Annotated in this window: 47 protein-coding genes and 3 tRNA genes (2 of these 50 running past the window's edge); 31 read left to right on the top strand and 19 right to left on the bottom strand. The window is 71.4% G+C overall.

Translation table 11 applies throughout. The annotated features are described in order from the left end of the window. The 3 genes from Plo01_RS25445 to Plo01_RS25435 all read left to right on the top strand — a co-directional run. A protein-coding gene (locus tag Plo01_RS25445; protein WP_203893202.1) for a VanW family protein crosses the window boundary here: on the top strand, positions 1 to 469 show its end. The gene continues 1,613 nt to the left of window position 1, outside the view; 469 of the gene's 2,082 nt are visible here — the last part of the coding sequence; its start codon lies off the left edge, out of view; it ends in the stop codon at positions 467 to 469. A gap of 772 nt (positions 470 to 1,241) precedes the next feature. Continuing rightward, a complete protein-coding gene (locus Plo01_RS25440) occupies positions 1,242 to 1,787 on the top strand; it encodes an RNA polymerase sigma factor (protein WP_203893201.1) in 546 nt (181 codons plus the stop codon). Then, entirely contained in the window at positions 1,784 to 2,479 is a 696-nt protein-coding gene (locus tag Plo01_RS25435; RefSeq protein WP_203893200.1) for a hypothetical protein, read from the top strand. Before Plo01_RS25440 ends, Plo01_RS25435 begins: the two co-directional genes overlap by 4 nt. A gap of 82 nt (positions 2,480 to 2,561) precedes the next feature. Here the strand turns inward: Plo01_RS25435 and Plo01_RS25430 are convergent, their stop codons facing one another. Beyond that, positions 2,562 to 3,326, bottom strand: coding sequence for a hypothetical protein (locus Plo01_RS25430; RefSeq protein WP_203893199.1), 765 nt, complete (start codon positions 3,324 to 3,326; stop codon positions 2,562 to 2,564). A gap of 142 nt (positions 3,327 to 3,468) precedes the next feature. Then, entirely contained in the window at positions 3,469 to 4,743 is a 1,275-nt protein-coding gene (locus tag Plo01_RS25425; protein WP_239317024.1) for a PQQ-dependent sugar dehydrogenase, read from the bottom strand. Between the two features lie 52 nt (positions 4,744 to 4,795). Here Plo01_RS25425 and Plo01_RS25420 point away from each other — a divergent pair, with 52 nt between their 5' ends. From Plo01_RS25420 to ilvC, 5 genes are all read left to right on the top strand, one after another. Continuing rightward, entirely contained in the window at positions 4,796 to 5,704 is a 909-nt protein-coding gene (locus tag Plo01_RS25420; RefSeq protein WP_203893198.1) for a 2-hydroxyacid dehydrogenase, read from the top strand. A gap of 278 nt (positions 5,705 to 5,982) precedes the next feature. Then, positions 5,983 to 8,658 (top strand): putative bifunctional diguanylate cyclase/phosphodiesterase, encoded by a 2,676-nt coding sequence (locus Plo01_RS25415; protein WP_203893197.1) that lies wholly within the window; start codon positions 5,983 to 5,985, stop codon positions 8,656 to 8,658. A 203-nt stretch (positions 8,659 to 8,861) separates the two neighbouring features. Next, positions 8,862 to 10,640 carry an acetolactate synthase large subunit gene (locus tag Plo01_RS25410; RefSeq protein WP_203893196.1) on the top strand — a complete coding sequence of 593 codons (1,779 nt, stop codon included), beginning with the start codon at positions 8,862 to 8,864 and terminating at the stop codon, positions 10,638 to 10,640. A 6-nt stretch (positions 10,641 to 10,646) separates the two neighbouring features. Next, the gene (gene ilvN, locus Plo01_RS25405; protein ID WP_068926570.1) at positions 10,647 to 11,171 is read left to right on the top strand and encodes an acetolactate synthase small subunit; all 525 of its coding nucleotides are present in this window, start codon (positions 10,647 to 10,649) and stop codon (positions 11,169 to 11,171) included. Between the two features lie 48 nt (positions 11,172 to 11,219). Continuing rightward, positions 11,220 to 12,209, top strand: coding sequence for a ketol-acid reductoisomerase (gene ilvC, locus Plo01_RS25400; protein WP_203893195.1), 990 nt, complete (start codon positions 11,220 to 11,222; stop codon positions 12,207 to 12,209). A 190-nt stretch (positions 12,210 to 12,399) separates the two neighbouring features. Here the strand turns inward: ilvC and Plo01_RS25395 are convergent, their stop codons facing one another. The 3 genes from Plo01_RS25395 to dacB form a co-directional block, all read right to left on the bottom strand. Next, positions 12,400 to 14,757: a CAP domain-containing protein gene (locus Plo01_RS25395; protein ID WP_203893194.1), complete on the bottom strand. Its 2,358-nt coding sequence runs from the start codon at positions 14,755 to 14,757 to the stop codon at positions 12,400 to 12,402. Positions 14,758 to 15,325: 568 nt separating this feature from the next. Then, a complete protein-coding gene (locus Plo01_RS25390) occupies positions 15,326 to 16,213 on the bottom strand; it encodes a CAP domain-containing protein (protein ID WP_203893193.1) in 888 nt (295 codons plus the stop codon). Between the two features lie 131 nt (positions 16,214 to 16,344). Further along, a complete protein-coding gene (gene dacB, locus Plo01_RS25385; RefSeq protein WP_203893192.1) occupies positions 16,345 to 17,928 on the bottom strand; it encodes a D-alanyl-D-alanine carboxypeptidase/D-alanyl-D-alanine endopeptidase in 1,584 nt (527 codons plus the stop codon). A gap of 162 nt (positions 17,929 to 18,090) precedes the next feature. On the opposite strand from dacB, the gene Plo01_RS25380 reads away from it, so the two are divergent. Further along, positions 18,091 to 19,476, top strand: a complete 1,386-nt coding sequence (locus tag Plo01_RS25380; RefSeq protein ID WP_203893191.1) for an MFS transporter — start codon at positions 18,091 to 18,093, stop codon at positions 19,474 to 19,476. Here Plo01_RS25380 and Plo01_RS25375 read toward each other — a convergent pair. Then, positions 19,457 to 20,002: an FHA domain-containing protein gene (locus Plo01_RS25375; protein ID WP_203893190.1), complete on the bottom strand. Its 546-nt coding sequence runs from the start codon at positions 20,000 to 20,002 to the stop codon at positions 19,457 to 19,459. The genes Plo01_RS25380 and Plo01_RS25375 overlap by 20 nt on opposite strands. Before the next feature lie 97 nt (positions 20,003 to 20,099). On the opposite strand from Plo01_RS25375, the gene Plo01_RS25370 reads away from it, so the two are divergent. Genes Plo01_RS25370 through Plo01_RS25360 form a run of 3 tightly spaced genes read left to right on the top strand, consistent with a single transcriptional unit; the run spans position 20,100 to position 24,045 of the window. Beyond that, positions 20,100 to 20,627 carry a PadR family transcriptional regulator gene (locus tag Plo01_RS25370; RefSeq protein ID WP_203893189.1) on the top strand — a complete coding sequence of 176 codons (528 nt, stop codon included), beginning with the start codon at positions 20,100 to 20,102 and terminating at the stop codon, positions 20,625 to 20,627. After that, a complete protein-coding gene (locus Plo01_RS25365; protein ID WP_203893188.1) occupies positions 20,624 to 21,328 on the top strand; it encodes an ABC transporter ATP-binding protein in 705 nt (234 codons plus the stop codon). Before Plo01_RS25370 ends, Plo01_RS25365 begins: the two co-directional genes overlap by 4 nt. Further along, positions 21,325 to 24,045 (top strand): FtsX-like permease family protein, encoded by a 2,721-nt coding sequence (locus Plo01_RS25360; protein ID WP_239317020.1) that lies wholly within the window; start codon positions 21,325 to 21,327, stop codon positions 24,043 to 24,045. Before Plo01_RS25365 ends, Plo01_RS25360 begins: the two co-directional genes overlap by 4 nt. Before the next feature lie 54 nt (positions 24,046 to 24,099). On the opposite strand, the gene Plo01_RS25355 is transcribed toward Plo01_RS25360, so the two are convergent. Together Plo01_RS25355 and Plo01_RS25350 are read right to left on the bottom strand one after the other, a co-directional pair. After that, positions 24,100 to 24,852, bottom strand: coding sequence for a class I SAM-dependent methyltransferase (locus Plo01_RS25355; RefSeq protein ID WP_203893187.1), 753 nt, complete (start codon positions 24,850 to 24,852; stop codon positions 24,100 to 24,102). 221 nt (positions 24,853 to 25,073) lie between these two features. Next, complete coding sequence (locus Plo01_RS25350) at positions 25,074 to 26,000, bottom strand: hypothetical protein (RefSeq protein ID WP_203893186.1); 927 nt, start codon at positions 25,998 to 26,000, stop codon at positions 25,074 to 25,076. A 215-nt stretch (positions 26,001 to 26,215) separates the two neighbouring features. On the opposite strand from Plo01_RS25350, the gene serA reads away from it, so the two are divergent. From serA to Plo01_RS25335, 3 genes are all read left to right on the top strand, one after another. Then, on the top strand, positions 26,216 to 27,805 hold the full coding sequence (gene serA / locus Plo01_RS25345; protein ID WP_203893185.1) for a phosphoglycerate dehydrogenase: 1,590 nt from the start codon (positions 26,216 to 26,218) through the stop codon (positions 27,803 to 27,805). Positions 27,806 to 28,371: 566 nt separating this feature from the next. Next, positions 28,372 to 29,418: a 3-isopropylmalate dehydrogenase gene (locus Plo01_RS25340; protein WP_203893184.1), complete on the top strand. Its 1,047-nt coding sequence runs from the start codon at positions 28,372 to 28,374 to the stop codon at positions 29,416 to 29,418. Between the two features lie 188 nt (positions 29,419 to 29,606). Next, the gene (locus tag Plo01_RS25335; RefSeq protein ID WP_203893183.1) at positions 29,607 to 30,701 is read left to right on the top strand and encodes a branched-chain amino acid aminotransferase; all 1,095 of its coding nucleotides are present in this window, start codon (positions 29,607 to 29,609) and stop codon (positions 30,699 to 30,701) included. A 102-nt stretch (positions 30,702 to 30,803) separates the two neighbouring features. On the opposite strand, the gene Plo01_RS25330 is transcribed toward Plo01_RS25335, so the two are convergent. After that, positions 30,804 to 31,457 (bottom strand): O-methyltransferase, encoded by a 654-nt coding sequence (locus Plo01_RS25330; protein WP_203893182.1) that lies wholly within the window; start codon positions 31,455 to 31,457, stop codon positions 30,804 to 30,806. A gap of 301 nt (positions 31,458 to 31,758) precedes the next feature. On the opposite strand from Plo01_RS25330, the gene cimA reads away from it, so the two are divergent. Further along, positions 31,759 to 33,336: a citramalate synthase gene (gene cimA, locus Plo01_RS25325; RefSeq protein ID WP_203893181.1), complete on the top strand. Its 1,578-nt coding sequence runs from the start codon at positions 31,759 to 31,761 to the stop codon at positions 33,334 to 33,336. A gap of 105 nt (positions 33,337 to 33,441) precedes the next feature. Here cimA and Plo01_RS25320 read toward each other — a convergent pair whose 3' ends face one another. The 3 genes from Plo01_RS25320 to Plo01_RS25310 all read right to left on the bottom strand — a co-directional run bounded on the left by Plo01_RS25320 (position 33,442) and on the right by Plo01_RS25310 (position 37,173). Then, complete coding sequence (locus tag Plo01_RS25320; RefSeq protein ID WP_203893180.1) at positions 33,442 to 34,212, bottom strand: class I SAM-dependent methyltransferase; 771 nt, start codon at positions 34,210 to 34,212, stop codon at positions 33,442 to 33,444. Positions 34,213 to 34,355: 143 nt separating this feature from the next. Beyond that, positions 34,356 to 36,044 (bottom strand): heparinase II/III domain-containing protein, encoded by a 1,689-nt coding sequence (locus tag Plo01_RS25315; protein ID WP_203893179.1) that lies wholly within the window; start codon positions 36,042 to 36,044, stop codon positions 34,356 to 34,358. A gap of 124 nt (positions 36,045 to 36,168) precedes the next feature. Further along, positions 36,169 to 37,173, bottom strand: coding sequence for a helix-turn-helix domain-containing protein (locus Plo01_RS25310; RefSeq protein WP_203893178.1), 1,005 nt, complete (start codon positions 37,171 to 37,173; stop codon positions 36,169 to 36,171). A gap of 72 nt (positions 37,174 to 37,245) precedes the next feature. Between Plo01_RS25310 and Plo01_RS25305 the strand changes: the two genes are divergently transcribed. Further along, positions 37,246 to 37,842, top strand: a complete 597-nt coding sequence (locus Plo01_RS25305) for an HD domain-containing protein (RefSeq protein ID WP_203893177.1) — start codon at positions 37,246 to 37,248, stop codon at positions 37,840 to 37,842. A gap of 245 nt (positions 37,843 to 38,087) precedes the next feature. On the opposite strand, the gene Plo01_RS25300 is transcribed toward Plo01_RS25305, so the two are convergent. Then, positions 38,088 to 38,471: an antibiotic biosynthesis monooxygenase family protein gene (locus tag Plo01_RS25300; RefSeq protein ID WP_203893176.1), complete on the bottom strand. Its 384-nt coding sequence runs from the start codon at positions 38,469 to 38,471 to the stop codon at positions 38,088 to 38,090. Between the two features lie 200 nt (positions 38,472 to 38,671). Here Plo01_RS25300 and Plo01_RS25295 point away from each other — a divergent pair, with 200 nt between their 5' ends. Together Plo01_RS25295 and gltX are read left to right on the top strand one after the other, a co-directional pair. After that, positions 38,672 to 39,448, top strand: coding sequence for a fumarylacetoacetate hydrolase family protein (locus Plo01_RS25295; RefSeq protein WP_203893175.1), 777 nt, complete (start codon positions 38,672 to 38,674; stop codon positions 39,446 to 39,448). A gap of 28 nt (positions 39,449 to 39,476) precedes the next feature. Next, on the top strand, positions 39,477 to 40,808 hold the full coding sequence (gene gltX, locus Plo01_RS25290) for a glutamate--tRNA ligase (RefSeq protein WP_239317045.1): 1,332 nt from the start codon (positions 39,477 to 39,479) through the stop codon (positions 40,806 to 40,808). Between the two features lie 62 nt (positions 40,809 to 40,870). On the opposite strand, the gene Plo01_RS25285 is transcribed toward gltX, so the two are convergent. After that, a complete protein-coding gene (locus tag Plo01_RS25285; protein WP_203893173.1) occupies positions 40,871 to 42,850 on the bottom strand; it encodes a M3 family metallopeptidase in 1,980 nt (659 codons plus the stop codon). A gap of 185 nt (positions 42,851 to 43,035) precedes the next feature. Between Plo01_RS25285 and Plo01_RS25280 the strand changes: the two genes are divergently transcribed. From Plo01_RS25280 to Plo01_RS25265, 4 genes are all read left to right on the top strand, one after another. Further along, positions 43,036 to 43,107, top strand: a tRNA-Gln gene (locus Plo01_RS25280). 74 nt (positions 43,108 to 43,181) lie between these two features. Beyond that, positions 43,182 to 43,257 (top strand) — tRNA-Glu (locus Plo01_RS25275). 17 nt (positions 43,258 to 43,274) lie between these two features. Then, positions 43,275 to 43,347, top strand: a tRNA-Glu gene (locus tag Plo01_RS25270). Positions 43,348 to 43,479: 132 nt separating this feature from the next. After that, complete coding sequence (locus Plo01_RS25265; protein WP_203893172.1) at positions 43,480 to 44,445, top strand: redoxin domain-containing protein; 966 nt, start codon at positions 43,480 to 43,482, stop codon at positions 44,443 to 44,445. A 42-nt stretch (positions 44,446 to 44,487) separates the two neighbouring features. Here Plo01_RS25265 and Plo01_RS25260 read toward each other — a convergent pair whose 3' ends face one another. Beyond that, positions 44,488 to 46,227, bottom strand: coding sequence for a hypothetical protein (locus tag Plo01_RS25260; RefSeq protein WP_203893171.1), 1,740 nt, complete (start codon positions 46,225 to 46,227; stop codon positions 44,488 to 44,490). 130 nt (positions 46,228 to 46,357) lie between these two features. Next, a complete protein-coding gene (locus Plo01_RS25255; protein ID WP_203893170.1) occupies positions 46,358 to 47,074 on the bottom strand; it encodes an IclR family transcriptional regulator in 717 nt (238 codons plus the stop codon). Positions 47,075 to 47,172: 98 nt separating this feature from the next. On the opposite strand from Plo01_RS25255, the gene leuC reads away from it, so the two are divergent. From leuC to Plo01_RS25235, 4 genes are all read left to right on the top strand, one after another. Then, positions 47,173 to 48,552: a 3-isopropylmalate dehydratase large subunit gene (leuC, locus tag Plo01_RS25250; protein WP_203893169.1), complete on the top strand. Its 1,380-nt coding sequence runs from the start codon at positions 47,173 to 47,175 to the stop codon at positions 48,550 to 48,552. A gap of 11 nt (positions 48,553 to 48,563) precedes the next feature. Continuing rightward, a complete protein-coding gene (leuD, locus tag Plo01_RS25245; protein WP_203893168.1) occupies positions 48,564 to 49,151 on the top strand; it encodes a 3-isopropylmalate dehydratase small subunit in 588 nt (195 codons plus the stop codon). After that, entirely contained in the window at positions 49,130 to 49,393 is a 264-nt protein-coding gene (locus Plo01_RS25240) for an SCO5555 family protein (protein WP_203893167.1), read from the top strand. The genes leuD and Plo01_RS25240 overlap by 22 nt, the downstream gene beginning before the upstream one ends. Before the next feature lie 142 nt (positions 49,394 to 49,535). Beyond that, positions 49,536 to 49,832 (top strand): HU family DNA-binding protein, encoded by a 297-nt coding sequence (locus Plo01_RS25235; protein ID WP_203893166.1) that lies wholly within the window; start codon positions 49,536 to 49,538, stop codon positions 49,830 to 49,832. Between the two features lie 85 nt (positions 49,833 to 49,917). Here Plo01_RS25235 and Plo01_RS25230 read toward each other — a convergent pair whose 3' ends face one another. Further along, the gene (locus Plo01_RS25230) at positions 49,918 to 50,130 is read right to left on the bottom strand and encodes a hypothetical protein (protein ID WP_203893165.1); all 213 of its coding nucleotides are present in this window, start codon (positions 50,128 to 50,130) and stop codon (positions 49,918 to 49,920) included. Positions 50,131 to 50,273: 143 nt separating this feature from the next. On the opposite strand from Plo01_RS25230, the gene Plo01_RS25225 reads away from it, so the two are divergent. Next, positions 50,274 to 51,500 (top strand): MFS transporter, encoded by a 1,227-nt coding sequence (locus tag Plo01_RS25225; protein WP_239317018.1) that lies wholly within the window; start codon positions 50,274 to 50,276, stop codon positions 51,498 to 51,500. Here the strand turns inward: Plo01_RS25225 and Plo01_RS25220 are convergent. Further along, entirely contained in the window at positions 51,495 to 52,253 is a 759-nt protein-coding gene (locus Plo01_RS25220) for a TetR/AcrR family transcriptional regulator (RefSeq protein ID WP_203893164.1), read from the bottom strand. The two genes, Plo01_RS25225 and Plo01_RS25220, sit on opposite strands and share 6 nt — an antisense overlap. Positions 52,254 to 52,575: 322 nt before the next feature. Between Plo01_RS25220 and Plo01_RS25215 the strand changes: the two genes are divergently transcribed. Continuing rightward, positions 52,576 to 54,033, top strand: a complete 1,458-nt coding sequence (locus Plo01_RS25215) for an MFS transporter (RefSeq protein WP_203893163.1) — start codon at positions 52,576 to 52,578, stop codon at positions 54,031 to 54,033. A gap of 27 nt (positions 54,034 to 54,060) precedes the next feature. On the opposite strand, the gene cofC is transcribed toward Plo01_RS25215, so the two are convergent. After that, positions 54,061 to 54,741 carry a 2-phospho-L-lactate guanylyltransferase gene (cofC, locus tag Plo01_RS25210; protein WP_203893162.1) on the bottom strand — a complete coding sequence of 227 codons (681 nt, stop codon included), beginning with the start codon at positions 54,739 to 54,741 and terminating at the stop codon, positions 54,061 to 54,063. A gap of 67 nt (positions 54,742 to 54,808) precedes the next feature. Here cofC and Plo01_RS25205 point away from each other — a divergent pair, with 67 nt between their 5' ends. Continuing rightward, positions 54,809 to 55,546, top strand: coding sequence for a lysophospholipid acyltransferase family protein (locus Plo01_RS25205; RefSeq protein WP_203893161.1), 738 nt, complete (start codon positions 54,809 to 54,811; stop codon positions 55,544 to 55,546). Positions 55,547 to 55,566: 20 nt separating this feature from the next. After that, on the top strand, positions 55,567 to 56,470 hold the 5' portion of the coding sequence (locus tag Plo01_RS25200) for an NAD(P)H-dependent glycerol-3-phosphate dehydrogenase (protein WP_203893160.1). The gene runs 104 nt beyond the window's last position; 904 of the gene's 1,008 nt are visible here — the first part of the coding sequence; the start codon lies at positions 55,567 to 55,569; its stop codon lies off the right edge, out of view.

The raw sequence follows: 56,470 nt of genomic DNA, 5'->3' as shown, positions 1-56,470 counted from the left end.
CGGCGGCATCTCCCAGTTCGTCACGACGATGTACAACGCGGTGTTCTTCGGCGGCCTCGAAGACGTCCAGCACATGGCGCACGAGTTCTACATCTCCCGCTACCCGGCGGGCCGCGAGTCCACGGTCTCCTGGCCGCAGCCGGACTTCCGCTGGAAGAACGACTCCCCGTACGGCGTGCTCGTGAAGACCTCCTCGACGAGCACGTCGGTCACGGTCACCTTCTGGAGCACCAAGCGCTACGAGATCGAGTCGGTCTCCTCCGAGCGCTACAACCCCACCCAGTTCGAGCGGAAGACCGACAGCGGTCCCGACTGCATCCCGATGACCGGCCAGCCGGGGTTCACGATCGACGTGACCCGGATCTTCAAGCAGGACGGCAAGGAGATCAAGCGGGAGAAGAAGACGACGGTCTACAAGCCCGAGCTCGATCTCAAGTGCGTTCCCGAGGATCCCGCCGGGGACGAGTAAAGGGCTGCGCCTACGGCACGGGGTGCGCCTGCGGCGTGATTGGCGCCGGTACGGCGCGCACCCAGGCCAGGAACCGGCGCCGGTACGGCGAGCCGCCGCACAAACGTGTCCGGCGCCGCAGCTACGGCGCGCAACCCGGCCCCTGGGAGCCGGGTCCCCAGCCGGACCCGGGAAGGCCAGGCCCGGAAAAGTGAGGCCCGGAAGGCCAGGCCTGGAAGGTGAAGCCCGGAAGGTGGGGCCCGCGCTTCGGTGCGGGCTTCTGTGGTGGGGTCATGGTCGCGCTCCGCGCGCGGACATTCCATCCGGCCGTCGGGGCCGGGCCCTGGTGGCTCAGGCCTCCGGCCTGGCGGGCGCGCATGGTCCTGGCACGGTCTTACGCCGGCTGGAATATCCGCCCGCTCCGCACTCCTCGCCCTTCGCCGCACCGGGTGCGGGCCGTATGGATGCGGCCCTGCCCCGGACGACCAGGGTGCCCGCCGATGCTGAAGCGCAGGCGCGGCACCGTGCAGGGCTGAGCGCCGTCGCCTGCGGCCACCCTGGAAGGAAGGAGCTCAGGGCAGGCCACCGTAGCTGCGCCCAATCTGGAGCGGGTACCGATGCAGATTTCATGGGTGGGGCTGCGTAGCCGTACTTGATCCTGAGGCTGGATGTTGAGCGGGTTGACATCTGGACCTTCTGACGGTTCGCCGTGTGGTGCCCGGCCGCCGGAAACGCTTTGCGGCGCTCGGTCCAAGTAGAGGTGTAAGGGCGAACGACGAAGGGAGCGAGGCCGGTGCGCCTCAATGAAGACCCTGAGGCCTTAGAGGCCTTCTACCGCCGCCACGTTGACGCTGTCATGCGGTTCGTCGTCCGACGGGTGAGTGACCCTCATCTGGCGGCCGACCTGACCGCTGACGTGTTCCTGGCGGCCGTGGACTCGGCACACACCTACCGTCCCGGCAGGGGCAGCGAGATCGCATGGTTGTACGGCGTCGCGCGCAACGTCATGGCGGCCCAGCAGCGAAAGGCGATCCGCGAGGTGCGGGTGACCAGCCGAATCTCCGGCCGGAGGCTGATGGACGACGACGACCTCGGCCGGATGGAGGAGCGGATCGACGCCGAGCGCCGGGTGCGGGGCGCCCTGGAGGCCATGCGGGAACTCCCCGAGGGGGAGCGGGCCGTGCTGGAGCTCGTGGCGATCGATCAGCTCACCGTCGCGGAGGCGGCCGAGGCCCTGGGGATCAGGCAGGTGACCGCACGGGTCCGACTGCACCGCGCCAGGCGTGCTCTCGGAGACGTCGTTTCGCCGCAGGCCGTATACGTGAAGGGACAGGCATGAGCAACTTCGAAGAGCGCCTGCTCAGCGCGCTCAAGGAAGACGTCGCCGCCAGGAGCGCCCGAGAGGGCATGGTGGCCACGACATCGGTGCGGCGGGGATCGAGGCGCCGCGTCGTGGGGCTGGCCGCCGCGCTGACGGGGGTCGCGGCGGCCACCACGGTGGCGGTCACGCTGTTCAGCGCAGGCAGCACCCCGGCTTTCGCGGTGACCAAGGCCGCGGACGGGTCGGTCGATGTGTGGATCAAGGAGTTCCGCGAGCCTGAGGAGCTGGAGGCCAAGCTCGCAGAGGAGGGGGTCAAGGCGCAGGTGGACTACCTGCCCGGGGACCAGACCTGTGAGGAGCCCCGGAACGGGCGTTCTCAGGCCGGCCGTGCGGGCGAACCGATGGAATCGAAGATCGGCAAGGATGGAAAGGGGATCTCCTTCCAGCTCAAGCCGGGGCAGATCACGGCTGACGAGACGCTGGTCCTGAGGGTCTCCTTCGACCACGCCCACCCGGACCAGCCGCCGACCGCGACGTCGCTGCAGATCGTCGAGGGTGAGGTCGAGCCCTGCACGGCGGTCCCGCTGCCGGAGCCCAACGGTCCCCGGCCCGCCGGACCTGAACCGACCGGGCCTGTCACCACCGAGAAGTTCGACACCGGCGGCCCCGGCAAGGACGAGGGGCCCAGCCTCGACACCCGCAACGACTGATCCCCAACCCGGCCCGGCGGCCACCTTCCCGAGCAGCGGCCGCCGGGCCGGCATCGCGTGCGCTGCGCGCTCGTCCCGGTTGTCAGCGGCGGCCGGACTTGGTCCGGGTACCGCCTCCGCAGTTGAGTCCACAGCCGGACTGGCTGCGGGTCGAGGAGTCACCGCTGCCGGTGCCGGTGCCGGTGCTGCTGTCCGTGTCCATATCTGTATCCGCGTAAGGATCGATCGCGGCTTTCATCCCGGAGCCGCCCCGCTTCTCGGCGCGATAGGTGGATCTGGAGGGTTCGAGGAAAGAGCCTCCGGAGGCCCTCCGGCCCGTCGCCGGGGCACGCCCGTCGAGGCGGACGTAGTACCAGGCGAAGCCTTCGTCCTCGTCGTCGCACCTGGCGTCGGGGACGCGGACGCGCGTGTCCTCGCGTACGCAGATCTCGAAGCGGTTCTCATCGTCCGTGAACGAGACCTCGGGCCCCCGGCCGCCCTTCGCCCGCGCCCGGTGCCTCTCACCGTCGGGCCGCCGGAACGACCCCTTCCCCGCCTTCCGTCCCACCGGGGGAACCCTCTTGTCGTACGCGATGAAATACCACGTGTAGCCGGGTTCGGAGTCGTCGCACCCCTGGTAGCCGACGCGGACCCGCGTCTTCTTCAGCACGCACACCTCTATGTAGGACTCCTCTTCCTCCTCTCCCACCCCCTGGGAGAAGTCGGAGTCCTCCTCCACGAACGACCGCTGCTGAGGGGGGTAACCGTCACCCTCCGCGACGGGGCCGTTCTCCGCGGAGGGCGCGCACGCCCCGGCGGTGAGGACGACGGCCAGGGTGGAGACGAGCGAGCGCAGCTTGAGTGTCAATTTCCCTCGAGATGATCAACCGACTGATGCGAGCGGGAAAACGCGCGGGGAGGGGAAGGAGTTCCGCCTCCCCGCGAAAGCGCCGGACGCGGCCGCGGCAGCCGGCCCCGTGCTCCCCGCCGGCGCGGCGCGCCGTACGGGGTCAGGGAGTGAGGGTGAGGACGCGGTCGTCGTCGGGGGCGGGGGAGCCGCGGCCGTCCTCGTTGCTGGTTCCGATCCACAGGGAGCCGTCGGGGGCGGCGGTGACCGCGCGGAGGCGGCCGTACCGGCCGTCGAACAGCGGGGCGGCCGCGCCGGCCGTGCCGTCCGGGGCGATCGGGACGCGCCAGAGCTTCCGGCCGCGGAGCGCGCCGACCCACAGGGAGCCGTCGGCGTAGGCCATGCCGGAGGGGGAGGCCTCGGAGGTGCTCCAGGTGACGATCGGGTCGATGAAGCGGGAGTCGCCGCCGACGCCCTCGACCTCGGGCCAGCCGTAGTTGCCGCCCTTCTCGATCAGGTTGACCTCGTCGAACGAGCTGGATCCGAACTCGCTGGCGTACAGGCGCCCCGAGGAGTCCCAGGCCAGGCCCTGGATGTTGCGGTGGCCGTGGCTCCAGATCACGTTCTGGGCGGGGTTGCCGGGGGCGGGGGCGCCGTCGGCGGTCATGCGGAGGATCTTGCCGGCGAGGGAGCCGAGGTCCTGGGAGAGTTGACGGTCGCCGGTCTCGCCGGTCGTGGCGTACAGGTATCCGTCGGGGCCGAAGGCCAGGCCGCCGCCGTTGTGGATGACACCCTTGGGGATGCCGTCGAGGACGACCGTGGCGTCGGTCAGGCCGCGGTCGTAGCGGTAGCGCACGATCCGGTTGTCGTCGGCGGCGGTGTAGTGGAGGAAGACGAGGCCGTCCTGCGCGAAGCGGGGGGAGACCGCCACGCCCATCAGGCCGCCCTCGCCGTCGGGGCGCGCCTCGTCGATCTTCGCCACCTCGGAGACCTCGCCGGCCGGGGTGACCCGCAGGAGGCGGGCGGTGTCGCGCTCGGTCACCAGGGCGTCGCCGCCGGGCAGGAACGCGATGCCCCAGGGGACCGCGAGTCCCTTCGCCAGGACGCGGGGCTCGCCGGCCTGCGGGGCCTGGGAGAGGGCGGGGGCGGGGGCGGGTGTCCGGGCCGTGCCGACCCGTTCGGCGGAGGGCGAGGAGCAGCCGGCCGCCAGGACCGCGGCGACGAGGGCGATGACCGGGGCCGGCCGGGGGGCGTGCCCGGGACCTGTCCGTCTCCCGGGGAGGAGCGGCCCGCCGTTCTTCGCGGCAGGGTCCTTCGCGTTCGCGGCAAGGTCCTTCGCGGCGGAGTCCTTCGCGTTCGCGGCAGGGTCCTTCGCGGCGGAGGTCGGCTTGCTGGGCATGATGGAGACCTCTCTCCCCTCGTCCGTCACTTCATCCATACCCGATGGGGACTCCCGGGGGCTCCGAAACGTTCCCCGGGATAATCGGGTCATGAAGATCTGGGTCCCGTCCAAGGCCGCCGCCGATGTCCTGTGTGATCTGCCCGACGCGGAGTGCGTCGTCTACGACGGCGCCGGGCCGGTGCCCGAGGGGATCGAGGAGGCCGAGGTCTGGATCCCGCCGCTGATGCCGGTGCCGGACATCCCGGGGCTGCTGGCCGGGATGACCCGGCTGAAGCTGGTGCAGACCGTCACGGCGGGCGTGGAGCCGTACCGGCCGCACCTGCCGGAGGGCGTCGTGCTGTGCAACGCGCGGGGGGTGCACGACGCGGGCACCGCCGAGTGGGCGGTGGGCGCGATGATCGCGGCGTTGCGGGAGTTCCCGGGGTTCGTCAGGGCGCAGGAGCGCGGGGAGTGGACCTACCACCACACCGGGGTGCTGGCCGACTCGACCGTGCTGATCGTGGGGTACGGCTCGATCGGCGAGGCGCTGGAGCGGCGGCTGGCCGGATTCGAGGTGGAGATCGTCCGGGTGGCCAGGAGCGCGCGGGAGAACGTGCACGGCCAGGACGAGCTGCCGGAGCTGCTTCCCCGGGCGGACGTGGTGGTGCTGCTGGTCCCGGCGACGCGTGACACGGCCGGGCTGGTCGACGCGGACTTCCTGGCCGCGATGAAGGACGGCGCGCTGCTGGTGAACGCCGCGCGGGGCGGGGTGGTGGACACCGGCGCGCTCCTCGCGGAGCTGGAGAAGGGCCGTCTGCTGGCGGCGCTCGACGTGACCGACCCGGAGCCGCTGCCCCGCGACCACCCGCTGTGGACGGCTCCGGGGGTGTTCGTCACCCCGCACGTCGCGGGCAGCACACCGGCGTCGGGGCGGCGCACGCTGCGGCTTCTCCGCTCGCAGCTGCTGCGTTACCTCGCAGGTGAGCCCTTGAAAAACGTGATTACAGGATCATACTGACTCGGCAAGACGACCGGGAAAGGAATCCGGACCGTGGCTGCTCCGTGACCTTCGGTGCGTATCGTTGTCTCGTGCGACCCTGATCGCTTGCATGGTTATCAGAACGGTGACGACTGCTGCGTTGTCACCCCCCACGCTGTGCGGAGAGCCCACACTGGCCGTGTGCTCCCCGGGACGCGGCAGGTTGAGACGCGCGTCCCGTGACAGCATCGTGATCGCGGCGATCCCAGGAACGCCGCGTGAGCGGGACGGACCGGAACACTGGATGGGCAGACGACATGATCCGCTGGCGTGACCCCCGGGTACCGCTGACCGCCGCCGGGGTCGGCACGGCCGGGCTTGTCGCCGCCTTCGCCGCGGGGACGCCGGCCGTGGCCGGCGGCGCCGTGGCCGGGGTCGCGGCGGGCGCGATCGCGGCGCTGTCCCTGTTCGCCGCCGCCTCCCGGGCGACCGGCCGCCGCGAGGCGCTGGCCTGGCGCTGGCTGGCGGCGGGTTCGATCGCCTGGCTGGCCGGGACCGGCGCCCGGCCGTTCGCGGACGGCACGCCGTTCGCGGTGAACTTCGCCGACCTGGTGCTCCTGTCCGGCACGGCGATGCTCGCCGTGGGCGCGGGCCTGTGCGCCGCGCGGCCCGCGCGCGGGCAGGCGTTCCTGCGCGATCTCGCCGACGCCTACGTGTGCGCGGCCTCCCTGTTCGTGATCGCCTGGGCGCTCGCGCTGGGACCTCTGTACCGGGAGGCCGGCGGCGCGGGCGACTTCGCGGTCACCTTCGCCGCCCCGCTGCTCTGCCTGATCCTCACATGCGTGGCGGCCCCGTCCGTGGTGCCGGTCCGGCGCTCGGCGTGGCCGGTGGGGCTGGCCGCGCTCGCCGTGCTGGCCGCCATCACCGGGGGCGAGCTGATCACCGCGATGGCCAGGCTGGCCGGGGACGCCCCGCCGTCCGCCGGGGCCTGGCCGGCTCCGGCGGCGTTCCTGCTGCTGGCGGCGGTCCCCTGGAGCGGCCGTACGGCGCGCCCGGTGGACGGGGCGGACGAGCCGGACGGCGATCACGAGCCGCCCGTGCGGGAGCCCGCCTCCGCGCTGATCACGGCGGTGCCGCTGGTCCTGGTGGCCGTGGCCACCGTCGTCGTGCTGGTGCGGGCGGTCCGCGGCGGGGTGGAGGGGCCGGTCGCGGTGCTGGCCGCCGTCACGGCCTCGGTCGTGGGCGTGCTGGTGGTGCGGCTGTTCACCGTGCTGATGGCGGCCGGGCGCATGCGGCGCCTGGTGGACCTCGCCGAGCGGCAGCTGCACGACCTGGCCGAGAGCACCGGCGACGTGGTCCTGCTGTGCGACTACGACGGCGTGGTGCGCCGGATCGGCGACGGCGTCGAGACCACCTACGGCTACCGCCCCGACGAGCTGGTCGGCGGTTCGATCTTCGACTACATCCACCCGGAGGACGTCCCCGGGATCCGCCAGGCGCTGCGCGCGATGGGCCCGGACGAGGAGTCCGCGGAGGGCGGCGGCGCCTGCATGATCGCCTGCCGGATCCGCGCGGCCGACGGCACCTGGCGGCCGACCGAGTCGGTGGCGACCCGGCACGTGCGGGGCGAGGACCTGCTGCTGGTGACGACCCGGGACGTCAGCGACGAGGAGGCCCTGCGCAACCAGGTCACCCACCTGACCTTCCACGACGGCGTCACCGGCCTGCCCAACCGGGCCTACTTCGAGGAGCGCACCCGGGAGGTGCTGGCCCGGCCCGGGGAGAGCCGGGTCGCGGTGGTCTTCCTGGACCTCGACGGCTTCACCTCGGTCAACGACTCGGTCGGGCACGCCAGCGGCGACTACCTTCTCGGCCAGGCGGCCCGGAGGCTGCGCGCCGCCGTACGGGCCGACGACACCCTGGCGCGGTGGGGCGGCGACGAGTTCGCGGTGCTGCTGGAGGCGGGCGCGGACGCCCAGACGGCGGTGGACCTGGCCGAGCTGCTGGTCCACACGGTCTCCTCCGAGCCGTTCCGGGTGGCCGACCGGGACATCGCGCTGACCACGAGCGTCGGGGTGGCCTTCGCCGACGACGACGTGTCCTCGGCCGACCTGATCCGCAACGCCGACGTGGCGATGGCCCGGGCCAAGGAGCTGGGGGGCCGCCGGGTCGAGGTGTTCGCCGCGCACATGCACGCCGACGTGGTCAGGCGCCTGGAGCTGGCCGCGGACCTGCAGCGGGCGCTGCTGGAGAACCAGTTCGCGATCGAGTACCAGCCGGTGGTGGACCTGGCCACCTCGCGGGTCACCGCGGTGGAGGCGCTGGTGCGCTGGTGGAAGGACGGCGCGTACGTGCCGCCCGAGCAGTTCCTCGGCCCGGCCGAGGACACCGGCCTGATCGTGCCGCTGAGCGAGTGGATCCTGCGCGAGGCGTGCCGGGAGGTGGCGGCCTGGCGGGCGTCGTCCTGGGAGATCGGGCTCTCGCTCAACCTGTCGGCCCGGCAGATCACCGCGCCGCGCTTCGTGGAGACCGTCGAGTCGGCGCTGGCCGAGAGCGGGCTGCCGCCCAGCGCGCTGACGCTGGAAGTGATCGAGGAGATGCTGGTCGAGGACGCCGAGGAGATCGTCACCCGGCTCTCGGAGCTGCGCGGGCTCGGGGTCCGGCTGGCCATCGACGACTTCGGCACCGGCTACGCCTCGCTGGCGTTCCTGCGCCAGCTCCCGGTGGACATGATCAAGATCGATCCGTCCTTCGTGTCGGGGCTCGGCCGCGACGAGACGCTGACCCTGCTGACCCGCACGATCGTGCGGCTCGGCCGCGACCTGGGGCTGATCGTGGTCGCCGAGGGCATCGAGCGGCCCGAGCAACTGGAGGCGCTGCGCGAGATGGGCTGCACCCGCGGCCAGGGCTACCTGGTGGCGCGGCCGATGGCCCCGCGGGGCGTCGACTCGCTGATGCCGGCCGGTCTCTCGACCCTCCAGGGCACCGTCTGACCGGCGGTTTCCCCCGCCGGTCATCTCGGGAAGTGAGACACGCGTCCCATGGATTTGACGGCGGAGCGTTTTGTCGGCCATGGTGGACCCATGCATCACCGTGGGATTCAGGTAGTACTTCGCCGGCGCGCAGGCCGATAGCGAAGCACTCCGACCTGCGCGCCGCCCCAGCCCCGCCGCATCGGTGGGATGGGGCCTTTTTTATGCCAGTTTCCAAGCTCAGCCACGCAAGGAACGAGCCGATGACCGAACAGATGACAGGAGCCCAGGCCCTGGTGAGGGCGCTGGAGCAGGTCGGGGTCGATACCGTGTTCGGGATTCCGGGCGGCGCCATCCTCCCCGCCTACGATCCCCTCTACGACTCGGTCAAGGTCCGGCACGTGCTTGTACGGCACGAGCAGGGCGCCGGTCATGCCGCCCAGGGCTACGCCCAGGCCACCGGCAAGGTCGGGGTGTGCATGGCCACCAGCGGCCCGGGCGCCACCAACCTGGTCACCCCGATCGCCGACGCCTACATGGACTCGGTGCCCATGGTGGCGATCACCGGGCAGGTCGCCAGCGGCGCGATCGGCACCGACGCCTTCCAGGAGGCGGACATCTCCGGCATCACCATGCCGATCACCAAGCACAACTTCCTGATCACCAACGCCGACGACATCGCGCGCACCATCGCCGAGGCCTTCCACATCGCCTCCACTGGGCGGCCCGGTCCGGTGCTGGTGGACATCTCCAAGGACGCGCTGCAGGCCACGACGACCTTCCCGAGCTGGCCGCCGGCGATGCAGCTGCCGGGCTACCGGCCGGTGACGCGGCCGCACTCCAAGCAGATCCGCGAGGCGGCCAAGCTGATCGCCGAGGCGAAGCGGCCGGTGCTCTACGTCGGCGGCGGCGTGCACAAGGCCCGCGCCTCGGCCGAGCTGCGGGAGTTCGCCGAGCTGACCGGCATCCCGGTGGTGACCACGCTGATGGCCCGGGGCGTCTTCCCCGACAGCCACCCCCAGCACATGGGCATGCCGGGCATGCACGGCTCGGTCTCGGCGGTGGGCGCGCTGCAGAAGTCCGACCTGATCGTCGGCCTGGGCGTGCGCTTCGACGACCGCGTCACCGGTGAGCTGTCCAGCTTCGCGCCGTTCGCCAAGGTGGTCCACGCCGACATCGACCCGGCGGAGATCTCCAAGAACCGGCACGCGGACGTGCCGATCGTGGGCGACTGCAAGGAGGTCATCACCGAGCTGATCGCCGCGGTCCGCGCCGAGGACCGCAAGGGCGACTACGCCGAGTGGTGGACCCTGCTCAACGGCTACAAGGCGACCTACCCGCTGGGCTACGACGAGTTCGAGGACGGCTCCCTCGCCCCGCAGCACGTCATGGAGCGGCTGGGCGCGATCGTCGGCCCCGACGCGCTGTACACGGCCGGCGTCGGCCAGCACCAGATGTGGGCCGCCCAGTTCATCGGCTACGAGAACCCCGGCACGTTCATCAACTCCGGCGGCGCCGGCACGATGGGCTTCGCGGTCCCGGCCGCGATGGGCGCCAAGATGGGCCGCCCGGACGCCGTGGTCTGGGCGATCGACGGCGACGGCTGCTTCCAGATGACCAACCAGGAGCTGGCCACCTGCGCCCTGGAAGGGGTGCCGATCAAGGTCGCGGTCATCAACAACGGCAACCTCGGCATGGTCCGCCAGTGGCAGACGCTCTTCTACAACGAGCGCTACTCCAACACCGACCTGCAGACGGTCCGCCGGATTCCCGACTTCGTGAAGCTCGCCGAGGCGTACGGTTGTGTCGGCCTGCGCTGCGAGCGCCCGGAGGACGTGGACGCGACCATCAAGAAGGCGATGGAGATCAACGACGTGCCCGTCGTGATCGACTTCGTCGTCCACCAGGACGCGATGGTCTGGCCGATGGTGGCGGCCGGGACCAGCAACGACGACATCAAGTTCGCGCGCGACATGGCGCCGGTCTGGGACAGCGAGGAGTAGGACCCCATGAGCAGGCACACGCTCTCGGTTCTGGTGGAGAACAAGCCCGGCGTGCTGGCGCGCGTCGCGGCGCTGTTCAGCCGCCGCGGGTTCAACATCGACTCGCTGGCCGTCGGGCCCACCGAGCACGCCGACATCTCGCGGATGACCATCGTGGTCAACGTCGAGGACCTGCCGCTGGAGCAGGTCACCAAACAGCTCAACAAGCTGATCAACGTGCTGAAGATCGTCGAGCTCGACCCGGCCCAGTCGGTCCTGCGCGAGCTCATGCTGATCAAGGTGCGGGCCGACGCGGAGACCCGTTCGAACGTGCTGGAACTGGTGAACCTGTTCCGCGCGCGCTGCGTCGACGTCGCCTCCGACGCGGTGACCATCGAGGTCACCGGCACGCCGGACAAGCTGGAGGCGTTCGTCAAGCTCCTGGAGCCGTTCGGCATCAAGGAACTCGTCCAGTCGGGCATGGTGGCCATCGGCCGCGGCGCCCGTTCCATCACCGATCGTTCTCTCCGGGCCCTGGACCGGACCGCCTAGCGGACCCGAGTTCCGCTAGCCGTACGAAACCCTGAAAGGTTTGAGCAAGTGACTGAGATCTTCTACGACGACCAGGCCGACCTGTCGATCATCCAGGGCCGCGTCGTGGCCGTCATCGGGTACGGCAGCCAGGGCCACGCCCACGCCCTGTCCCTGCGCGACTCCGGAGTGGACGTCCGGGTCGGCCTGCCCGAGGGCTCCAAGAGCCGGGAGAAGGCCGAGGCCGACGGTCTGCGCGTGCTCACCCCGGCGGAGGCGGCCGCCGAGGCCGACCTGATCATGATCCTGGCGCCGGACCACATCCAGCGGCACCTCTACACCCAGGACATCCTGCCGAACCTTCAGGAGGGCGACGCGCTCTTCTTCGGCCACGGCCTGAACATCCGCTACGGCCTGATCGAGGCCCCCGAGGGCGTCGACGTCGCCATGGTCGCCCCCAAGGGCCCGGGTCACCTCGTCCGCCGCCAGTACAGCGCGGGCCGCGGCGTGCCGTGCCTGGTCGCCGTGGAGCGGGACGCCACCGGCAACGCCTGGCCGCTGGTGCTGTCGTACGCCAAGGGCATCGGCGGCACCCGCGCCGGCGCGTTGAAGACCACCTTCACCGAGGAGACCGAGACCGACCTCTTCGGCGAGCAGGCCGTGCTCTGCGGCGGCGTGTCCGAGCTGATCAAGGCCGGGTTCGAGACCCTGATCGAGGCCGGCTACCAGCCCGAGGTCGCCTACTTCGAGTGCCTGCACGAGATGAAGCTGATCGTCGACCTCATGTACGAGGGCGGCATCCACAAGATGTACTGGTCGGTCTCCGACACCGCCGAGTACGGCGGCTACTCCCGCGGCCCGCGCGTGGTGACCGAGGAGACCAAGAAGGAGATGAAGCGCATCCTCGCCGAGATCCAGTCCGGCGAGTTCGCCAAGGAGCTCGTCGACGAGTTCGACAGCGGCCAGAAGAAGTTCACCGCCTACCGCGAGGAACTGGCCGAGCACCCGATCGAGAAGACCGGCGCCAAGCTCCGCCCGATGATGAGCTGGCTGAAGTAGGCTCCGGGCGGGTTCTTCCCGCAACGGCGACGCCCCCGCGACGATCCGTCCGTCGCGGGGGCGTCGTGTTCTCCCGGTGCCCGGGAGTCACCCCCCCGCCCGCCGCGTCCGCTCGGACGGCGGTCGCGGCGGGTGGGGGTCCTGCGGGGAACGGCGTGGGGCGGGGGCCGTCAGCCGTTCCCGGATGGCACTACTTGGCGGCGAAGTTCTGGGTCCAGTAGATCCGGCCCTGAGAGTTCTTGGCCGCTCCGACGCCGATGAGGTTGTACTTGCAGTTCATGATGTTCTTGCGGTGGCCGGAGCTGTTCATCCAGCCGTTGACCACATCGGCCGGGGTGCGCTGACCCCAGGCGATGTTCTCGGCCCAGCCCGATCCGCCGGTGAAGCCCGCCTGGCGGATGCGGTCCATGAAGCTGCGGCCGTCCTTGGAGGTGTGGCTGAAGTAGCCGTTCTCGGCCATGTCGGCGGAGTGGCCGTAGGCGGCCTTGCGCAGCTGCGGGTCGTGCTTGAGCGGGGAGCAGCCGCCCTTCTGGCGCTCGATGTTGGTCAGGCGCACGACCTCGTTCTCCTCGGTCGTGCCGACCGTGCCGCCCGTGCCGGTGGGGCTGGGGGCCGGGGTCGTGGGCTTGGCCGTGGGGGTCGCCGTGGGCTTGGCCGTGGGGGTCGCGGTCGGCTTGGCGGTGGGGGCCGAGGCGGTCGTGGCGGCGAACTTCTGGGTCCAGTAGGGGACGCCGCCGGCGTTCTTGGCGTAGGCCACGGCGATGTGGGTGAGCTTGCAGTTCAGGATGTTCGCCCGGTGGCCGCTGCTGCGCATCCACGCGTTGTGGACGGACTCCGCGCTGCGCTGGCCCCGGGCGATGTTCTCGGCCCAGGCGCGGAGCGGGGAGAAACCGGCCTCCCGGATGCGGGCGCCGGGGTTGCGGCCGTCCTTGGAGGTGTGGCTGAAGTAGCCGTTCTCGGCCATGTCGGTGGAGTGACCCCGGGCCGCGGCGTACAGCCTGGCGTCGAAGACGACCGGGGCGCAGCCGCGGTCCGCGCGCGCCTGGTTGACGAGGTCGACGACCCGCTTCTCGGCGGGGCGCTCCACCGGTGCGGTCGGCGTGGGGGCCGGGGTCGCGGTGCCGGTCGGGGTCGGCTTCGGAGTCGGGGTCGCCGTGCCGGTCGGGCTCGGGGTGGGGGTCGCGGTGCCGGTCGGCGTGGGGGTGGGCGTCGGGCCCGCCGTGGGCAGGGCCGCGAGAAGGTTCATCCGCGGTGTGGTGACGCTGCCGCCGCCGCTGCTGTAGGCGACGGCCTTGCCGGTGCTCTGGAACTTCGCCAGGATCTCGGCCACGGTCGCCTCCGGCATGGCCTGCCGCATCACCGCGAAGGCGCCGGCCACGTGCGGGGCGGCCATGGAGGTGCCGCTGTAGCGGGCCCAGGCGTTGTTCGGGACGCTGGACAGGATCTGCACGCCCGGGGCGAAGACGTCGAGCAGCCTGCCCCGGTTGGAGAAGGTCGCGATCGCGTCGCCGTTGTCGGTGGCGCCCACCGTCACGGCGCTGGAGATGCATCCGGGCGAGCTGACGGCGGCGCCGTACCCGGAGTTGCCGGCGGCGATCACGGTGGCGACGCCGCGGCCCAGCAGCGCGTCGATCTCGGGCTTGACGCCGTTGCCCGAGGGGTTGGCGTCGCAGGAGGAGGCGAACTGACCGCCGCCGAGGCTCATGTTGGCCGCGGCGATCTTCCGGGTCTTGCTCAGCTCCGCGACGTAGGCGAGGGCGCGCTTCTGGTCGGAGGTGTACGACAGGACGCACGGGGCCTTCCCGCCGCAGGCGTCCGCACTGTCGAAGCGGGTGAACACCTGGACGGCGATGATGCCCGAGTCGGGGGCGACACCGTTGGCGGTGTTGTCGGCGCTCTTCTTGCCCGAGGTGATGCCGGCCACGTGGGTGCCGTGGGTGCAGAGGCTTCCGTTGCCGCCGCACTTGGCCGTCTCGGCGTCGGCGGCGCCGGCTCCGATCTGCGAGTTCTCGCCGCTGGGGCAGAGGGAGGACGATCCCTGGCGGCTGTCGGTGGTGGAGAAGCACGCCTCGGCGACGATGCGGCCGGCGAAGAACGGGTGGTCGCGGTCGATGCCGGTGTCCAGGATCGCGATGTCCCAGCCGGCGCCGGTGCGGCCGGACGCGTGGGCCTTGTCGGCGCCGATGACCTTGAGGCTGGCCCCCAGGGTGGGGCGGCTGAGCCGGTCCTCGTAGATCGACTCGATGCGCTTGTCGTCGTCGAGCTTGGTCAGCGTCGCCTTGTCGACCTCCATGACGAAGAAGTCACGGGCGGGCGGCTGCTCCGGCACGTCGGTGGTCGTGGACAGGGCCTCGGCGCTCTTGGCGACCGGGGCGACCTGCTGCCCGCGGTCCACTTCGACGATGGCGCGGACCGTCTCGCCCTGCTGCACCTCGGCCTTGAGGGCCGGGTCGACGACGGGTGTGCCGGCGGCGGGGGGCGCGGCGTGGGCGGCGGGCGTGACGGCCAGGGCCGCGGCGGTGGCGGCGAGCACGGTGGCACTCGCCATGAGAGACCGCAGTCTCAATGTTCCTCCGGGGGGTGAAGAGGTCCGGCGAGCGTGCCTGTGTGGTGTCACTCGGCCGGCCGTACGGGGCGTGTCGTGCGGGGACACGCGGGGGAGGGGCGCCAGGAGGAGCCGGACGAGAGCCGGGCGTGGGAGCTGGTCGCGGCTCTTGGGGTCCTCTGACGGTGGTCACTTTCCGGAGATCAGCGGGAAAGTGGGGAACATGTTACATATGGGACTCACGCCTGGGAAGCCAAGATTTGTCGCTCAGGCGATGAAGTTCGCGAAATATTCTTTCGATCCTCTGAGGCAGAAGAAAATCTGCGTCAGGCAGGGGTGAGCTGTCAGGCGGGAAGGCGGGGAGTCGCGGGCACGCAAGACGCCCCCGCGACGATCCGTCCGTCGAGGGGGCGTCCTGGTTCTCTCCCGCTCTCGGGAGAACCTCCCTGCCCGCCGGGCTCGCCCGGACAGCGGCGCGGTGGGCGGGAGTCTCGCCGGGGACGGCGTGACGGGCGCTGAGGGGGGTGCTCACGCCGTCCCCGGAGCCTCGTGGGTCCCTCGGGGAAGGGCTCTAGCGGGCGACGAAGACCTGCGTCCAGTACGGCGTGCCCTTGGAGCTCTTGACCATGCCCGCGCCGATGAGGTTGTACTTGCAGTTCATGATGTTGGCGCGGTGGCCGGAGCTGTTCATCCAGCCGGCGACCACGGAGGCGGGGGTCCCGTAGCCCGCGGCGACGTTCTCCGCGAACGCCGATCCGCCGGTGAAGCCCGCCGCGCGGATGCGCTCCACGAAGGTGGGGCCGCCCGGGAACTGGTGCGTCATCTGGTTGCGGGACGCCTGGGTGGCCGAGTGGTCGTGCGCGGCCTTGTTGAGCTGCGGGTCGTGCTTGAGCGGGCCGCAGCCGCCCTTCTGGCGCTCGATGTTGGTCAGGCGCACGACCTCGTTCTCCTCGGTCGTGCCGACCGTGCCGCCCGTGCCGCCGGTGGGGCTGGGGGCCGGGGTCGTGGGCTTCACCGTGGGGGTCGCCGTGGGCTTGACCGTGGGGGTCGGCGTGGGGGCGGGCGACGGCGTGCCCGTGGGGGCGCAGGTGAGCCGGGCCGGCTTGGAGACGACCGTGTGGCCCCGGTAGTCCGTCGCGAGGGCGTAGTAGGTGCGGGGGGTGGCGCTGCACCGTGCGGTGAGGGTGAGCTGCACGTCGTCCCCGCGCCGCGCGCCGCTTTTGACGGTGCGGTCGGGGCCGCGCTTGGCCTGCTTGATCCGGATGCGGAGCACTGCTGCGTCGTCGCATCCGGCGCGGGTCCCGATCACCTGGATCTTTCCGGCGGTGTTGACGACGGGGGCGGACACCTGCACGCGACAGACGTCCTGGGGGGCCGCCGCGGCGTGGGCCGCGGCGACCGGGGTGCTCAGTGCCGCCAGACTCCCGACGCACACAAGTGCTCCGAGCGGTCTGCGCATATCGGTTCCTCCAGAGGGTTAGACGCTGGATGGAACCCGCATTCTGGTGTGGGTAGATCCTCCTTGTCACGAAATTTAAGGAATTCATAAGGTAACCGGGTAAACCTGTGTGATCGTTGAGGCGTCTGCGATCAGCACCGCGCGGGCTTTGACCAGGAGCATTCGAGCTCTGGAACGTTCGATGCCGTCCGGGGGGCCGGGACGGCCGGAATCTCGGCCGGAGAGGTCCGGCTGAACCGGGCCAGCCGGATGGCGATCTTGTCCTCGACGTCCTTGGGCGAGGCGGACAGATACTGGTTGATCATGATCGAGAAGACCAGCGGCTCGCCGTCCGCTCCCGTCACGTAACCCGACAGGGACGTGACCCCGGTCAGCGATCCGGTCTTGGCGCGGACGTTCCCGGCCGCGGGGGTGCCGCGCATCCGGCTGCGCAGGGTCCCGCCGACCATCCGGTCCGCCTCGCCCGCCACCGGCAGCGAGCCGTACCAGGTGTCGAACCAGGGCTGGGAGCGCAGCGCCAGCAGCATCCCGGTGACCCCGCCCGGTGTCAGGCCGTCCACCCGCGACAGGCCGGAGCCGTCCCGCATGCGCAGCGTGGGCATCCTGTTGGCCTGGGCGAAGGAGGTGATCGCGGCCAGTCCGGCGCTCCACGTCCCGGCGCCGGAGACCTCGCGCCCGATCGACTTGGTGAGGATCTCGGCGTGCATGTTGTTGCTGAGCTTCATGAACGGCACGAGCAGTTCGCCCAGCGGCATCGACCGGCGCTCGGCCACGGTCGCCGCCCCGGACGGGGCCGCGCCGCGCGCCGTGCGGCCCAGCACCCGCACCCCGTGCCTGCCCAGGGCCGCGCGGAAGAGGGAGGCCGCGTACCCGGTGGGGTCGTTGACGGTGACCCACTCGTCGTAGGGGTCCGCCACGGTCCCGGTGATCAGAACCGTGTTGGTGCCGTGCTGCCGCTCGACCAGGACATCGGTCTCGGCCCCGGTGACGGCGCGATTGTCGATCTTCAGGTAGTCGGTCTCCGGGGTGGTGGAGACCTTGGCCGGCCGTCCGGCGGCCGAGCCCGGGGCGACCGAGACGATGACCGACCCGGCGTCGTAGTCGGTGTCCGGGGAGGCGGTCAGCGCCGAGATCTGCCCGGCGTAGTAGTAGGGCTCGTCGTCCCAGGACCAGTCCGTGCCGAGCCGTACCGCGTCGAACCAGGTGTCGTCGGCGACCAGCCTGCCGGTGACCGTCCTGATCCCGGCCGCGGCCACGCGGGCGGCCAGGGCGTCGTAGTCCGAGGCGAGCATGGTCGGGTCGCCGGTGCCCTTCAGGTAGAGGTCGCCGGCGAGGGCCGAGCCGGCGCGGCGGCCGGTGGACAGCACGCTCGTGGTGAAGCGGAAGTCGAGGCCGAGGATCTCCGCGGCGGCGGCCGAGGTGACCAGCTTGGCGTTGGAGGCGGGAGTCAGGATCTTCCCGCGGTCCCGGGCGTAGAGCTCCTCGCCCGAGGCGGCGCTGCGCACCACCACCCCGGCGCGGGCGGGGGTGAGCCGGGCGTCCTCCAGGATCCGGTCGATGTCCTCGACCAGATCGGCGACGCCGGGGGCGGGCTCGAACGCGGCGGCCGGGGCCGCGCCGTGCGAGGACCAGGTGAGGCCCGCCAGCAGCAGGAGGGTGACGGAGACGGTGGCCCGTCGTGATGCCCGTCTTGGTGATCGTCGTGATGGTCGCATGGCTGCTCCAGGGACACTGCCGCCTCTCCCGCGTAGTCAGATTCCGCAGTCAAGACAGCGGGCGTATGCGGTGATCGTCCGTAACGACGGGCGGGTTGACAAGAGGAGATTTGGTTCTAATAGGACCTACCGGACGGTTGTTCGGTGGGGTTCAATGTGCGAATGGTCACACCGGCGCCCACCCCCGGCCCTGTTTCCGCTCCCGGCTCCCCTTCCGGCGTCACCGTGCCGCGCCAGGTCCGCATCGGCTACGGCGTCGGCTCGGTCTGCACCGCGACCTTCTCCACGGTCCCGGGACTGCTGCTGCTGTTCTACATGACGAACGTCCTGGCCATCCCCGCGTGGATCGCGGGCCTGGTCGCCTTCCTCCCCAAGGTCTGGGACGTCGTCATCAACCCCTGGGTCGGCCAGCGCTCCGACCGCACCGTCTCCCGCTTCGGCGCGCGCCGCCCGTGGATGCTGGCCGGCGCGCTCTTCCTGCCCGTGACGTTCGTCGCCACGTTCGCGGGGCCGCCGCTGACCGGCCTGCCCGCCGCGGCGTACGTCGCCGTCTGCTACTTCCTCACCGCGACGGCCTACGCCTTCTACGAGGTCCCCTACAAGGCGATGCCCGCCGAGATGACCGAGGACTACCACGAGCGCTCCTCGATCCTGCAGTGGAAGATGGTCTTCGTCGGCCTCGCGATCCTGCTCTCCGGGGCCGTGGCCCCCGCGATCGCGGGCCGGGAGGTCTCCGGCTACCGGCTGATGGGCGTGATCATCGGGGGAGTGCTGCTGGTATCGATGCTGGCCTCCTTCTTCGGCACGGCGAAGGCCCCGGTGGTCGCCCGGGCCGAGGCCGAGCCGTCGATCCGGGCCCAGTTCGCCGCCGCCCGCACGAGCCGGCCGTTCATGATCCTGCTCGGCATGAGCTGCGCCCAGATGTTCTCGGCGGGCATGCTGCTGGCCGGCGCGCCGTACTTCGCCACCTACACCCTGCGCGACCCCGGCGCCACCACCACGCTCTTCCTGTGCATCGTCGGGCCGCTGCTGGTCACCATGCCCGCGTGGGTGCGCCTGTCCAAGCGCTACGACAAGCGCGGGGCGATGCTCCTGGGCTCGGCGCTGTTCTTCGCCGGCACGGTCGCGATGGCGCTGTCCGGGCAGTTCGGCGCGGCCTACGCGCACGTGGCCGTGTTGTTCGTGGGCATCGGCTACGCCGGGCTCCAGCTGCTGCAGTTCTCGATGTTGTCCGACGTGATCGTCTATGACGCGGCGGTCACCGGGAAGCGCCGGGCCGGGGTGTTCACCGGGCTCTGGACGGCCGCCGAGACCGTGGTCTTCGCCTTCGGCGCGCTGGTGTTCGGCTGGCTGCTGGGGGTGGCCGGGTTCGTGGAGTCGGACCCGAAGACGCCGGTGGAGCAGCCGGAGTCGGCGGTGCAGGCCGTGCTGTACGGCGGCACGCTGATCCCCGCACTGGTCATGGCCGTCGCCATCGTGCTGGTGAGGCGCTACACCCTCACCTCGGAGGAGATCGAGAAGGCCGGGGTCAGGCCGCCTGAGGCGTGATCACCACGAACGCGCAGTCGCCGAACGAGATCACGTCGCCCGGCCGGACCTTCGCCGGGCCGACCAGGCGCCAGTCGTTGAGCCGGGTGCCGTTGAGCGAGCCGAGATCGACGAGGAGCCAGCCCTCGTCGTCGCGGCGGAGCTCGGCGTGCACCCGCGAGACGGTCAGGTCGGCCAGGACCAGGTCGCAGGCCGAGCCGCGGCCCACCACGTAGCGGGTCCGGGCGTCGCCGGGCAGCGCCAGCTTGGGCAGCCGGGGACGGCGCCAGGCGGACTCCACGCGCGTGGTGAAGTCGGAGACGGAGGAGACGACCTCGGTCACCAGGCGGCGGAGCCGGCCGCGCTGCGGCAGGTCGGCGATCAGGTTGTCCAGCTCGCCCTGGTTGCGTGCGCGCAGCGCCATGTCGACGCGTCCGAGGAACGTGTCGTGAGAGAGCCGTCCCTCGACCGCGCGGTCCCGGAGCTCGTTGATGGCACGATCACGGTCCCCGTCGGATGCGCGCGGAGGGGGCTGTATCGAGCTCATCCCCCGAGTATCGGTCCCAACGGCGATACCTGTCCAGAATATGCGGATCTCTCGCCGTGCTTGCCGTGACCATACTGAGTATGCATACTCAGTATGCATGGCGATCCGACAAGGGCTGCTCGCCCTGCTGAGCATGGGGCCGCGCTACGGCTACCAGCTGCGCGCCGAGTTCGAGGCGTCCACGGGGGCGACCTGGCCGCTCAACATCGGCCAGGTCTACACGACGCTCTCGCGCCTGGAACGCGACGGCCTGGTGGCCCCCGGCGAGCAGGACGACCAGGGCCGGGTCGTCTACTCGATCACCGAGGCCGGTCGGACCGAACTGGAGCGATGGCTCAGCACCCCCGTCGCCCCGTCCGACCGGCCCCGGGACGAGCTGGTGATCAAGCTCGCCATGGCGGTCACGGCGCGCGCCGACGTGCGCCCGGTCATCCAGGCCCAGCGCACCGCGACCATGCGCGCGCTGCAGGAGCTCGTCCGGGCCAAGCGGGTGAACGGCGCCGGGGCGGCCCAGCTCCTGGTCCTCGAATCGATGATCTTCCGGGCCGAGGCCGAGCAGCGCTGGCTCGACCACTGCGAGGCCGTGCTCACGGCCTCCCCCCAGACGCAGGAGACACAAACATGAGTTTCGATCCGGTCGTACGGCTGGCGGACGTGACCCGCGTCCACGGCGACGGCCCGCAGGCCGTACACGCCTTGAGAGGGGTGAGCATGGAGGTCGCGGCCGGAGAGCTGGTCGCGGTCATGGGGCCCTCCGGGTCGGGGAAGTCCACCCTGCTGAACCTGGCCGGCGGCCTCGACCGGCCCACCTCGGGCGCGGTGACCGTCGAGGGCACGCCGCTGACGAGCCTGACGGCGAAGGAACTCGCGGCCCTGCGCCGCCGGCACGCCGGCTACGTCTTCCAGGACCTCAACCTGATCCCGTCGCTGACCGCCGCCGAGAACGTGATGCTCCCGCGCGAGCTGGACGGGGTGCGGGCGAGGCAGGCCCGGCGCGAGGCCCTTGCGGCACTGGCGGAGGTGGGCCTGGACGAGCCCGACCGCTTCCCCGACGAGCTCTCCGGCGGCCAGCGCCAGCGGGTCGCGATCGCCCGCGCGCTGGCCGGTGAACGGCGGCTGCTCCTGGCCGACGAGCCCACCGGCGCGCTGGACACCCCCACCGGCGACGAGGTCCTCCGGCTGCTGCGCGCCCGCTGCGACGCCGGGGCGGCGGTGCTGCTGGTCACCCACGAGTCCCGCTACGCGGCCTGGGCCGACCGGGTGGTCTTCCTGCGCGACGGCGAGATCGCCGACTCCACCGACGCGGCACCGGAGACGGCCCGATGAGCGCCGGCACCCCCGGGGACCTCCTGACCGAGCGCGGGGGACGTCCGGGGGACGCGGAGGAGCGCCCGCCCGCAGCCGGGCGCTCCCCGCTGGCCGCGCTCTCCGCCGCCCTGCGGATCTCCCGCCGCGACGCCCGGCGGGCCAAGGGCCGCAGTGCCCTGGTCATGGTGATGATCGGCCTGCCGGTCCTCGTCATCACCTTGCTCCTGACCCTGCTGGAGATCGCGGACATCAGCTCACGGGAGGGGCTCGGCAGCAACATCGGCGCGGCCGACGCCCGGATCAAGACGACTTCGTTCCGGGGCGAGGTGTACCAGGACGTGGCCGGCCGCCTCTGGGCGGCCCCGGCGGATCCCGTCGAATCGACGCGGCCGTGGACGGCGTCCGAGGTGACGGCGCTCCTCGGGGCCGGGACCCGGCTCGTCCCGGCCAACCAGGGCAGCGTCGACGTGCGGGGGAAGGAGGGCTACGACCACGTCTCCGCCCACGAGGTGGACCTGCGCGACCCGCTGGCGGCGGGCCTGTACCGCCTGGTGGAAGGGCGCCTGCCCGCCTCGCCGCAGGAGGTCGTGATCAGCCCCGAGATGCGGGAACGGGGCGCCCGGCTCGGCGCGACGCTCGCGGTGACGCGGCAGGACCGGCCGGTGCGGGTCGTCGGCGTCATCGAGCACCCCCACGAGCTCGCCAGAGCGGAGATCGTGGGGTTCCCCGGGGTCCTGCTCCTCGACCGGCGCGACGGCAACGGGACCGGCTGGCTGGCCGACACTCCGCAGCCGGTCACGTGGGCCGACGTCCGGCGGCTGAACGCGGCCGGGCTGGTCGCGCAGTCCCGCGCGGTCATCGCCGATCCGCCCGCCGACACCGCGCCCTACACCCCTGCGAACAACGCGAACCAGATCGTGGCGATCGGGCTCGCCGGAGTCATGATCGTGCTGGAGGTGGTGCTGCTCGCCGGTCCCGCCTTCGCGGTCGGGCTCCGCCGCCGCAGGCGGGAGCTGGCGCTGATCGCCGCGCAGGGCGGCTCCCCGGGGCACCTGCGCCTGGTCGTCCTGGCCGACGGCCTCGTCCTCGGCGGCGGGGCGGCGGCGCTGGGCCTCGTTCTCGGCGTCGGTCTCGCCTGCCTCGCGGTCCTGCTGGAGGCGGGCCGGCTGGTCGGCAGGGCCGGCCCGCTCGACATCCCCTGGGGGACGGTCGCCGCCGTGGCCCTGCTGGGTGTGCTCAGCGGGCTCGCCGCCGCCGTGGTCCCGGCCGTTCAGGCGGGCCGCCAGGACGTGGCGGCGGTGCTGGGCGGGCGCAGGGGCGAGGCGCGCGACCGCGCCGGACGTCCCGTGCTGGGGGCGGTCCTGCTCCTGGCGGGAATCGTGGCGGCCGTCTTCGCCGTCAGGGTGGAGGCGGTGTGGGTCTTCGCCGCCGCGGTGCTCTCCCAGCTCGGGCTGATCGCGCTGACTCCGCGGCTGGTCAGGGGCGCGGCGGGTCTCGCGGCGCGTCTCCCGCTCCCGTTCCGCCTGGCGGCCCGGGACGCCTCCCGGCACCGGGGCCGCACGGCCTCCGCCGTCGCGGCGGTCATGACCGCGACCGCCGCCTTCACCGCGGCGGGGGTCGCGGTGAGCAGCGACGTCGCCGACAGGCGCGACGCCTTCCAGGCGACCATCCCGGCCGGGACGATGGGGGTCGCCGGATGGGGGCTGGACGACGGCCGATGGGCCGAGGTCGCCGAGGCCGTCCGGGAACGGTTGCCCGGTGTGCCGCTGATCGAGGCCGCCGAGCCCCGGGACGCCGAGGGCGCGGTCGTGGACCTGCACGTCGTGTCCGACCCCGGCGCCCCGTTCCTGTCCGGCGGCGAAGTGCACGTCCAAGGGGTCAGCAACACCCCGCCGATCGGGGACGCGCGGCTGCTCCGCCTCGTCCAGGGCAGGTCCGATCCGGTGGCGGCGGAGGCGTTCGCCGCGGGCAAGGCCGTGGTGTTCGATCCGGCGCTGGTGCGCGACGGGCGGCTGAAGCTGCGTGTGATCTCCGCGGAGGACACCGGACCCTGGGAGATCACGGTCCCCGCGGTCGCCGCCGCGGCCGCGGACCCCCGGCACGCGCTGGTGGTGCTGCCCGCCTCCGCCGTCGAGTCCGCCGGGCTGACGACCGCGCCGCGCAGGCTGTACGCCGACCTGGCCGGGGCCGGCCACCGGACCGACCTCGAGTGGGAGGTCCGGTTCGAGCGGGACCTCATGACGATGGGCCAGGGCGTCGACGTCTATCTGGAGCGGGGATTCGAGGGAGGCGACCTGGCCCTCCAGCTGTGGCTGCTGCTGGGCGCGGCACTGGTCCTGGTGCTGGGCGGGACGCTCGCCGCCACCGGGCTCGCCGCGGCCGACCTCCGGCCCGATCTGGCGACCATGGCGTCCGTCGGCGCGCCGCCGGGCACGCGCAGGCTGGTCGTCGCGGGTCAGGCCGGGTTCGTCGCCGGGCTCGGCGTGCTGGTCGGGGCCCTGGCCGGGGTGGTGACCGGCGTCGGCGCGGCCTGGAACCTGACCCTCCAGAAGTACAGCAACACCGCCGTGCTGCTGCAGGGCGGCGGGCTGCCGCCTTTCCCCGAGGGGACGCCGACGGTCGAGATCCCCTGGCCCTTCCTGGCCGCGGTCGTGATCGGCCTGCCGGTGCTCGCCGCGGCGGTGGCCGGGGCGTTCGCCCGGACGGGGGTGGCGCTCACCCGCCGGATGACCTGACCGCCGTCCCGGCCCCGATCCTCCCGCGACGCCCGGCGGGAGGATCGGGGAAGGTCACGGGAGGGTGATGCGGATCTTGGACTGCTTGTGCGGGAGCTTCTCCCAGTCGTCCATGAACCTGGCCGCCAGGCCGTGCCCGGCGGCCAGGTTCAGCAGCGTCTCGGTGCGGTAGTAGAAGTCCTCGCGCAGCACCTGGTGCTCGCGGCCCTCGGTCCGGTCGAAGGTGAAGTCGAACCAGCCGCCCGGCCGCAGGACGCGGCCCACGTGGGCGAAGCACTCCTCGATCACGTGCAGCGGGGAGTGGGAGAACACGCTGTGGGCGTGGACCACGTCGAAGCACGCGTCGGGCAGGAACTCGAAGCGCAGGTCCCGGACCGGGGTCAGGTGGGGGAGCTTGTCGCGCAGGCCGTACTCGGTCAGCGTCCTCTGCGCGGCGATCAGGATGTCGGGGGAGATGTCCAGGCCGTAGTAGTTGCCCCCGTCCAGATACTCGATGAACAGCCGTCCCGCGCGCAGGTTGCCGCAGCCGATCTCCAGCATCCGGTGCTCGGGGCGCAGGCCGTGCTGGACGAGGTAGTCGAACTGCATCTGGCCGAGGGCCAGCCACCGGTCGTGCGACTTGCTGCCGACCGCCGCCTCGGGGCTGCGCGCCGTGTCGGACTTCATGACGGCCCGGTAGTAGCTGACGTGGTCGCTGGTGCGCAGCCGCAGCCAGGTGTCGCGGGCCAGCCGCCGCACGTGGGGGACGATGCGCTCGGGATGGCGTACGGCATAGCGCAGTTGGTGGATCGGGTCCGTACGGGTCATGTCATCTCACCTGTGCCTCCGTGAGCCGGGATGGGGAGGTCGTCGGATCCCCCGGCGGAGGTGATCGCCGGGGGCGGCCGGACCCACCAGGCATGGTCGCCGAAGCCGGGCCGGTCGAAGGTGTGAACGGCGTGCGGATGACCCTCGTATTACCCAGAACGGGGACGGAGATGACCGGGGGCCGCCGGAACGGCCCGCCGGATCGGTTCCGGTGTCCCGGATCAGTCCCTGACGTCCGCGCAGACGACATGGGCGCCCAGTTCGACCATGCGCTGCTCACTGCGGGCGTCGGCGACCCTGGCCATGAGGATCGGCGCCCCGCTCGCCGCCAGCTGCGGCAGCCGGGCGCGCACCCCGCGGTGCAGGTCCCGCACGACGTCCTCGGCCGCCGACATGTGCACCTTGACGTGCAGCATGATCCCGGGAGCGCCGGAGGCGGTCCTGGCGTCGGAGATCCACACGTGGTGGATGAGCGGGAAGTCCGACAGCAGCTGGGCGATCGCCACGCGCAGCGCGGGCAGGATCGGGTGGGTGCACCGCTCGTAGCCGGGGTCGACCATCTGCATCGGACCCGACAGGTGGGGGCGCGGCGCGGGGATCCACGGCTGGGCGGAGGCCGGCAGGCCGGGGGAGCGCGGCGGGCCGGCCCGGTCCGCGGCGCCGGCCGGCACCAGCGGGCCCGCCGGTCCGGTCGACGTCATCGGGCCGGTCTGGCTCATGGCCGAGGTGCGCGAGACCGTCGCCATCGCCCCGGTGGCGTACGCCGTCGGAGCGGTTCCCGACAGCACCGGCATGGGGCCGCTGCGGGTGGCGAGCAGGTAGCGCTGGAGATCCTCGATCGGAACGGCCGCCGCCGTGGGCCCGGCGGCGTCGATCACGATCTCCCGCACGCCGGTGACGCGCTGGATGTCGAGGACGGTGTCGGCGTCGCACTCCGACAACGTGTGGCTGCCACCGTGCCGCGCGTAGGTGCTCGCCGAGGTGTATCCGAGCAGCACTCTCTCACCGGCCTGCGTCGTGCCGAGGACGACAGAGCGGTCCGGCCGGACGGCGACGAGGAGTCCCCCCTCGGCAAGCGCCGCCAGCAGCCGGTGCGGACCGCCGTGCTGCGAGAGCACGTCGCCGAGAGCGCGGTTCCCGATGCTCATATGACGAACGATAGGTAGAGGACCACGGCTTATGAGGGTAATCGTGAAGATTTGTCGCAAGCAATACCAACTTCAAGGTTCCAGGCATGAGATTGAGTGGGAAGGGGTACGACGCGCGCCCGTCTCGGATCGCGGGACACTCGTGAACGCGTTCACAAGCGCCTATAGACTGCCTGAGGTCCGTGCAGCCCTTCCCGTCTCAAAAGGAAACGCCAGTGAACAAGCCCGTCGTACTGGTCGCAGAGGAACTCTCCGAGGCCGGTCTCGCGGTCCTGGGCGCGGACTTCGAGGTCCGCCACACCGACGGCGCCGACCGCGCCCAGTTCCTGCCCGCCCTCGCCGACGTGGACGCGCTCATCGTGCGCAGCGCCACCCAGGTGGACGCCGAGGCCGTCGCCCACGCGCCCAGGCTCCGCGTCGTCGCCCGCGCCGGCGTCGGCCTGGACAACGTGGACGTGGAGGCCGCCACCAAGGCGGGCGTCATGGTCGTCAACGCGCCCACCTCCAACATCACCAGCGCCGCCGAGCACACCGTCGCACTGATCCTCGCCTCCGCCCGCAACGTCGCGCAGGCGCACGCCGCGCTCAAGGGCGGCGAGTGGAAGCGCTCGAAGTACACCGGCGTGGAGCTCGACGAGAAGGTCGTCGCCATCCTCGGCCTCGGCAAGATCGGCCAGCTGGTCGCCCAGCGCCTGCAGCCGTTCGGCGTCGAGCTGATCGCCTACGACCCCTACCTGCAGCCGGCCCGCGCCGCGCAGATGGGCGTGCGCCTGGTGTCGCTGGAGGAGGCCCTGCGCGAGGCGGACTTCATCACGGTGCACCTGCCCAAGTCCAAGGAGACCATCGGGCTCATCGGCGAGAAGGAACTGCAGATCGTCAAGCCGTCGGTCCGCCTGATCAACGTCGCGCGCGGCGGCATCATCGACGAGAACGCCCTCTACTCCGCGATCAAGGAGGGCCGGGTCGCCGGCGCCGGCATCGACGTGTTCCCCAAGGAGCCCGTCACCGACAGCCCGCTGTTCGAGCTGGACCAGGTCGTCGTCACCCCGCACCTGGGCGCCTCCACCCACGAGGCCCAGGAGAAGGCCGGCACCCAGGTCGCGCGGAGCGTGAAGCTCGCCCTGGCCGGGGAGTTCGTGCCGGACGCGGTCAACGTCCAGGGCGGCGCCGTCGCCGAGGACGTCAAGCCGGGCCTGCCGCTGGCCGAGAAGCTCGGCCGGGTCTTCACCGCCCTCGCGGGCGAGGTCGCCACCAAGCTCGACGTCGAGGTCCGCGGCGAGATCGCCGCCGAGGACGTCCGGGTGCTGGAGCTGGCCGCGCTCAAGGGCGTCTTCACCGACGTCGTCGAGGACTCCGTCACCTACGTCAACGCCCCGCTCCTGGCCAAGGACCGCGGCGTGACCGTGGAACTGGTCACCAGCTCCGAGAGCCCCGACTGGCGCAACGTCGTCACCGTCCGCGGCGTCCTGGCCGACGGCCGTACGGTCTCGGTCTCGGGCACGCTGTCCGGCCCGCGTCAGATCACGAAGATCGTCGAGGTCAACGGCTACGAGATGGAGATCGAGCCGACCGACCACCTGTCGTTCTTCGCCTACTCCGACCGGCCCGGCGTCGTCGGCGTGGTCGGCCGCATCCTCGGCGACCACGGCATCAACATCGCCTCGATGCAGGTGTCCCGGGACGCCAAGGGCGGCAAGGCCCTCATCGCCCTGACCGTCGACAGCGCCATCCCGGCCGAGGTGGTCGAGCAGATCGTCGCCGAGATCGGCGCCGAGAGCGGCCGCTCGGTGGACCTGACGGACTGACCCTCCGGCACTCCCGGGAAGACATCGGGCGGAGCAGGGGCGGAGCGTTCAGGCTCCGCCCCTGCTCCGCTTCTCCGTACGGCCGCCGCCCCGCCCCGCGGGACGGCGGCCGTCTCATCATGTGGGAAACCGGGACGGCGGGCGAGACGACGTTCCGGCGACCAGGTAACCTGGGACAAATGCGCCAGGTTCTCGTACTCATTACCTGCCGCGGCGGGGCCTGACAGGGCAGGCCGGGAGCCCGCCGCGGTGCGGTGGCGCGTCCTGGCCGTAAGTCCTCCTCGCCGGTCCGTGACCCGGGCCCGCGACATCAGGCCCGGTCCGGATCCGCGACCGGAGATCCGGACCATCTCCCCCCCTGCTCCCATGCGACACGAGACGAGATCGCCATGTATGACATGTATCCCTGGAACCGTTCCGACGACGCCAAGGACGAGGCCGCCGACGCGCTGCAGACCGCGCTGGACCGGCGCGACAACGGCGGGGAGTCCGCCCGCTAGACCGGCGAAATGTCCATAATCTGAGATGGGTATCCGATAGACGAGACGGGACGGTAGGGTGCCCGCATGGATTCGCGCAACATTCGTCTGGCAGTCATCCCCGGCGACGGGATCGGGGTCGAGGTCGTCACCGAGGGCCTGAAGGTCCTCGACGCGGTGGGCGCCAAGCTGGAGACCACCACCTACGATCTCGGAGCCAAGCGGTACCACCGCACCGGCGAGACCCTCCCCGACGCCGTCCTGGACGAGCTGCGCGGATACGACGCCATCCTGCTCGGCGCGATCGGCGACCCCAGCGTGCCGCCGGGCGTGCTGGAGCGCGACCTGCTGCTCAGGCTCCGCTTCGAGCTCGACCACTACGTGAACCTCCGCCCGGTCAAGCTCTTCCCCGGCGTGGAGACCCCGCTGGCCAAGTCCCGGGCCGAGGACATCGACATGATCGTCGTCCGCGAGGGCACCGAGAGCCTCTACGCCGGGGCCGGCGGCGTGCTGCGCCGCGGCACGCCGCACGAGGTCGCCACCCAGGAGTCGCTGAACACCGCCTTCGGCGTCGAGCGCGTCGTCCGCTACGCCTTCGAGCAGGCGCTCGCCCGCCCCCGCAAGAAGCTGACGCTGGTCCACAAGACCAACGTGCTGACCTTCGCGGGCGACCTGTGGGCCCGCACGGTCGACCGCGTCGCCCTGGAGTACCCCGACGTGCAGACCGACTACTGCCACGTGGACGCGGCCTCGATGTTCTTCATCACGCAGCCCGAGCGGTTCGACGTGATCGTCACCGACAACCTCTTCGGCGACATCATCACCGACATCGGCGCGGCCGTCGCCGGCGGCATCGGCCGGGCGGCCAGCGGCAACATCAACCCCGACCGCACCGCGCCGAGCATGTTCGAGCCGGTCCACGGCAGCGCCCCCGACATCGCCGGCCAGGGCAAGGCCGACCCGACCGCCACGATCCTGTCGGTCGCCATGCTCCTGGACCACCTGGGCCTGGCCGAGGAGGCCGCCCGGGTCGAGCAGGCCGTCGCCGACGACCTGCTGGAGCGGCAGACCAACTGGACCGCCCGGACCACCCACGAGATCGGCGACGACATCACCGCCCGAGTAGCCGGCTGACGAGCCGCCACTCCCGACACTTCCGACGCGCCCGGCGGCTCACAGCGAGCCACCGGGCGCGTCTTCGCGTATCAGGGCACATTCCGGCCTCTGCCGGGCACCCGTCCCGATGCAGTAGTTTCCCGTTACCCGGTCCATCGCAGAATGGACTAAAGGGTAGACCCGCCACGAAGAGAAGGATCTCCGTCATGACCACTGCTCAGAAGCTCAGCTTCGACGTGCAGCTCTCCGACCATGCTCGCACCTCGGCCGAGCGCGAGCAGGTACTGGCGAGCCCCGGGTTCGGGCAGGTCTTCACCGACCACATGATCTCGATCGACTACACCGAGGGCCGCGGCTGGCACGACGCCCGGCTGATGCCGTACGGCCCGCTCAGCCTCGACCCGGCGACCTCGGTCTTCCACTACGCCCAGGAGCTGTTCGAGGGGCTGAAGGCCTACCGGCAGGGGGGCGGCGCGATCGCGTCGTTCCGGCCGTACGCCAACGCCGCCCGCTTCAACGTCTCCGCGGCGCGCATGGCCATGCCCGAGCTGCCCGAGGAGGCGTTCGTCGAGTCGCTGGAGCTGCTCGTCCAGACCGATCGGGAGTGGGTGCCCACGACCGAGGGGCACAGCCTCTACCTGCGCCCCTTCATGATCGCGACGCAGCCCGCGCTCGGCGTCAACTATCCCTCGAAGACCTACAAGTACATGGTGATCGCCTCCCCGGCCGCCGCCTACTTCGGCGGCGGCAAGGCGGTCTCGGTCTGGCTCTCCACCGAGTACACCCGGGCGGCCCCCGGCGGCACCGGCTTCGCCAAGTGCGGCGGCAACTACGCCGCGGCCTTCGTGGCCCAGCGCCAGGCCGTCGAGCAGGGCTGCGACCAGGTGGTCTGGCTGGACGCCCACGAGCACCGGTACGTCGAGGAGATGGGCGGGATGAACCTGTTCTTCGTCTTCGGCGACCGCCTGCTCACCCCCGCCCTCACCGGCACCCTGCTGCCCGGCATCACCCGCGACTCGATCCTCACCCTGGCCGGCGACCTGGGCCTCAAGGCCGAGGAGGGCCGCATCTCGATCGAGGAGTGGCAGGAGGGCTGCGAGTCCGGCGAGCTCACCGAGGTCTTCGCCTGCGGCACCGCCGCGGTCGTCACCCCGGTCGGAGCGGTCAAGGGCGCCGACCGCGCCTGGGCGGTCGGCGACGGCACCCAGGGCGAGGTCACCCGGCGCATCCGCGAGGAGCTGACGGGCATCCAGTACGGCACCCGCCCCGACCCGCACGGCTGGGTCCACAAGCTCTGCTGACCCGCTCCGGCTCTTCCCCGGGGGCGACCCGCTCCGGCTCTCCGGGAGGGCGACCCGCTCCGCGTCCGCCGGAGAGGTCGCCCTCGTCCGGAGGGTCTTCCCTCAGTGCTTCCGGATCATGGTCAGCCCGTCGGCGATGGGAAGCATGATCGAGGTGACCCGGTGGTCGGCGGCGACCATGTCGTTGAACTCGCGGATCGCCTTGGTGGTCTCGTCGCGCTCGGACGGGTGGGCCACCTTCCCCTTCCACAGGGTGTTGTCGACCAGCATCAGCCCGCCCGGGGCCAGGTGCGTCATGAGCATCTCGTAGTAGACGCCGTAGTTCTCCTTGTCCGCGTCGATGAAGGCCAGGTCGACGGCGGGGACGAGGGGCAGGTCCTTGAGACGCTCGACGGCCGGGCCGAGCCGCAGCACGATGCGGCCCGCGACCCCCGCCTTCTCCCAGTAGCGCCGGGCGATCGAGGTCCACTCCTCGCTGATGTCGAAGCAGTGGAGCCTGCCGCGCGGGGGCAGGGCGCGGGCCAGGCAGATGGCCGAGTATCCGGTGAAGGTGCCTACCTCCACGACGTTCCGGGCGCGGGCCACCTGGGTGATCATCGTCAGGAAGCGGCCCTGGTCGGGTGTGATCTGCATGCCGGCGCGATCGCCGGTGACCTCGCGGGTCTCCACGGTCAGGGCGTCGAGCAGGTCGTCGGGCGGCGTGCTGTGCGCCAGCAGGTACTGTCCGATGGCCGGTTCGAGGTAAGTCGCCTTCATACAGCCCATTGTCGTAGGTTGACCATCGTTTCCCTGCAGCGGGGTGGCTCCGTGTCGCCGGTCGGTGTCTCTCCGTCGCCACGCCGTACATCTCGGATCCTGAGACCGATGTGTCAGATGGTGTCGGCGTGTGGCAGACTTCAACGCATCATGTTCTATGGTCTGCTCATTATCGGCAGGCGCGCCGGCTGACAAGGGACACCGCCGGCGCGCAGACCTCTCACGTCCGTGAGGGGTCTTTCTTGTTTCTCAGGCCGAAATGAGCGCGCGGCGAGACATCGGACCGCGAAGGAGACACCGAATGACCGACGACCGCTTCCACGTGTACGACACGACGCTCCGTGACGGGGCCCAGCAGGAGGGCCTCAACCTCACGGTGGCCGACAAGCTGGCCATCACGCGGCACCTGGACGGCCTGGGCGTCGGTTTCATCGAGGGGGGCTGGCCGGGGGCCAATCCCAAGGACACAGAGTTCTTCCGGCGGGCTCGAACAGAGCTCGACCTGAAGCACGCGCAGCTCGCCGCGTTCGGCGCGACCCGCCGGGCCGGTGTGAAGGCAGCCGACGACCCACTGGTGGCCGCACTGCGCGAATCCGGCGCGCCGGTCGTGACCCTTGTCGCCAAGAGCCACGACCGGCACGTGGAGCTGGCCCTCCGCACGACTCTCCAGGAGAACCTCGCGATGATCCGCGACACGGTCTCTCACCTCCGTGCGGAGGGCCAGCGAGTCTTCCTCGACGCCGAGCACTTCTTCGACGGCTACAAGTCCAACCCAGCGTACGCGCTGGAGGTGCTGCGCACCGCCGCGGAGGCGGGCGCCTCGGTGATCGCGCTGTGCGACACCAACGGCGGGATGCTCCCCGACGAGCTGGCCGACGTCGTCCACGAGGCGGTCGGCACCGGGGCCCGCGTCGGCATCCACTGCCACGACGACACCGGCTGCGCGGTGGCCAACACCCTGGCCGCGGTCAAGGCGGGCGCCACCCACGTGCAGGGCTGCGCCAACGGCTACGGCGAGCGCTCCGGCAACGCGAACCTGTTCACGGTCGTGGCCAACCTCCAGCTCAAGCGGGGCTTCGACCTGGTCCCGCGGGAGGCGCTGGCCGACATGACCCGCATCGCGCACGCGATCACCGAGGTCACCAACGTCACCCCGAACTCCCACGCCCCCTACGTCGGCGTCTCCGCCTTCGCGCACAAGGCCGGGCTGCACGCCAGCGCCATCAAGGTGGACCCCAACCTCTACCAGCACATCGATCCCGCCATGGTCGGCAACGACATGCGCATGCTGGTCTCCGACATGGCCGGGCGCGCCTCGGTCGAGCTCAAGGGACGCGAGCTGGGCTACGAGCTGACCCCGGAGACCTCCCGCGAGCTGGTGGAGCGGGTCAAGGAGCTGGAGTCGCGCGGCTACACCTTCGAGGCCGCCGACGCCTCCTTCGAGCTGCTGCTGCGCGACACCGTGGCGGGCGAGCGCAGGCGGCACTTCTCGGTCGAGTCCTGGCGGGTGATCGTCGAGCGGACCCGGGGCGGCGAGCTGATCAGCGAGGCCACCGTCAAGCTGCACGCCAAGGGCGAGCGGATCGTCGCCACCGGCGAGGGCAACGGCCCGGTCAACGCCCTGGACAAGGCGGTGCGGGCGGGGCTGGAGCGGCTCTACCCGGAGCTGGCCGAGGTCGAGCTGATCGACTTCAAGGTGCGGATCCTGGAGGGCGCCCACGGCACCGACGCGATCACGCGCGTGCTCATCACCTCCAGCGACGCGACGGGCGAGTGGGCGACCGTCGGCGTCGACGAGAACATCATCGAGGCCTCCTGGCAGGCCCTGGAGCAGGCCGTCACCTACGGGCTGCTCCAGGCGGGCCACCACGCGGACTGAGCGTCCGGTCCGGGAATCTGTGACGAGGGGGTACGGCGCCGCGCGCCGTACCCCCTCGGCCGTCCGCGCTCCGGCACCGTCAGCCGACACCGTCAGGCGGCGCCGTCAGCCGGCGTCGAGAACGAAGAACAGGAAGCTCAGGAACCTCGTGCGGGTGGGCTCGTACTCGCTGAACTGCTCGGGGAACAGGTCGCGGGCCTCCGGCACGAACGGCGGTTCGCTGATGACATCGATGCGGAAGCCGGCCGCGATGAAGGCCTCGGTCATCTCGTGCAGCGGCCGGTCCCAGAAGCTCATCCGGGCGGTCTGCCCGCCCATGGTCCATTCCTCGACCCGGTTACGGATTCCGAAATAGCTGGGCTTCTCCCCGGCCATGTGGCGCATGAGGGTGATCACGAAAGGGTGGTCGACCGAGACGAGGAGCCGGCCGCCAGGCCTCAGCACGCGTCGGAACTCGGTCAGCGTCGGTCCCCAGTCCTCCAGGTAGTGCAGTACCAGGGACGCGACGACGTCGTCGAACGCGCCGTCGGGGAAGGGCAGCGGATCGGCCAGGTCGGCCACCCGCAGGTCCGCGTCGGCGCCCAGCCGCCGCCGGGCCAGCTCCAGCATCCCGGCGCTCGCGTCGACGCCGGTCACGACGGCGCCCCGATCGCGCAGCGCGGCGAACAGGGGACCCGCGCCGCAGCCGGCGTCGAGGATCCGCCGGCCGGTCACGTCTCCGGCGAGCTCCAGCATCGCCGGCCGCTCGTAGTACGCGTTCAGGAGGTTGTTCTCGTTCTCGGCCGCGTACCCCTCGGCGAGACGGTCGTAGTCGTTGAACGCGGAGGGGTCTGCGGCCTCGACATGATCTTCGGGGATGGTAGACATGGGGGCCATTTTGACCCAGTCAGTCCCTGTGGCGCAGACATACGGACCGTTTGTCGTGACCACGCGCTTCGATCCATCGCCGAAACCACGCGGGCGCTCCCGGATGTCCGCGACCTTCCCGGGTGCTCCGGGGACAGACGCCCCGGAGCGCCCTAGGACAGGGACGACCCCTTCACCCGGAAGCCGACCGTGCCCTCCGAGGTCTCCACGGTGACCTTGCCGCCGGAGCAGGAGACCGAGGGCGTGCCGGTGCCGGGCGTCACCACGGTGAGCACCGATCCGGCGGTGGCGGCGGAGACCACCGCGGGGGCGGCCTGCTTGCGCAGGTAGGCGGGGGAGACCCAGCCCTGGTAGGGGTTCGTGGCGCCGCGCACGACCTTCGAGGAGACGGGCTTGCAGGACGGCATCGCCACCTGGACCAGCGCGGCCTTCCAGCCGGACTTGTCCTTGACCACGACCTTGCCGCCGTCGCTCGACGCCGCGGACAGGTCCGTGGCGAAGTGCCAGATCGTGCCGACCTTCGAGCCGCGGGGCACGGTGTCGAGCACGGCCATCACGTCCTCGCCGTGGTTGACCAGGACCGAACGGGTCCGCGCCACGCCGTACGCCCTGTCCGTCAGCTGGAAGCTCTGCCGGTCGTCCTTGATCGAGGACTTGGTCAGCGAGCTCCTGGTCCCCCCGCGGAACCCGGCTCCGGCCACGACCGGCACGTTGTGCGCCTGGGGGGACATCGTCCAGCGGCGGTAGGCGCTGTTCTCGTAGGAGTGGAAGCCCACGTCGACCAGGACGTCCCTGCCCTGGGCGTAGTAGGTCACGCCGAGGTGGTCCTCGTGGCCGTGGTACTTCATGCCGGGGCCGAACCGGATGGAGTAGAACGCCGACTCCGGCTTGTTCCAGGCGGTGCGGCCGTAGACGTAGCCGTTGCCGAACACCTTCACGGTCTGCTTCGGGGCGGCGTACCCGACCGGGCGCACGTCCGCCCCGCCGTCGCCGATCGGCACCATGAAGCCGTTGGGCTGGGTGGAGTGGGAGATGAAGTCCTCCATCGACTTCCAGCGCTTCTCGATCGAGGCGGGGACCTTCCGGCCGCACTCCTTGATGTTGTCCATCGCGACCTTGAGCCGGTCGTAGACGTAGATCGCGTAGCGCGGGGCCTGCTCGCGCAGCGCGCCCTGGGAGTCGACGTCGAGCTCGACCGTCTCGGTCAGGCGGCGGATCGCCAGCCCGGACCACTGCTCGCGGCCGTAGCGGCAGCCGATGCCCAGCAGCGCGATGTCCTGGTCGATGCCGTGGTTGTGGCCCTTCTCGTACAGCGCCGGGTTGGCCAGCATCGAGGCGTGCTCGGCCAGGCTCTTGGTGAGCCAGGACTCGCTGACGTGCTTGCTGAGGCAGACCAGAGCGGGCGCGCGCAGCGCGATCGGGTGCTCCTGCCAGGCGTACGGGCTGCCGCCGCCCCGGCGCGGGTTGTCCTTCACCCAGTCCTTGGCGATCTCGGTGGCCCGGGTCAGGTAGGCCCTGTCGCCGTTGCTCTCGTAGTCGGCGACCAGGCGCCCCATCCAGCGCAGGGAGTGGAAGACCATGCTCCACGACCGGTTGCGATAGGGGTCGGTCCGCCAGTTGACGTCCTTGCCGACCTTCACGGGGGGCAGGTCGAGGAACTCCACCTGGCCGTTCATGATGTCCGGTCCGGTCGGGGTCGCGGGCAGCCAGTCGCCCTGGCACTCGGCCGTGCGTTTGACCTTGTCCGCCGCCTCCGCCGTACCGGCCGCCGTGCCGATCGTCCCTCCGCAGGTGAGCAGGAGGGCGGTGGAGAGTGCGAGTGCTTGTGTGCGGCGGCGCACGCCAGTTCCTTCCGGGGCAGGTGGGAGAGCTGATTATGCTGTCCGAATCCCACCAAACCGGTCAAGCCGCAGGGGCCGCTTCCCGCGCATCGTTAGCAACTAGATGCGTGGGCGCCGGCGGGGTTCACGCCGTCCGTCGCGCCCGCGCGGTCCCGGGACCCGCGCCGTCCGCCCCGCCCGTGCCGAAGGTCTCCCGGTAGGCCGTGGGAGAGACCCCCACCTGGCGGCGGAAATGAGGGCGCAGCGCGACCGCCGAGGCGAACCCCGACTTGCGGGCCACCAGCTCGACCGGCTCGGCCGTCGTCTCCAGCAGCCGCTGGGCGTGCAGGACCCGCTGGTGGAGCAGCCACTGGGCGGGGGTGGTCCCGGTGGCCTGGCGGAAGCGCCGGTCGAAGGTGCGGCGGCTCATCAGCGCGCGGGCGGCCAGGTCGTCCACGGTGAGCTCCCGGTCCAGACGGCGCAGGGCCCAGTCGAGGGTGTCGCCGAAGGGGTCGCCGGCGGCCGGGGCGGGGACGGGATGGTCGATGTACTGCGCCTGCCCTCCGGCCCGGTGGGGAGGCGTGACCAGCCCGCGGGCGATGCTGTTGGCCGCCTGCGCGCCGTGCGAGCGGCGCACGAGGTGCAGGCAGAGGTCGATGCCGCCGGTGCTCCCCGCGGAGGTGAGGATGTCGCCCTCGTCCACGTAGAGCACGTCGGGCCGGACCTCGACGCGCGGGTGCATCGAGGCGAGCAGCCCCGCGTAGCGCCAGTGCGTCGTGGCCGGGCGGCCGTCCAGCAGGCCGGAGGCGGCCAGCACGAACGTGCCCAGGCACAGGGAGACCACCGTCGAGCCCCGCGCGTGGGCGCGGCGCAGCGCCTCCAGGGCCTCCTCCGGAGGCGGGTCGCCGGCCGACGGCCGGCGCCAGGTCGGCACGATGACGAGATCGGCGCCTTCCACGGCGTCCAGGCCGTACGGCGCCGCGAGAGTGATGCCCGCGTCCGTGCGGACCGGACCGCCCTCGGCGGCGATCACCCGCACGTCGAACTCCGGCCGGTCGTCCCGCCGCTCGCCGAACACCGCGATCGGCACCGACGCCTCGAACAGGGGGATCCGGTCGAACATCAGCACCGCGACCGTGGAGAATCCCATGGCGCGATCCTATCGACGGATGACTTCCCGGCCACTCACGCCGCCGGGCCGTCCCCCGGCATCCTGGACGCCATGAGACTCGCCGACATCGTGATCCCCGAGACCCCCGCCGCCCGCGCCGCGCTGGAGGCGGCCACCGCCTACTGCTCGCCCGCGCTGCTGGGCCACTCGATCCGGTCCTACCTGTGGGCCGCGGCCTACGCCGAGCTGAACGGCATCGCCTTCGACGCGGAACTGCTCTACGTCTCGGCGATGTTCCACGACATCGGGCTGGTGGCGGAGTTCGACAGCCACACGGTCCCCTTCGAGGAGGCCGGGGGCCACGTGGCGTGGATCTTCTGCGCGGGCGCCGGCTGGCCGGTCGAGCGCCGCGTGCGCGCCTCGGAGGTGATCATCCGCCACATGTGGGACGAGGTCGACGTGGCCGAGGACCCCGAGGGACACCTGCTGGAGCTCTCCACCGGCCTCGACATCTCCGGCCGGAACCCGCAGGCCTGGCCCGAGGACCTGCGCGCCGAGGTGCTGGCCCGCCACCCCCGGCTCGGAATCGCCGGGGAGTTCACCGCCTGCATCCAGAACCAGGGCGAGCGCAAGCCCGACAGCCTCGCGGGCGGTTTCGTCCGCGGCGGCGTCGCCGCCCGCATCGCGGCCAACCCCCTGGACCGCTGACCCCGCGATCCCTCTTCCCCCGCGGCGGCCGTCCCCGGCAACGCCGACGGCCGCCGCCTTTTCACCTGCGCCGTGGCCCGTCCCGGGCCGCTGACGGCGATCTCTCTTCCCCGCGGCGGCCGTCTCCGGGAGCGCCGACGGCCGCCGTCGTCTCTCCTCCCGGCGCCGCGCGTTCCCCCGACGGCGCCGGTACGGCGGGGAGCCGTACCGGCGTGCCCGGCGCCGCCGTACGGCGCGCGGCGGTCTCAGGCCTTGGGACCCGTGCTCTGCACGACCTCGAACGACCAGATCTCGGACCCCGAGGCGGCCGGGCCGCCGTGCCCGTGGCCGTGTCCGTGGCCCTGGCCCGCGGCCGCCCCGTGGCCGTGACCCTGGGCGCCCGCCTCGGCGGCGGCCTGGGCGTGGCCGCGCTGGAAGGCCTGGCTCTCGGTCCAGCGGGTGAAGTCCTCCTCGGAGCGCCAGCGGGTGTACACCATGTAGCGGTCGGTGCCCTCGACCGGACGGAGCAGCTCGAACCGCTCGAAACCGTCGGCAGCCTCCACCATCCCGGCCCGGTTCGAGAACCGGTGCTCCAGTGCCTCGCGCATCTCCGCGGGCACGGTCAGGACATTGATCTTCACAACGGACATGAGTTCTCCTCCCGGAACGTCTTCCCGATCACCCTACGGGCCCGGGCACGGGCTCCACCTTGCGGTACGCCACCACGGCCGCCGCGCCCACGAGCCATCCGAAGGCCGGGGCCCAGGCAGCAGTGATCCTTTTGCCTTGTCTTCACCTGCTCTCCGGTGGCCGCCGCATACGGGTCCGGAGACGGCACTAGCCTTGTGGGGTGCGTATAGCGAGGTTCTCCACAGGCGACGGTGTCGGGTTCGGGGTGGTCGAGGGCGGCCCCGGTGAGGAGTTCATCTCCGGGATCTCCGGGCACCCGTTCGGCCCGATCCAGTTCACCGGCGAGCGTCACTCCCTCTCGCGGGTCAAGCTGCTCGCCCCCATGCTGCCCAGCAAGGTCGTCGCGATCGGCAAGAACTACGCCGAGCACGCCCGCGAGATGGGCGGGGAGGTCCCCGGCGAGCCGCTGATGTTCATCAAGCCGTCCACCTCGGTGATCGGCCCGGCCGAGGCCGTCGCCTACCCGACCGGGCTGTCGGAGCGGGTCGACTTCGAGGGCGAGCTGGCCGTGGTCATCGGCAGGCTCTGCCGGGAGGTCCCCGTCGAGCGGGCCCATGAAGTGATCTTCGGCTACACCTGCGCCAACGACGTCACGGCCAGGGACCTGCAGAAGAAGGACGTGCAGTTCACCCGGGCCAAGGGCTTCGACACCTTCTGCCCGCTCGGCCCGTGGATCCAGACCGAGCTCGACCCCGCCGACCTGGGCATCACCACGACGGTGAACGGCGAGGTACGGCAGAGCTCGCGCACCTCCAAGCTCATGTACGACATCCCGACGCTGATCGCCCACGTGAGCGCGGTCATGACCCTCATCCCCGGCGACGTCATCCTGACCGGGACGCCCGAGGGGGTCGGCCCGCTCCAGATCGGGGACGAGGTCAGCGTCGCCATCGAAGGTATCGGCACTCTCAGCAACCGGGTGGTCTCCCGTGATTAGGGTTCGTTTCGCTCCCTCGCCCACCGGCATGTTCCATGTCGGCGGCGCTCGCACCGCGCTGTTCAACTGGGCGCTGGCCCAGCAGGCGGGCGGCCGGTTCGTCCTGCGCGTCGAGGACACCGACGCCACCCGCAACCGCCCGGAGTGGACCGAGGGCATCATCTCGGCCCTGGCCTGGATCGGGATCAGCGACGAGAGCCCGGTCTTCGAGGGCCCCTTCTTCCAGTCGGCCTTCGAGCCCCAGCACCGCGAGGCCGTCGCCAAGCTGCTCGCCGACGGCAAGGCGTACTACTGCGACTGCACCCGCGAGCGGCTCCAGGAGCGCACCGGCTCCGAGCACAAGGGCTACGACGGTTTCTGCCGTGACCGCGGCCTGACCGGGGGCGCGGTCCGCTTCCGCACCCCCGACGAGGGCGTCACCGTGGTGGACGACCTCATCCGCGGCCGGGTGGAGTTCCCCAACGACGCGCAGGAGGACTTCGTCATCGCGCGCAGCGACGGCTCGCCGCTGTACGTCCTGGCCAACGCCGTCGACGACATCACCCAGGGCGTCACCCACGTGGTCCGCGGCGAGGAGCACCTGGGCAACGCCCAGCGCCAGGAGCTGCTGTGGCCCGCGCTGGGCGCCAACCCGCCGGTCTGGGCGCACCTGCCGGTCATCGTCAACGAGCAGCGCAAGAAGCTCTCCAAGCGCCGCGACAAGGTCGCCCTGGAGTCCTACCGCGAGGAGGGCTACCTGGCCGAGGCGATGGTCAACTACCTGATGCTGCTCGGCTGGGGTCCCGGCGAGGACCGCGAGATCATGCCCTGGTCGGAGATGATGCCGCTGTTCAAGCTGGAGAACGTCAACTCCGCCAGCGCCTTCTTCGACGAGAAGAAGCTGCGCGCCTTCAACGGCGAGTACATCCGGGCGCTGCCGCCGGACGAGTTCGTCAAGAGGGTCGAGCCCTGGCTCGACCCGAGCTGGGACCGGGCGACCTTCGCCAAGGTCGCCGAGCTGGCCCAGACGCGCGTCGCCGTCCTCTCCGAGATCAGCGCGAACGTCGACTTCCTCTTCCTGGACGAGCCCTTCTTCGACCAGGCCGCCTGGGACAAGGCGATGAAGGGCCCGGCCGAGGAGATCCTCACCGGATACCTCGCCCGCCTGGAGACGGTGAGCATGGACACCGACTCCCTGAAGGCGGCCCTGGAGGAGGTCGGCGCCGAGCACGGCCTCAAGCTGGGCAAGGCCCAGGCCCCGGTCCGGGTGGCGCTCACCGGCCGGACGGTCGGCCTGCCGCTGTTCGAGTCGATCGAGGTCCTCGGCCGCGAGCGCTCCGCGGACCGCCTGCGCGCCGCGCTGGCCCGCCTGCGCGGCTGACCGGGCGGTGAAGGGGAGGGCGGTCCGGGAGAACCCGGACCGCCCTCTTTTCGCGCCCGTCCTCAGCCCAGCAGGCCCCGGCGCTCCAGCAGGGGCTCGATGCGGGGGTCGCGGCCCCGGAACTCGCGGAAGGCGTCCATCACGTCCTTGGAGCCGCCGACCGCCAGCAGACGGGACCGGAAGCGGTCGCCGTTCTCCCGCTTCAGGCCGCCGTTCTCCTTGAACCACTCGACGCTGTCGGCGTCCAGGACCTCGCTCCAGATGTAGGAGTAGTAGCCCGCGCTGTAGCCGCCCACGCCCATCGAGAAGATGTGCGCGAAGTAGTTGGTCCGGTAGCGGGGGCGGACCAGCGGGAAGGCGATCCCCGCCCGCTCCAGGGCCGCCGCCTCGAACGCCTCGGCGTCCGCCACGGTCTCGCCGGCGGCCAGCTTGTGCCAGGCCCAGTCGAGCAGCGTCGCGGCGAGGTACTCCACGGTCGTGAAGCCCTGGTTGAACTTCTCGGCGGCCCGCATCTTCTCCAGGAGCTCGGCGGGGACCGGCTCGCCGGTCTCGTGGTGCCTGGCGAAGTTGGCCAGGACCGACGGCCAGGTCGCCCACATCTCGTTGACCTGCGAGGGGTACTCGACGAAGTCGCGCGGCACCTCGGTGCCGGAGAGCCGGGGGAAGCGGACGTCGGAGAACAGGCCGTGCAGGGCGTGGCCGAACTCGTGGAAGGCGGTGTTGACCTCGTCGAAGGTGAGCAGCGTCGGGCCCTCGGCGGGCTTGGTGATGTTGAGGTTGTTCATCACCACGGGCAGCTCGCCGAACAGGTGCGACTGGTCGACCAGGTTGTTCATCCAGGCGCCGCCGCGCTTGGTGGGCCGGGCGTAGGGGTCGAACAGGAACAGGCCCATCGGGGAGCCGTCGGCGTCGAACACCTCGTAGACCCGGACGTCGGGGTGGTAGCCGATCAGGTCGGTCCGGTCGGCGAAGGTGACGCCGTACAGCTCGGTGGCGGCGTGGAAGACGCCGTCCCGCAGCACCCGGTCCAGCTCGAAGTACGGCCGCAGCTCGGAGCTGTCGAAGTCGTAGCGGGCCTTGCGCACCTTCTCGGCGTAGAAGGACCAGTCCCAGGGCTCGATGGCGAACCCGGCCTGCTCGCTCAGCGCCTCGGCCTCCCGGCGGGCGTTGGCCACCGCCGGCCCGGCCAGCTTGGCGAGCATCTCCTCCACGGCCCCGGTGGTCTTGGCCGTCTGGTCGGCGACGGAGTAGGCGGCGTGGTTCGGGTAGCCGAGCAGGGCGGCCCGCTCGGCGCGGAGCGTCGCCATCTTGATCGCCAGCTCGAAGTTCTCCGGCGCCCGGTTCACCGAGAGCTCGTACAGCTTCCTGCGGGTCTCCCGGCTGGTCAGCTCGGCCAGGGCGGGCTGGTTGGTGAAGTTGAGCAGCGGCAGGACGTACTTGCCGTCCTGGTGGATGGACTGGAGGGTGCTCTCCGGCAGGCCGTCCAGCTCCGTGCGGTCCTCGGTGACCAGGGCCGAGGCGGTGGAGGCCGCCAGCAGGTTCTGGGAGAAGGTCGTGGAGAGCGTGGACAGCTCCTCGTTGAGGGCCTTCAGCCGCTCCTGCTCCTCCTCCGACAGCTCGGCGCCGGCCCGGACGAAGTCCACGCGGTACTTCTCCAGCAGCCACGCCTCCTCCGGGCTCTCGGTGGCGATCTGCTTGATCCGCGCGTAGAGGGCGCGGTTCAGGTGGATGGCGTCGCGGTGCTTGGCCAGCCTGGGAGAGATCTCGGTCTCGATCGCCCGGATGCCGTCGGTCGCGTCGGAGGAGGCGACGCTGAAGAAGACGATCGACGTCCGCTTCAGGATCTGGCCCGAGCGTTCCAGGGCCTCGACGGTGTTGGCGAAGGTGGCGGGCTCCGGGTTGTCCGCGATCGCCGCCACCTCCCGGAGCTGGTCGTCCATGCCGTGCTCGAACGCGGGCATGTAGTGCTCTTCGCGGATCTGCGCGAAGGGGGGCAGCTGATAGGGCAGCGTGCTGGGGGTGAAGAAGGGGTTGTCGGCCACAGCGCGGCTCCTCTTATACGGACGGATCTCTCCAGCAGCGTTACATAACGGGTGACCGATAGGCACTTCGGCGTCACGGGGTTCGCTCCGGGCCGACGCCCGCGACTGTCGTTTTGGCCTTGGCCCTCAAGGTGGGCTATTCTTTCGGAGTCGCCAGGGAGACCCGACAGGGGCGCCCGAAGCGGTGGGGTATGGTGTAATTGGCAGCACGACTGATTCTGGTTCAGTTAGTCTAGGTTCGAGTCCTGGTACCCCAGCTGTGACTCCCCCCGGAGTCGCTACGGATGAGGCTCAGCCAAATCCGATCACAGTATGTGATGACAGTGTTCAGGGTCCCGTCGTCTAGTGGCCTAGGACGCCGCCCTCTCAAGGCGGTAACGCCGGTTCGAATCCGGTCGGGACTACCACACTGTCACATGCACAAGGCTCCGTCGTCTAGTGGCCTAGGACGCCGCCCTCTCAAGGCGGTAGCGCCGGTTCGAATCCGGTCGGGGCTACCTTGTGGAACCCCTGGAAGCAAACGCTTCCAGGGGTTTTCTGTTGTTATCGGCCGTCCTGGAATACCTCTTGATTGGATAGCGTTCCTATCTAATAATTGGAGAGTGGAGCTATCCAATAGGAGGTCGGGAATGATCACTCTGCTGGTGGACGGCGGCGAGACCGGGATCGACGGGCCGATCGTGCCGCACGGCGTGCCGGTCCTCGGCTGGGAGCGCAAGCCGCACGGCTGGTGCCGGGGCGAGGCGTGCGTGCCGGCCTTCCGGGCCGCGGCGGCCGAGACCGCCGAGGGCGTGCACCTGGCCGCCTTCGCCGAGCTGCTCGGCAGGCAGGTGGTGGCCGACCCGGAGGAGGGCGTGATCGCGATCGGGGAGCCCGCGGAGACCGCCCCGGGCGAGGCGCCGCCGTTCGAGGAGCTGGAGAAGCTGCGCGGCGGCAAGGTCGCGCTGGTCTTCTGGGCCTCCTGGTGCGGCTGCCGCTACGACCTGCCCGCCTGGGAGGAGCTCCACCGGGAGCTGGCCGGGTACGGCTTCAGCGTGCTCAGCGTCTCCCTCGACCGTGATCCGGAGGACGCCCGCGAGTGGCTCGCCGGCGCCACCCACCCGACGGTGATCGACGCCGACGGCAGGATCGCCGAGCTCTACAACGTGATCAACGTGCCCACCGTGGTCTGGGTCGACGAGGAGGGCCGCATCGCCCGCCCGCAGGACACCATGACCGCCACCGACGCCTTCCGGTCGATGAACGGCCTGTCCTCCGAGCGGGCCGTCGCCGCCCTGCGCCGATGGGTGATCGACGGCGACGCAGGGACGACCGTCCGGGAACTGCGCGCCCCCACCGCCGACGAGCGCCGGGCCCGGCTGCACGCGCGGGTCGCGGCCTGGTTGCTCCGCGCGGGCCGTACGGCCGCCGCCGAGCGCCACCTGGAGACGGCCGCCGCGCTCGCCCCGCACGACCTGGCCATCCGCCGCGGCCTCATGCCGCTGCGGGGCGTCGACCCGTTCGGCGAGGAGTACTTCGCCCTCCGCGAGGAGCTCGAAGCCGCCGGCATCGCGATCTACCGGCCTCTTCCCGACTGGCACGAGGACCCGCGGTGAACGCCCGCCGGGGCGCGAGCCCCGGCGGCGCCGTCGCCCGGTCTAGTTCTGCAGGGAGCGGGCCTTGAACAGGGCTCGTTTGGCGGCCTTGCCCACCTGACGGTCGGGGTGGGCCTTGCCGACGGCCTCCAGGAGCTCCTCCAGGTGCGGGTGGGGGATCTTCCAGAGCACGTCGAGCAGGCTGACGAGATCCGAGGCCGAGCCGATGTCGTCCAGGCTGCTGACGAACTCCGAGCGGCCGAGGCCGAGGGAGATGGTCAGCATGTCGAGGATCAGCCAGTGGGTGTCGGCCGGGGTGGGGGCCGGGGCGTCCTCGATGCCGAGCTGGGCCAGGTGCGTCGCCGCGTAGGGACGCAGGGACGGCTCGTCGAGGGCGTCCCGCCACGCGGGCACGGCCACCTCGCCGAGCGAGCCGACCACGCTGGCGGCCTGGACCCTGACCAGGGCGTCCGCCTCGTCCTCCGCGGCGGCCCGCAGGAGCTCGTGCGCGGCCCGGTCGGGATCGCGCAGCTCCATCCAGGCCGCGAACTCGGCGTCGGCCTCCTCCTCGGGCAGCTCGGCGCTGAAGGAGAGGAGGTCCAGGGCGGTCATCGCGTCGATGGCGGGGCGGGCGTCGAGCTCGATGTCCTCCTCGTCCACCAGGTGGACCACGCCCTCCATGCCCAGCGGCGTCAGCCGCACCTGCTCGTGCTCGACCTCGACCATGCCGTATCCGGACAGCCACTCGATCACGGGGACGAGCGGGTCGCCGTACCGCTCGGTGGCGGCGGTCCAGGCCTCGGCGCCCAGGTCGTCGTATTCGGCGGCGGCCTCGGCCAGCTCGGTGCGGAGCCCGGCCAGGGAGGTGGAGCCGCTGGCGAGGAGGATCCGGATCAGCAGCGCCCGGGTCAGCCCGGACAGCGCGATCGTGGCCTCCTCGTCGTCCAGCTCGGGGTCGCCGTAGTCGATCGAGTGGAGGCCGGACAGCCAGGCGTCCAGCACGTCCTCGTCGTCCTCGAAGGGCCAGGCGGCGGTGTCGGCGTCGGCGCCGACGGTGTCCGCTCCCTCCGGCTGGAGGAAGTCGAGGTCGATCGCGAGGTTCCAGACGTTCCAGAGCGCGGGGACGGAGTCGGCCAGCGGCTTGCCCTCCGTCTCGGGCGCGGGGAGGCCGAGAACGCCCAGGGCCTCGGTGATCTCCGCGTCGGTGAGGAGGGTCTCCTCGCCGACGCGCCGCTCGGCGCCGACCCAGAGGGCCAGATCGCGTGCCTTGCCGATGAGCGGGACCCGGCGGGCGGCCTCGGCCAGCTCGGCGTCCGGGCGGAGCCGGATCGTGGGCAGCGCGGCGAGCTCGTCGGCGAACGTCTCGAAGTCGCCCAGGCCCTCGGACTCCTCCTCGCCGTCGTATTCGTCCTCGTCGTCCTCGACGATGAGGTCTTCCATCGCGTCGACGACGTCGTCCTCGATCCGGTCGAGTTCGACGAGCAGCTCCCGGAGCGGGGCCGAGCCCTTGGCCAGCCTGCCGGTGTCCGACAGGTAGGTCAGGTAGGCGCGGACGGACGGCACCAGGCCGTCGGCCGCCGTCTCGGGATCCTCCACCACCTGCGGCATCCGGTCGAGCAGCACCGTGCGCAGGTCGGCAGTCCGCCAGCGGCCGACGTCGTCGGAGGCGGCCAGCCGGTGCCACAGGGCGACGGAGCCCACCAGGTTGGAGTCACTGCCCGGCGCGTGCTCCCGGGCCCAGAGGATGAATGCTTGGAGCAGGGGACGCAGTTCAGCGGCGGCTGCCTCGATGCGATCTGTCACCTGCCCAGCCTAGGGGCCCGCAGGGGTGCTCGCCTCCCCATATCGGGTGGCGATTGCATGCTCCGGCTCCTTTTCGCCCGACGCCCCTTTTCGTCCGGTGCTCCTTTTCCGCCGGAGCGCCGCGCCGACGTCAGCCGGAGCGCCGCATCGACTCGGTGATGCGCTCGGCGGCGGCGACCACGGGGGCGGCGTGCAGGCGGCCGGGGGTGCGGGTGAGGCGCTCGATCGGCCCGGACACCGAGACGGCGGCGATCACCTTGCCGCCCGCGCCCCTGATCGGGGCCGAGACGCTGGCCACCCCCTGCTCACGCTCCCCGACGCTGTGCGCCCAGCCCCTGCGCCGGACGCTCGACAACGTCGCGGCGGTGAACTTGGCCCCGCGCAGGCCGCGGTGGAGGCGGTCGGGCTCCTCCCAGGCCAGCAGGATCTGCGCCGCGGAACCGGCGAACATCGGCAGGGCCGTACCGACCGGGACGGTGTCGCGCAGCCCGCTGGCCCGCTCGGCGGCGGCCACGCACACGCGCTCGTCACCCTGGCGGCGATAGAGCTGCGCGCTCTCCCCGGTCAGGTCGCGCAGCTGGGCCAGGATCGGCGAGGCGACGGCCAGCAGGCGGTCCTCCCCGGCGGCGGTGGACAACTCCGACAACCGCGGGCCCAGCACGAAACGGCCCTGGGTGTCGCGGGAGACGATGCGATGGTGCTCCAGCGCGACCGCCAGCCGGTGGGCGGTGGGCCGGGCCAGACCGGTCGCCTGCACGAGCTGCGCCAGGGAAGCCGGACCGGCTTCGAGAGCGTTGAGCACGAGAACGGCCTTGTCGAGTACGCCGACTCCGCTAGAGTTGTCCATACCCCGATACTGCCGTCTCGACATATGAGAAAGCAAGTCGGGACCGGGGCGGTGCGACGAGGCACCGCGGACGGACAGAGGATCGCGTAGGAGGCGACATGGGCCGCACGCTGGCGGAGAAGGTCTGGGAGCAGCACGTCGTGCGACGTGCCGAGGGAGAGCCCGACCTGCTCTACATCGACCTGCACCTCGTCCACGAGGTGACCAGCCCGCAGGCGTTCGACGGCCTGCGCATGGCGGGGCGGAGTGTGCGGCGGCCGGATCTCACCATCGCCACCGAGGACCACAACGTCCCGACCGTGCTCGGCCCGATCACCGACCCGGTGTCGAAGACCCAGGTCGAGACGTTGCGCAAGAACTGTGCGGAGTTCGGCGTCCGGCTGCACCCCATGGGCGACGCCGGCCAGGGCGTCGTGCACATCATCGGGCCGCAGTTCGGCCTGACGCAGCCCGGCATGACCATCGTCTGTGGCGATTCTCACACCTCCACCCACGGCGCCTTCGGCGGCATCGCGTTCGGCATCGGCACCTCCGAGGTGGAGCACGTGCTGGCCACCCAGACGCTGCCCGCCTACCGGCCCAAGACCATGGCCATCGAGGTCTCCGGGGAGCTGCCGCCCGGCGTCACCGCCAAGGACCTGATCCTGGCCATCATCGCCAAGATCGGCACCGGTGGCGGCCAGGGCTACATCGTCGAGTACCGCGGCGAGGCCATCCGCAAGCTCTCCATGGAGGGCCGGATGACCATCTGCAACATGTCCATCGAGGCGGGAGCCCGGGCGGGCATGATCGCCCCGGACGAGACGACGTTCGCCTACCTCAAGGGCCGCCCGCACGCCCCGACCGGCGCCGACTGGGACACCGCGGTCGAGTACTGGAAGTCGCTGACGACGGACGAGGACGCCGTCTTCGACACCGTCGTGGAGATCGACGCCTCGGCGCTGACCCCGTTCGTCACCTGGGGGACCAACCCGGGCCAGGGCGCCCCGCTGGGCAGCGCGGTGCCGGCCCCCGAGGACACCGACGACCCGGCCGCCGCCCGCCGCGCGCTGGAGTACATGGCCCTGAGCCCGGGCACCCCGCTCCGTGAGATCCAGGTGGACACGGTCTTCGTCGGCTCCTGCACCAACGGCCGCCTGGAGGACCTGCGGGCCGCCGCCGAGGTGCTGCGCGGCCGGCGGGTCGTGACCCGCACGCTGATCGTCCCCGGTTCGATGCTGGTCAAGCTCCAGGCCGAGCAGGAGGGCCTGCACGAGGTGTTCAAGGCCGCCGGCGCCGAGTGGCGCGAGGCGGGCTGCTCGATGTGCCTGGGGATGAACCCCGACACCCTCGCCCCCGGCGAGCGCAGCGCCTCGACCTCCAACCGCAACTTCGAGGGCCGGCAGGGCAAGGGCGGACGCACCCACCTGGTGTCGCCCGCCGTGGCCGCCGCCACCGCCGTCACCGGCAAGCTGACCGCCCCCGCCGACCTGGCCTAGGAGATCTGATCATGGAAGCCTTCACCACCCACACCGGCCGGGCCGTGCCGCTGCGCCGGAGCAATGTCGACACCGACCAGATCATCCCGGCCGTCTGGCTCAAGCAGGTCAGCCGGACCGGATTCGAGAAGGGCCTGTTCTCCGCCTGGCGCGAGGACCCCGAGTTCATCCTGAACCAGCCCGCCTACCAGGGCGCCTCGATCCTCGTCTCCGGCCCCGACTTCGGCACCGGCTCCTCCCGCGAGCACGCGGTCTGGGCCCTGCAGCAGTACGGCTTCCGCGTGGTGATCGCCGCCCGTTTCGGCGACATCTTCCGCAACAACGCCACCAAGATGGGCCTGCTCCCGGTCGTCCTGCCCGCCGAGACGGTCGAGGCGCTGCAGGCGGCCGCGGAGGCCGACCCGGCGCTCGAGGTGACCGTCGACCTGGGCGAGCGTCAGGTCCGCTGGGGCGCCGAGTCCGCCGGGTTCGAGATCGACGACTACACCCGCTGGCGGCTGCTGGAGGGCCTGGACGACATCGGACTGACCCTGCGCAACGCCGACGACATCGCCTCGTACGAGAATGGTCGGCAGTCATGGCTGCCGACGACCGTCTGACACGTTCAGAAGATCCAGAAGACGAGCTGGCGCGGCGGTTGCGCGAGGCGCACCGCCGCGTCCGCGCGCTGCCCGTTCCCGCCGAGACCAAACAGCGTCTGGCCAAGCGCCTGCTGGCCATCTGCGAGCTCTCCAAACGCGACCTCGGACCCGCCGCGACGCGCCTGGAATCCTTCCTTATAGAGCTAGATGTCCTGATTTTGGACACGCAGAGTGCTGGAAATATTGCCGAAGGTGATTGAGTCGCACGCGTTCGTCCCCTAATTTCAAGCGGGTAAGGGGTTTCTCGCTCCGTCGGGGACCCTCGCGGTGACACACGGGTAAGACGGGCTTTCTTTCTCAGGGCCCGCTCCCGGACATCGGCAATAGGGAGCCACCAACCTCATGAACAAGAAAGAACTCGTCGACGCCATCGCGGACCGGGTGGGCGACAAGAAGACGGCCAACGAGGCCGTGAACGCGGTCCTCGACACCATCCAGAAAGCGGTCGCCGCGGGCGACAAGGTCTCCATCACCGGCTTCGGCGCCTTCGAGATGGTGCACAAGCCGGCCCGCACGGCCAGGAACCCCTCGACCGGAGCCGAGATCAAGGTGGCCGAGAGCTGGGGGCCGAAGTTCCGCCCGGGCTCGGACTTCAAGGACCTCGTCAACGAGGGCGGCAAGAAGGTCGGCAAGAAGTAGTCCTCGCACGCCGGGCGCCCGGGTCCACCGTCGTGGACCCGGGCGTTCCGTGTCCGGCCGTACGGCGGGGCCCCGGGCCGGCCGCCTAGAGGGTGGCGTCCGGGAGCGGGAACGTCGAGAGCGTGACGTAGGTGACGAGGCCGTCGTCCATGACGATGTTCACCCGCTGGCCGGACCGGAGCAGCCGGAGGGGACCGGCGTCGAACGCCTCCGCGCCGAACGGGATCTCGGTCCCGTCGTCCAGGAACACCGACCCGGACCGGGTCTCGGGGTCGAAGACCTTCACCGTCGCCTGCACGCCCACCACCTTAGACCCGTCGCGGGCCGCCGTAGGGAGAGACGGGGCACCGTATGGAGGGAGCGGACCCCGCGGAGGGGCGCGGGCCGCCGTACGGGAAAAGGAGTTGACCCTCCCGGTCGGGGCCGGGACGATCCGTGATCATGCGGACCGGGGAGACGGGTGCCGGAATGTGGCGGGACAGGTCGTTCCGGCTGTTCCTGGGAGCCGACGCGATCAGCCAGTTCGGGACCCAGGTCACCATCGTGGCCCTGTCGCTGGTCGCGGTGCTCGCCCTCGACGCGAGCCCCTTCGAGGTCGGCCTGGTCACCGCCGCCGAGACCGCCGCCTTCCTGGTCCTGGGGCTGCCCGCGGGGGTGTGGGTGGACCGGCTGCGCCGCCGCCCCATCCTGATCTGGAGCGACCTGCTGCGCGCCGCCGCGCTGGCGTCCGTCCCGCTCGCCGTCGCCCTGGACGCCCTCACCCTGCCCCAGCTCTATCTCGTCGCCCTGCTCATGGGACTCGGCACGGTCTTCTTCGACGTCGCGCACATGAGCTTCCTGCCCTCGCTGGTCGGCAGGGACGACCTGCTGCGCGGGAACGGCGTCCTGGAGACGATGCGCAGCACCGCGGTCCTGTCCGGTCCGGCGCTGGGCGGCTGGCTGGTGCACGCGGTCACCGCGCCGATCGCCCTCCTCGCCGACGCGGTCAGCTACCTGGTCTCCGCGCTGCTGCTGGGCGGGGTCCGGGCGGAGGAGGCGCCCGCGCCCGCCGCGGAGCGCCGCAGCCTCCGGGAGGAGATCGCCGAGGGGGTCCGCTACGTGGTGGACCACCCGATGCTGCGCCGCCTCGCCATGGTCGGCGCGGTCACCATGCTCTCGAACGGCGTCTGGTTCGTCGCGCAGCCCTTCTTCCTGCTCAGGACGCTCGGTGTGAGCCCCGGGCTGTACGGCCTGCTGCTCACCGGCGCCCCTGTCGGCGGCCTGATCGGCGCGGCCCTCGCGCCCCGCCTCGCCGCCCGGTACGGCACCGGCCGGGCGATGTGCGGCGGGGCGGTCCTGGCCTCCGCCGCCCCCCTGCTCGTCCCGCTGGCCGCCGGGGGCTGGCGGCTGGCGCTGTACCCGCTCGGATGTCTGCTGCTCGGCGTGGGCGGGTCGGTGTACAACGTCAACCAGCTCAGCTACCGCCAGCGGATCACCCCGGAGCGCCTGCTCGGCCGGATGAACGCCAGCATGCGGTTCCTGATGTGGGGCGCGGCCCCGGCCGGGGGCCTGCTCGGCGGGACGCTGGGGACCTGGTTCGACGCGCACGCGATCCTCTGGGTCGCCGTGTGCGGGTTCTTCCTGGCCCACCTGCCGGTGCTGACCTGCCGGGCGATCCTGCGGCTATGAGCCCCCGCCGGCGTCGCCGGCGCCCCCGCCGTTCCGGGCCGTCTCCTCGGCGAAGGACGCCAGCCCGCGGATGATGATCTCCATGCCGAGCTCGAAGCGCTCGTCCCTGGACTCGGGCAGCATGTGGTCGGCCAGCGCGGTCAGCGCGGGGAAGCGCTCGGGCGGCAGGTCCGCGAAGTACTGCCTGAGACTGGCCCGCATGTCCGGCCACGCGGTCTGGTCGGATTCACGCTGGCGGCTCTCCCACATGCTCTCCTCGTAGGCGAACCCGTCGATGAACGTGGAGATGATGTCACCCGCGGCCGCGGCCACGTAGTCGGGGAGCCCGGCGGTGCGGAAGAGGCTGAAGAGCCGTTCCATCTGCGGCAGCACGTCGGGGCTGAACGGCATCCCGCCCATGGAGATCCTGGCCAGGTCGCGGTGTTCGAGCAGGCGTCCGCGGGACTCGCGGGCGAAGTCGGCCACCTGCTCCCGCCAGCGCGCGGGGTCGGGCTCGGGCAGCTCCCAGCCCTTGAACAGCCGGATGTACATGAGCTCCAGCAGCTCGTCCTTGCCGCTCACATGGGTGTAGAGGGCGGAGACCGCGACGCCGAGCTCGGCGGCGACCTGCCGCATGCTCAGCTTCTCGTAGCCCTCGCGGTCGAGCACCGCGTAGGCGGCGTCGACGATCCGCTCGGCGGTGAGCGGGACGCGGGCGGGAGCGGCGCGACGGCGTGACCGCTCCCAGGGCAGTGCGGGCAGCTCGTCACTCATGGTCGCAGTCTACTGCGGGCCGAACGATGCTCTCCTTGCCGAACGATGCTCACCTTCAAGACATATCTTGTACGGAATCTCCACGCGTCATATCGTGAGAACACCGAACGCTCCTTCTGAACACTGTTCTCAAATCGGATGGCGCTCGTGTATGGTGAACACTGTTCAGAGGAGCAGAACAGTGTTTCCCTCGTTTCCCTCGTTCCCTTCGTTCCTCTCGTTCCCTTCGTTCCCCTCGTTCTTCTCAAGCTGCGGCCGTCCCGTGCGGCCGCTCGTCCGCAATCCCTTTCGCGATCCCTTTCGCAATCCCTGAGGAAGCTTCATGAGCATTGATGTGAAGGCGGCCCGCCGATCACCAGCGGAGCCGGCGGCCTACCGGTGGCGCTGGGCCGCCCTTTTCGTGATCCTCGCCGCCGAGGTGATGGACCTGCTCGACGCGATGATCACCAACATCGCCGCCCCCTCCATCCGCGCCGACATCGGCGGCACCCCCGCCACCATCCAGTGGCTCGGCGCCGCCTACACGCTCTCGATGGCCGTGGGTCTGATCACCGGTGGACGGCTCGGCGACATCTTCGGCCGCAAGCGCATGTTCCTGATCGGAGCCGCCGGCTTCACGGTGGGCTCCCTGCTGTGCGGGATCGCGCAGTCCCCCGAGATGCTCGTCGGAGCACGTGTCGTGCAGGGTCTGTTCGGCGCGGTGATGCTGCCGCAGGGTCTCGGCATGATCAAGGAGATGTTCCCGCCGGACGAGGTCGGCAAGGCCTTCGGCCTGTTCGGCCCGGTCATGGGGCTGTCCTCGGTGGGCGGTCCGATCCTGGCGGGATGGCTGATCGACGCCGACTTCTTCGGCACCGGCTGGCGCATGATCTTCCTGATCAACCTGCCGCTCGGCCTGGCCGCCCTCGCCGCCGGGCTGCGCTTCCTGCCCGAGTCGCGCTCGCCGCACCCGCTCAAGCTGGATATCCCGGGCATGCTGCTGGCCACGCTGGCCGGCCTGCTCCTGGTCTACCCGCTGGTCCAGGGACGGGAGAGCGGCTGGCCGGTCTGGTCCTTCGTCATGATGGGCGCTTCCATCGCGGTGTTCGGCCTCTTCGGCTGGTTCGAGGCCCGCAAGAGCCGCACGGGCGGCGACCCGCTGGTCGTGCCCACCCTGTTCCGCAAGCGGGCCTTCACCGGCGGCCTGCTGACCGGCCTGGTGTTCTTCTCCTCGATGGCGGGCTTCACGCTGGTGTTCAACCTCTACACCCAGGTGGGCTTGGGCTACTCCACGCTGAAGGCCGCCCTCGTGATGATCCCCTGGTCGCTGGGCATGGTCGTCGGGTTCGGCCTCGCCCAGGCCGTGCAGCGCTTCGGCCGCAAGGTCCTGCAGGGCGGCGTCCTGGTGATGACCCTCGGCACGCTGGGCGTCCTGCTCACCGTCTCCCTCGCGGGCACGGCGGTGACCCCCTGGCAGTTCGTTCCCGCCCTCCTGGTCACCGGTGTGGGCATGGGCCTGCTGATGGCCCCGTTCTTCGACATCGTGCTGGCCGGGGTCGACCAGCAGGAGACCGGCTCGGCCTCCGGCACGCTCACCGCCGTCCAGCAGCTCGGCGGCGCCTTCGGCGTGGCCCTGCTCGGCACGGTCTTCTTCGACCGGCTGGCCGCTCAGGCGATCCCCGACTTCGGCGGGGTGATGACCACCATCCTCTGGGTGGTCGCCGGGATGCTCCTGCTGACCTTCGTCACGGCCTTCCTGCTGCCCAGGCAGGCCCGGCAGGAGGAGCACGCGGGACACTGACCCGCCGGCCGCGCCGGGCCCGGCGCGTCAGGGAAGGGGAGTCTCCCGGCCGGGGGGCTCCCCGATCTGTCGTGTCACCGCCCGGGTCCGGGGCCCGACGCCGAGGGCGAGGGCGGCGCGCAGGTCGTCGGGGGTGTCGACGTCCCTGCGGACCGACTCGACCCCCGGCGGGCACAACTCCTTCGCGCCGCGCCGCAGATGGCGCTCGCGTGACTCGCCGCCGAACCCGGGGGTGAAGTCGACGCCGGGCCGTACCCCGTAGAAGGTCGTGCCGACCTCGGCGGCGTCGGGCAGGAACGCCTGGTCGAACTCGGCCGCGGCGGCCAGGACGAGCGCCAGCTCCCCGGGGCGCAGGGCGGGCAGGTCGGCCTGGAGCGCGCCGACCGGGCCGCCGGGCGCCAGCCGTACCGCCTCCCGGGCGCCGTGGCGCAGCGCCGCGTTGAGTCCCGCCTCCGGATCGGCGACCAGATGGGCGCCCACGCCGGCCAGGGCCTCGGCCGCCACCGGATCGCCCGTCACGACCACGACCCGGTCCACCAGGGCGCAGCCGAGGGCGGCCTCGACGGTGTCGCAGGCGATGGCCACGGCCAGCGCGGCCCGGTGCGGCCCCGCGGCCTCGGCCAGCCGCGTCTTGGCTGCGACCAGCGTCTTGACCGGGACGACGAGGGTCCAGCCGGAACTCTCGGAAGGAGGCATAACCTTAAGCATCCCGCCTCGACAGTTCCCGGAGCCAACCGGGAGACTTGGGGCGCACCCCGCGCATACGGAGGACCGAATGAGACGCCCCGGCTGGCCGACCGGATTCTGGGTCGCCCTGGCCGTCGTGATCGTCAAACCGATCTCGTGGCTCCTGGTGAAGAAGGACTGGCGCAGCGCCGACCGGCTGCCTCGCAAGGGCGCGATGATCCTTGCGACCAACCACCTGTCGTGGCTGGACCCCATCCTGGTCGCGCACTTCCTCTACAACAACGGGCGCTGGCCGGTGATCCTGGCCAAGGCCGCGCTCTTCTCGGTTCCCGGGCTCGGCCGCGCGGTCCGGTCCCTGATGGCCATCCCGGTCTACCGGGGGAGCGCCGACGCGATCCGCTCCCTGGAGGCGGCGGGGAAGCGGATCTCCGAGGAGCAGGCGTGCGTGATGTTCTACCCCGAGGGCACCTGCACCCGCGATCCGGATTTCTGGCCGATGGAGGGCAAGACCGGTGTCGCCCGGCTGGCCCTGCAGACCGGTGTCCCGGTGATCCCGGTGGCGCACTGGGGAGCCCAGGAGATCCTGCCGTACGGCGAGAAGCGTCCCCGGCTGCTGCCGCGCAAGACCTTCCGCGTGCTGGTCGGGCCGCCGGTCGACCTGTCGAAGTACGACGGCCTGCCGCTCCAGGCCGACGTCCTGCGGGAGGCCACCGCCGACATCATGGCGGCGATCACGGCCCTCCTCGCCGAACTGCGCGAGGAGAAGCCCCCCGCGGTCCCCTTCAGGAATCCCGCCGGTGGGCCCGGAAAGTCCACTGACGGCTGACGTCGGCGTACGGTGATGAAATGACCAAGGCGGCCGTATTCGGGACAGGCTCGTGGGGCACCACGTTCGCGATGCTCCTCGCGACAGCGGGCACCAAGACGACTCTCTGGGGCAGGCGCGCGGAGATCGTCGAGGCGATCGACAAGCGCCACGAGAACCCCGACTATCTGCCGGGCACGGCGCTGCCCGAGACGCTGCGCGCCACCACCGACCCGGCCGAGGCCCTCGGCGGGGCCGACTTCGTGGTGCTGGCCGTCCCCTCGCAGACGCTGCGCGGCAACCTCACCGGGTGGAAGCCGCACCTGCCGCCCGACGCGGTGCTGGTGAGCCTGATGAAGGGCATCGAGCTGGGCACCACCAAGCGGATGAGCGAGGTCGTCTGCGAGGTGGCCGAGGTGCCGAAGGAACGGGTCGCGGTGGTCTCCGGCCCCAACCTGGTCGGTGAGATCATCCTCGGCCAGCCCGCGGCGACCGTGGTCGCCTGCCCCGACGAGCGGGCCATGGAGCGGCTCCAGGAGGCCTGCCACCTGCCGTGGTTCCGGGCCTACACCAACCCCGACGTGGTGGGCGTGGAGCTCGGCGGGGCGGTCAAGAACGTGATCGCGCTGGCGGTCGGGATCGCGGCCGGGATGGGGCTGGGCGACAACGTCAGGGCGACGCTCATGACGCGCGGGCTGGCGGAGATCACCCGCCTCGGCGCGGCGCTCGGTGCGGACCCGCACACATTCGCGGGGCTGGCCGGAATGGGCGACCTGGTGGCGACCTGCTCCTCGCCGCTGTCGCGCAACCGCACCTTCGGCGAGAACCTCGGCCGCGGCATGACCCTGGCCGAGACCATCGCCGCGACCAAGCAGACCGCCGAGGGCGTCAAGTCCTGCGAGTCGGTCCTGGAGCTGGCCAGGAAGCACGACGTGGAGATGCCGA

This window comes from Planobispora longispora, from assembly GCF_016863135.1.
Taxonomy (GTDB): Bacteria; Actinomycetota; Actinomycetes; order Streptosporangiales; family Streptosporangiaceae; genus Planobispora; species Planobispora longispora.
This window is presented reverse-complemented; position numbering and strand designations above follow the sequence as displayed.

What these genes read in the sequence shown, in the direction of transcription:
- dacB (WP_203893192.1), bottom strand. Translation starts at nt 17,928, where the DNA reads ATGCGACCATCACGACGATCACCAAGACGGGCATCACGACGGGCCACC.
- Plo01_RS25350 (WP_203893186.1), bottom strand. Translation starts at nt 26,000, where the DNA reads ATGAGCATCGGGAACCGCGCTCTCGGCGACGTGCTCTCGCAGCACGGC.
- Plo01_RS25265 (WP_203893172.1), top strand. Translation starts at nt 43,480, where the DNA reads ATGATCACTCTGCTGGTGGACGGCGGCGAGACCGGGATCGACGGGCCG.
- Plo01_RS25330 (WP_203893182.1), bottom strand. Translation starts at nt 31,457, where the DNA reads ATGAAGGCGACTTACCTCGAACCGGCCATCGGACAGTACCTGCTGGCG.
- Plo01_RS25380 (WP_203893191.1), top strand. Translation starts at nt 18,091, where the DNA reads ATGGTCACACCGGCGCCCACCCCCGGCCCTGTTTCCGCTCCCGGCTCC.
- Plo01_RS25360 (WP_239317020.1), top strand. Translation starts at nt 21,325, where the DNA reads ATGAGCGCCGGCACCCCCGGGGACCTCCTGACCGAGCGCGGGGGACGT.
- Plo01_RS25375 (WP_203893190.1), bottom strand. Translation starts at nt 20,002, where the DNA reads ATGAGCTCGATACAGCCCCCTCCGCGCGCATCCGACGGGGACCGTGAT.
- Plo01_RS25240 (WP_203893167.1), top strand. Translation starts at nt 49,130, where the DNA reads ATGGCTGCCGACGACCGTCTGACACGTTCAGAAGATCCAGAAGACGAG.
- Plo01_RS25235 (WP_203893166.1), top strand. Translation starts at nt 49,536, where the DNA reads ATGAACAAGAAAGAACTCGTCGACGCCATCGCGGACCGGGTGGGCGAC.
- Plo01_RS25395 (WP_203893194.1), bottom strand. Translation starts at nt 14,757, where the DNA reads ATGGCGAGTGCCACCGTGCTCGCCGCCACCGCCGCGGCCCTGGCCGTC.
- Plo01_RS25335 (WP_203893183.1), top strand. Translation starts at nt 29,607, where the DNA reads ATGACCACTGCTCAGAAGCTCAGCTTCGACGTGCAGCTCTCCGACCAT.
- Plo01_RS25300 (WP_203893176.1), bottom strand. Translation starts at nt 38,471, where the DNA reads ATGTCCGTTGTGAAGATCAATGTCCTGACCGTGCCCGCGGAGATGCGC.
- Plo01_RS25410 (WP_203893196.1), top strand. Translation starts at nt 8,862, where the DNA reads ATGCCAGTTTCCAAGCTCAGCCACGCAAGGAACGAGCCGATGACCGAA.
- Plo01_RS25340 (WP_203893184.1), top strand. Translation starts at nt 28,372, where the DNA reads ATGGATTCGCGCAACATTCGTCTGGCAGTCATCCCCGGCGACGGGATC.
- Plo01_RS25310 (WP_203893178.1), bottom strand. Translation starts at nt 37,173, where the DNA reads ATGGGATTCTCCACGGTCGCGGTGCTGATGTTCGACCGGATCCCCCTG.
- Plo01_RS25225 (WP_239317018.1), top strand. Translation starts at nt 50,274, where the DNA reads ATGCGGACCGGGGAGACGGGTGCCGGAATGTGGCGGGACAGGTCGTTC.
- Plo01_RS25415 (WP_203893197.1), top strand. Translation starts at nt 5,983, where the DNA reads ATGATCCGCTGGCGTGACCCCCGGGTACCGCTGACCGCCGCCGGGGTC.
- Plo01_RS25320 (WP_203893180.1), bottom strand. Translation starts at nt 34,212, where the DNA reads ATGGCCCCCATGTCTACCATCCCCGAAGATCATGTCGAGGCCGCAGAC.
- Plo01_RS25215 (WP_203893163.1), top strand. Translation starts at nt 52,576, where the DNA reads ATGAGCATTGATGTGAAGGCGGCCCGCCGATCACCAGCGGAGCCGGCG.
- Plo01_RS25365 (WP_203893188.1), top strand. Translation starts at nt 20,624, where the DNA reads ATGAGTTTCGATCCGGTCGTACGGCTGGCGGACGTGACCCGCGTCCAC.
- Plo01_RS25305 (WP_203893177.1), top strand. Translation starts at nt 37,246, where the DNA reads ATGAGACTCGCCGACATCGTGATCCCCGAGACCCCCGCCGCCCGCGCC.
- Plo01_RS25435 (WP_203893200.1), top strand. Translation starts at nt 1,784, where the DNA reads ATGAGCAACTTCGAAGAGCGCCTGCTCAGCGCGCTCAAGGAAGACGTC.
- leuD (WP_203893168.1), top strand. Translation starts at nt 48,564, where the DNA reads ATGGAAGCCTTCACCACCCACACCGGCCGGGCCGTGCCGCTGCGCCGG.
- Plo01_RS25420 (WP_203893198.1), top strand. Translation starts at nt 4,796, where the DNA reads ATGAAGATCTGGGTCCCGTCCAAGGCCGCCGCCGATGTCCTGTGTGAT.
- Plo01_RS25220 (WP_203893164.1), bottom strand. Translation starts at nt 52,253, where the DNA reads ATGAGTGACGAGCTGCCCGCACTGCCCTGGGAGCGGTCACGCCGTCGC.
- Plo01_RS25425 (WP_239317024.1), bottom strand. Translation starts at nt 4,743, where the DNA reads ATGGATGAAGTGACGGACGAGGGGAGAGAGGTCTCCATCATGCCCAGC.
- Plo01_RS25370 (WP_203893189.1), top strand. Translation starts at nt 20,100, where the DNA reads ATGGCGATCCGACAAGGGCTGCTCGCCCTGCTGAGCATGGGGCCGCGC.
- gltX (WP_239317045.1), top strand. Translation starts at nt 39,477, where the DNA reads ATGTTCCATGTCGGCGGCGCTCGCACCGCGCTGTTCAACTGGGCGCTG.
- Plo01_RS25390 (WP_203893193.1), bottom strand. Translation starts at nt 16,213, where the DNA reads ATGCGCAGACCGCTCGGAGCACTTGTGTGCGTCGGGAGTCTGGCGGCA.
- Plo01_RS25205 (WP_203893161.1), top strand. Translation starts at nt 54,809, where the DNA reads ATGAGACGCCCCGGCTGGCCGACCGGATTCTGGGTCGCCCTGGCCGTC.
- leuC (WP_203893169.1), top strand. Translation starts at nt 47,173, where the DNA reads ATGGGCCGCACGCTGGCGGAGAAGGTCTGGGAGCAGCACGTCGTGCGA.
- ilvN (WP_068926570.1), top strand. Translation starts at nt 10,647, where the DNA reads ATGAGCAGGCACACGCTCTCGGTTCTGGTGGAGAACAAGCCCGGCGTG.
- Plo01_RS25255 (WP_203893170.1), bottom strand. Translation starts at nt 47,074, where the DNA reads ATGGACAACTCTAGCGGAGTCGGCGTACTCGACAAGGCCGTTCTCGTG.
- cofC (WP_203893162.1), bottom strand. Translation starts at nt 54,741, where the DNA reads ATGCTTAAGGTTATGCCTCCTTCCGAGAGTTCCGGCTGGACCCTCGTC.
- Plo01_RS25355 (WP_203893187.1), bottom strand. Translation starts at nt 24,852, where the DNA reads ATGACCCGTACGGACCCGATCCACCAACTGCGCTATGCCGTACGCCAT.
- cimA (WP_203893181.1), top strand. Translation starts at nt 31,759, where the DNA reads ATGACCGACGACCGCTTCCACGTGTACGACACGACGCTCCGTGACGGG.